Below are 57671 nucleotides of genomic sequence, written 5' to 3'. Positions count from 1 at the left end.
ACTGAATCAGTCCTATGTCGGCAAGAAGGTCTCTCTTAAACTGAACGGCAAAGAGGAGAAATTGACTCTGAGGGTGCCTATTGCTGATGGCAAGATGGAGGTGGGGCCTTTCACTCATGCAGAAGCTAAGAAGATCGTAGATGAGATAAATAAGAAGTGATGGTGGGGAGCGGAAGGAATGTCTTCCGCTCCTCTTTTATATCAATGAAGCCGGTGATTGTGACGTTTATGAAGATTGCGGAGTCTTTGGATGTGCTGCCTGGGGGGCTTTTGAAGGAGGCGTGGAACCTGAACCTTTCTGATCCGGCCCTGGACAAAACCGAGGTCTATTGTGAGAGCAGCTTTGGAAGATATGTTTGCTGGAGTTTATTTATCAGTGCAATGGCTTCAGAAGCCAGGGCCGGATTCGGATGATGAGCTGCTTTACAATTGCACGATAGAAATTGATTCGAAATAGTGCGAGGATAAAACGAAGGTCTATTGAAAGCTATACGAATTCATCGAATTGTTATCACGCGGTCCTCATCGGTATATTTTTTAAATACTATCAGTGTAATAAGATCTATGATGGAAATATGAATCCGCTTTCTGCCGACACAGAACGAATCGAGGCAATAAAATTCCGATGGCTTCATCTCGATCAAATACAGTCTCAATAAAAGCGCTTTCGAATAAAAACGCAGCGTCTCCGTCAGAACAGAAATGCGAAGTGCGAAAATTGGTCGAACTGGAGTCTCTCAGGCTTTACAAGATGACAAGCGATCCTGAGACCATAGAAGCAAGGATTCGAAGCCAGTAGACTGTTTTTGCGGGAGCTCAATGAGCTTGAAGGAATGGCTATAGATGAGCTTGTAGGGCTTAGCAAACCCGTACTACGTGATCAAGCGCGCCCGAAGGCATAAAGCTGAACGCTTTCTGACTTGCTGTCTGGAGATGAACAAGGAGAATCGAAGTCACCGCCAACACCTTTCATGGATATTTGGGTCAATGATTTTCGATAAGGGTTTTGTCTCGTTTATAAGGATTTTTGAACGAACAAACGATCTCTAATTCCGGAAATCCTAAACGACAATGGCAGTGGGAAAAAGGCACGGACTTTTGACCGCGCCCTAATGATGATGAAAGCTAAAAGGGGGAGCTTACTCTAGAACGTGAGTCATGATCCCAAGAATTTGTTTATTTGTCCAATCGACGACAATGAACAAATTAGAGTATTGAGAATCTCCGTCCGCCCCCTGATTAGGAAAAGGAGTGACGTTGTAAAATGAAAGGGTGCCATCGTTCATCGCAGCGCCAATTGCCATGCGAACTCCATCTGACGAATCAGGGGCTCCCTCTAACATGATTTTCTTAACCGCAACAGCAGCATCAACAACCCTAACGACCTCTGGACTAGAGCTCTGTATCGCCCCAGCAAACTCAGCGTATTTATTCGCCGCCTCTTTTGGGTTTGTGACACTTGAATCATTGATGGCATTGATAAAGAAGCCAAAGTCTGAACCTAGATCGAACTGTGGATTTTGCAGAGATTCAAAGGCAGAGCCCACAGCTCCAAGTCGAGCATTCTTGACCTCACTAGGCTTCAATGTAGAAAAAGATGAAGCCGAGGCAATAGAGGCTATTAAAATAAGATTAGCAGTCAAAGCTAGTGGAATAAAAAATATCTTCATAAAATGCTCCTGATGGGAGTGTTATATTTCGAGTCATTCAGATGATCTCGTTAGGATTTTAAATTCAGAAAAAAATGGAAGATCGTCAAAACTTTCAACACTGAACTCCTCTCCCTGGCCTTTCAGCATTCACGTTGGAATATCATCCTTGATATTCCAATCGCCCCTCCGGATGTTCTGAAGTAACGTCCTGTCATTTCAGTGGATGTCGAGGTGGTGGGGAGTTAATTTCTATCGGTGATGAAGTTGTGTGAACTTCTGCTGAAGGGAACCCGTTCCTTATATCAAAAGTGACGCGAAAACAGAACTGGAGATATCGCCAATCGTTTTCCCAAGAAGAGGGGACTTGTCAGAAAAAAGAAAGGCATTGAATTTAGTGCCTTTTTGGTCAGAATTTTGATCGATGACCAGTGAAAGTTATTGGCGCGGCTGAGGATTCAAGGTTGTTTGAAAAATAAACAGGACTATATGTATGTTGGTATGTTGTTTCTTCTGTAGAGAGGCTTCGTTTGCTTTGAGCTCCGGGTGATCCTGCGTTATTGATTATCGGACCATGGGCTAAGTTATGGCCATTAATTTCAAAAAGCGAATATATGTTAGTAGTAATAATAACTTATGTATAAATTGTATATATATAGATAAATAATTAATAACTAAAGATATATACATATATATACGATAAGTGATATTATATATACATATATGTAGGTGAATTATGACGAAGCTCATTTCAAACAGTTTTAGACGAACTCAATTAGATCGCAAATTTGCGGACCTTAAAAGCCGTGCAGTCTCCTCAGCTTTGCGACCCAAAGAGGGGTGGGTTAAGGAAGTTAGAAATGCCCTTGGAATGTCTATGAGTGATCTCGCAAAGAGAATAGGAGTCATTCCCGCACGTATTAGCCGAATTGAAAAAGATGAAGTCGCAGGCAAAGTGACTCTTGAGACTATGAACAAGGTTGCTGAGGCGATGAATTGTGAATTCGTCTATTTTATTATTCCGAAAAGTGGAAGTCTTGAGGCCACCGTCAATGAGCAGGCCGAACGTGTCGCTTCAAAAATTGTAGGAGTCGTAGATACGAATATGAAACTTGAGAATCAAGGAACATCAAGTTCATCAAAAAAAGATCTTTTGCAAAGTGTGGCAATAGATATTCTTACAAATCATGATAGGAAACTTTGGAAGTGAGCGAGATTAAAGCCACTAAGGATGCGACTCTGATTGATGAAGATCAAAAGCGGGGACTCATTCCTAATATCACAACTCAAGATGAGCTCAATGAGTACGAAGAGCGCAATATAGTTCAGGCCGTATTATGGGCTGACAGCAGTAGGAATTTTAAGAGAGATATTTTATCTGTTACGGGATTAGTAGCTCTTCATGAGAAAATGTTCGACAAGACATGGACGTGGGCTGGTGATTTTCGAACGAAAGACACAAACATAGGAGTGAGCCCTCGAGACATTCAAAATAATTTAAAACTTCTGTTAGATGATGTTCAGTTCTGGCTTCAGAACAATACATTGAGTCTTCATGAGATTGCGATTAGACTCCACCACAGACTTGTAGCAATACATCCATTCCCCAATGGAAATGGAAGGCACTCCAGAATTCTTACAAACTATTTCCTTAAGTTCAATCATGCCGGTGAATTCACCTGGAGCTCAAAAGATCTTGTTCGTGCAGGGGATGCTCGAGATCGTTATATATCAGCTCTTAAGAAAGCAGATGACGGAAATTTCACTGATCTCTTAGCATTTGCAAAAGAAAAATAGAAGCGCGCGCATCCGTTAGCCTTTAACTTAATTCGGGTGGTCTTAATATTGCCAACCTCTTTATTTCCGCAATTGATTTCCTGACGAAGCATAAAGATGAAACTGAAAATTGCGGATCTCGGAAGCGATTGGATCGAAGCTTTTAGATCTAAGAGTCGACGGTTAAGTCTCAATCAAAGAGTAGGGGCGGCAAAAAGCAGGTTGCCGCCCATTCAACTTATTTTGCAGTGCAGATCATTGCGACAGCTATTTTAGGTCCATTGTTCCCAAGATTACCGATGTACTGATATTCAAGATTTCCGCTGTAGGTTTGACCCTTATCAAAGTAAAGAGTCGCAACTTTAAGGGTGTAAATGTATTTATTAAGGCAATCACTTGTAGCGGAATAGCCGACTTGTTTTGTTTGTACGTCAACCAGTGTTGTCCTTAATGGTCCTCGAGTCGGGTGGCATTGAAGACCAGAGCCGTCTGCCTCAAAATTTCCTGTATACGAGTAAAGTCCACCCATAGGATGTCCCGTCAAGTAGAGATCAAAATCAAAGCGCGTGATCTCAGCGCTCTGTTGGCTGGCTTCGCAGTGAATAGAAGCTGCTGGTTTGTTTTGAGTAAATCCATTTTGTGAAAATAAAAGTACCACAGTGATAAGTCCTTTGTTCCATGTAGTCATTTAAAACCTCCTTATGTGTTTTTAGAGAAGCTAAGAGGTAGTCTTTTATCAGGCAAAGATTGAAACCGAGCGTCTTGAAAGTCACTTGATTTAATAAATAGTTAAATAGATAAACTATTTATGAAAATCAGTAAATTTATCGAGAGAAGCCCCGTAGTTCCCACTCTTTTGGTTGCAGAGGCCATTTCCAGGGATTTGGATACAAGGTTGAAAACTTTTGATCTTTCGATCTCTGAAGCATTGATCCTAGTTGGGGTCTTTTTTGAGGATAAAGAGGCAAGGCCGTCGGAACTAGCGAAAACATTGAGAATAAGCAGGTCGAGGTTAAGCCAATGTCTATCTCGGCTGATTACGGCTGGGTATTTGAATCGAAAGATTGAGTCGCAAGATGCCAGATTCATTAATATTCAGATTACGTCGCAAGGTAAGCATATTGCTCTTAAATTGATTAAGATCTTTGACGATCAGAGTACTAGAATCGAAGCGAAGGTGGGGGTGAGGAAAGCGGAAGCCTTAGCAGAGTCTCTGTTAAAGGTTTTTGAATAATTCGCGGTACAATCGCGCCGAGATCACAGAGATGAGCGACATAAGTCACAGTGATAGTGCAAACAGTGCGCGGCTCTGCGAGCACTATGTTGGCGACAAATAGACAAGAAAACGCGACAAAAATGGAAAGATTCATTCTTAATATCTATCGGAAAACGACTGTTAGATCACTAATTGTGGAGATGACTTTAGAATCTTACCTGCAATATGGACTTAAGGCTGCAATCTGAAAATCTCGAATTTTGGAGCACCCTGAGGCGCGACGCCAAAGCATAACGGCCTGCTAAGGAACTAAGACAGTGAAGTCGTAGTCTTTCCACCTGTTGGATGGACTGGGGTCGTTGGGATAAAGAACTATGTCGTTCTCAATGAGGGAGTTTGAAAAGACAATATAGTCAGTGATCTTTTTGCGGTCACTATTACAGACATTCCAGGATTTGAGAATCTTATCTTCTTTTTCATCTGTCATTTGAAGATTTATAGAAAGAGTTTTGATCCTGCTTTTATGAAGTAGGGACGGAACACCTTCGTATTCTTTTGTGTTTGCTAGGTGACTCTTGCCTGTGAAAAACAAAATCGATTTGCATTCTCTATTGGTAAGAAGACTTTGCAGATTCTTTGTCATCTCCTGGTTTCGTATTTTCATTGCGACATCTTTATCCCAATTATCCCAGGTATCGACACCGTAGACCTTAATGTTCAGTTTCACCGCCTCAGTATTAAGAAAAGAAAGTTCCTCGACGAGTTCGTGAAGAGCGTCTAGTTCTTTTTTGGATTTAGCATCTTTTACGATTTTGGCATCATTCGAAAATTTCTTATGTAGTTCCTCAAGTCTTTTTAAAAGGGTCGGGAAGTCTTTGGATTTAGGTATTTCTAATGCCAGGCATTTCGGTTCGTTTGAATGCTTTGAGAATTGTTTTAGAAGATCAATTCTAGCTGTCGCTTTGGTAAAATCGTGATGGTGCTCGCCAACGATTACGACCTGAGACAATTCAAGCGCTTTATTAAAGTTAGCTTCGTCAAGCGTGCTGGGGCTTGCAAGAAGTAGTTTATTTACTTTGTATTCGTCGCAAATGGTTTTTGATTGGGAAAAATTGGGTAGTAGCAAAATGCCGAATGCAAAGAATATCTTAAACATAGATTGATCTTAGAATGCAGTTATTGGTTCGGCAAGAAATGTCATTTAGTAAGTCGAAGAAAATGGCACCAAGTCCCTGAAGGTTTCGTCTTCTCGGATCACGCTTTAATATCCTCTTCAGACATAATTTCATGGACATGTCTTAAGTCAGATGGTCACAATAAAGAGTCTCGATCGTTTAGTGAGGTCTCTATGAATCAGGACAAGGTTCGTAAAAGAAAAAGAATTGGAATTGTAATGACCGGTGGCGGAGCTCGTGCTGCCTATCAAGCCGGTGTTCTTCGCGGGATGGCTGAGATAACCGGCGAAAAGAAAAATCCTTTCTCGATTATTTCCGGCTACTCGGCTGGAGCTTTAAACGGCGCTTGGTTGGCAAGTCAAAAAGGTGATTTCCTAGAAGTTACCGAGAAGCTTTGGGATACCTGGTCCTCGTTGACTGCAGAGAAGGTCTTCAAAGTAGATACCTTCTCGCTCGCCCAAATCGCCCTGCGATGGATTAAAGATCGAAGCATTGGTGGTTTGTTGGGACAAAAAAAGCAAATCACTTATCTTTTAGATACGACGCCCTTGGCGAAGTTAATTTCAGAAAGCATTGATTTTAGCACTTTGAACTCAAATATTGAGAACGGACTGTTTCACGCGGTTTCATTCTCAGCAACAAATTACCGTTCTGGACAGTCCGTGGCTTTTTATAATGGCCACAGTGAAATTCAAGACTGGAAAAGACTGAATAGGATAAGTTTAAGAACAAGATTTGAGCCCCATCATGTGATGGCTTCTTCAGCTATTCCGATTTTTTTTCCTCCAGTGAAAATCGCAGACTCCTTTTATGGTGACGGGATGGTTCGTCTGAATTCACCGTTAAGTGCCGCGATACATTTAGAGTCGGAAAAACTTCTGGTTATTGGGGTTCGCGGTCCGAGTGGAACGTCTCATCCGGCGAACCTAGAGAACACAAGTATCTCAGTTGGTGAAATAGTAGGAACGGTTCTTAATGGATTGTTCTTTGATTCTCTGGATGCGGATTTAGACAGAATAACTCGAATCAATTCTACGGTCGCTGCCATGAGCGACTCAGAAAGAGCGTCTCAACCTTTTCATTTGCGAGAAATTCCTCTTTTGGCTTTGACTCCAACAAGGGAAATCACCGAGATGTCCTCTTGCCATATTTCGCAAATGCCTCTATCGATAAATATTTTGTTAAGAGGCATTGGCGTTTCTGCGGGAAGAGGTTCTGAGCTGTTAAGCTATTTAGCCTTTGAACCTAGCTTTATAAAATCGCTTTTAGAAGCTGGGTATAACGATACTCTGCAAAGAAAAGAGACTGTCTTAAAGTTTTTAGCCGATACAGAGTAATTAATGAGTCTTATTCCAGAACATCACAGCTCGCCGTCACTTTACGTATCCGACCATTTGCAGAGTTGACCTCAAGGCGAATTGGACATTGAGGTGTGACTCCGCGAACTGAATAGTTCAGGGCTTTCATAGCATCTCCAGAAAGCATGGCGTAAGCTGTCACCTTCGAATTTAGAGACATTCCATAGTTCCCACGTGTTGTGGAGAAAGAAAGCGGAACGTTGTTACGCGAATCATATAGATAAACATTGTCTTCGATAGTACGACTGCTAACCAGGTTCACGACGCGAGAAGGAGCCTTTTTGCAGAAAGGAATTCTGACATTGAGAATCTTCAAAGATGTTCTGTCCAATGTGATATCTAAAGGACAACCCGCATAAATTTCCTCTGCTTGGCCTTGGATATAATAAAATCCAACGTTATCGATACCATCAATAATCGCGCTTCCGATCTGGATGTTCTTTGAGTTGCGATAGTAGACAATTCCACGGGTGGAAATTGAAATTCGTGGGACTTTATTACTATCCGATAGGACCATATTATCGTAGCCCCATTGAGACGCTTCGACGATTCTAACCACTAAAGGGGAAGACATGCTCTCGTCAGCCATTGCGTGAGTCTTTTGAGTTTTGATTCGTTTCAAGTTGCTTGCCGGGACGGTTTGATTGTTTTCAATAATCGGCAAATCCGTAACAACTTGAGCCTGAGAGGCCGTTGCCAATAGAGTTAGAAGTAACGCGGGAATGATGGAAAGTGCTTTTTTCATAAATTCTCCTAATGGCAGAAATATAGCGTTAAGCGACTTCAATCTCCTTTTGTTTTTAGTGAAAAGATTCAGATAATAGTTATTTAAAAGTAAATAAAATATATAAGCTAAATGTAAATAATTGTATAGAAATTAGACAAGTGCGGTGGCAGAACGAGAGCGAGAATTGCTACTTGTTCATTCTCTTTTTTATGGTTTTAAAATAACTTGCAATTGAACCACTTGGTTGTTGGCGCGATCTATTTCTAAAGCAACAGCCTGGCCGCTGCTGAGGCTTCGTTGAAGAGGCTCGCAATAGGGATGGGGTTTGCCTGGATTCTCTGAGGTTTGAAAGAAAGCCACCTGAGGCTTGTTGCGATCATCAGCCGTCACAAATACGACATTGCCATAGCTGATCGTAGCTGAACCTATCGTCTGAAAACCGCATTGAACCTGAAGAATAAAAGCCAAAACTTGAACCATTCAGGAAAAGCTTAAGTCTTACAAGTTTTTAATTCAACACCTCGAAGTCAATTGCCGCAGAGAGCTGTCCGCAATGCAGGAGGTGGAGCAGGCCCCGCAACCAATTTTCTCTCAAAAAATCAAAACAAAATGCGATGGCTAGAAAAAGCCCATGCGATACAAGGGCTTTTTCCGCTGAGGAGATTAGAACTGATTGTCATGATTCATGATGAACATTTCTTCCATCATGCGCTCATTTTGTTCATCGGCTTTGGTCTCTCTTCCGAGGATGCCGTTAGCTTTGTCAACCGTGTCGAACATAACTGCTAGATATTGATTTTGATTTTTTCTGATTTTGCTATGAATAACGTCGACTTCCTTTTTATTATAGTTTGGGGAAAGGACTGTCTTAATCAAAAGTGCTCGCAGCTTCAGAGACTCTTCACGAAGCCCCTGCATCTGTTGACTGGAGGATGCTTTTAAAGCGAGAAGTTGAGTTTTTATCTCAGGACTTAAATTGGATTTTTCAATGAGATCTTGAGCTTCCTGACGAAGTTGCGAAGTGTTCTTAACAGCTGGCGCCGTCGCGACCTCGTTGTTAACTTTTTCAATTGTTTTTTGAGCGCAACCTGCTGTTAGTGCCAGTGCAATAAAGAAAGTGCCAAGTGTTGTCGTTTTCATTTTTCCTCCCAGGTATTGAATGTAATGATCATCTTGTCTCAAGGTGAAAGGCAAGAGCGATGCCTGATCTTAAATGCCATTTGTTGGAGATGAGGAATAAATTGTGCCAAAATGGCAAAGACCATCGACAAAATGACCCATTCGCGCTCTCGCAGGTCAGTGAACTAAAAGAAATGCGGCATGCGTAAAGCGCGGTCAATAGCAAATGCACAGTTGATCAAGCCGACATGACTATATGTTTGAGGAAAATTTCCCCACTGACTTTGGGTCACGACATCAAAGTCTTCACTCATGAGGCCCAGATGATTTTGGGCAGCGATGACTATTTCTAATAATTTTTCAGCTTCTTTGGAGCGTCCTAGTTCAGCCAGTGCTTCAATGTACCAGAAGCTGCAAACTAAAAATGCCGATTTCTGAAGGCCGAAGTCATCGCGATGTTTGTAGCGAAGTAAAAACCCTGGGGCTAGGAGCAACTCTTTTTCGATGGCTTCTAAGTGTTGCCATGCGCGCTCTGGATCTTTGTCGTGAAAATAACCAATTGTAATTAATTGCAACATGCTGGCATCAAGTTCTTCAGAGCCCACTGCTTGTGTGTAGGCTTTCTTTTTTTCCGAATAACATTTTTCAATTAAGGCTGTGGCCTTATCAATAGTGACTTGCGCGCGAGCGGCAAGTTCCTCGTCATTTAATAAGCGCGCGACTTTTCTTACGGCGATACTTCCGGCCCAATGAAACATCAAGGTGTACGAGTGAATGGCTTGAGTTCCGCGGAACTCCCATACGCCGTTGTCTGGTGTCTCCATGGTTTTCTCGATGTAACGAATCACGGAGCGCATTAAGCGCGACGATCTTCGATCTCCGCGGCCCGTGAGGCGTTCATCTGTATACAGTTTAAATAAGGCGAGAAGAATTTGTCCGTAGGCATCGTGTTGAATTTGCTTTGCAGCTTCGTTTCCGATTCGGACCGGCTTATTGTTAAGATATCCTGATAGAGGAAGCTCGATCTCTTTCATATCAGTGGACCCATCAATGCGATACACTGGCTGAAGAGTTTCAAGATGATCTAGATCTAAATTCTCAATGAAGGTAGCATAGCGCTCCATCTCTTCGAAGTGACCTAACGAGTTCATTGCTGAGAGTGTGTAATACGTATCCCGCAACCAACAGAAGCGATAATCCCAATTGCGTCCTTCGCCATCAATTTCAGGAAGACTTGTGGTGCAAGCCGCGATAATGGCACCTGTATCTTCATATTGATGAAGTTTTAATATCAGTGCCGAGCGAATGACTTCTTTTTGAAAGATGTATGGAAGGTGGCAGTGTTCAACCCATTCAGTCCAGTAAGCAATTGTGCGACGAAAAAAATCTTCGAATGTAGGTTCAAGGGGACCTTCGAGCGGAATTCCCCACGATAATACAAAGTAAACAGAATCATCGAGGAAAAAATCTTTTTCTTCTAATATATAAGAGAGCGAAGCATCTGTGGTTAAGCGAACCGGTTGATCCAAACCTTCATAGCGAATGTGATTACTTCCGAATTGTGCAAATGGCTTAATCTCTCCGTAGTGGCCTACAGGACGACATTTGACATTAATGCGCGGATGTCCCGAAATTTTTTTTACTTTGCGAAATAGCATCAAAGGTTTATGATAACGCTCGAAGAGTTTGAATCGCGGTGCAAAATCGATAACTTCAAATGCACCGTCTTCCGTCTCAAACCTGGTGCTTAGCACATTTGTGTTTCTGATATACGACTGAGTTGTTGTAAACTTATCAGTGGACGGGTTGATAGAAAATTGCCCCCCTTTTTCGGGATCTATCAATGAACCAAAAATAAAACTAGAATCGAATCTTGGCCAGCACAGCCAGCTGATGTTAGCCTTGGTGTCTACAAGCGCTGAATATGCGCAGTTGCCAATGAGACCCATCTGATATCGGTGGGGAGTTTGAGAAGGTGTTTCACGTTCCACGATGAGGCCTTTCTGTAAAAATAAAATTCAATTTTGATTTTATCGGAGGACGGCATGCCACAAAAGCCCAAAAGAATTTTCGTCAGTAACAGATTGCCATTTAACATCTCTTCGGAGGGCGAATTGAAAAGAGGAAGTGGCGGTCTTGTTTCTGCCTTATTGGGCGTGAGTCTCAATGAACCTTTTGCGTGGTTTGGTTTTGAAACAAATTTAAAAGCCTCAAAAGAACTTGCAGCAAAAGCTCACGAAATCAATCCTCATTTGGAATGTTATCCTGTTTATTTACAAAAAGAAAAGTATGAAAAATATTACGACGGATTTGCTAACGATATCATTTGGCCGCTTTTTCACTACGAAAGTCATTTAACGAATTTTAATCGTGCCAATTGGGAAGCCTACAAAGAAGCTAATCAGACAATGGCCGATGCCATTGCGAAAGTTGCAAAACCAGGCGATACAGTTTGGATTCACGATTTCCATTTTTTGGTTTTACCCAAGATGCTCCGTGAGCGCGCCCCTGATGTGCGCATTGGATTTTTCCTGCACATTCCATTTCCAAGCGCAGAGTTATTTAGACAACTTCCTGTGCGTGAAGAAATTCTGTCTTCACTTTTGCAAGGGGATCTTCTGGGGTTCCATGAGCATTCTTATCTGCGCCAGTTCGTTGTGAGCTTGAAATCAATTTTGGGAGTAGAGTCCTCGTTCTTTAAAGCAGAAAATGAAGGTCATGCAACTCATCTTGGAGTTTTCCCAATCAGTATTGAAAGTGATGCCTACAAAGAAAAAGCTGCAGCCGCTGAAGTTCAGGAAAAGGCTGAGCACTATAGAAATATCAGCAACGTTCCGTTTTCAATTCTTGGCGTGGATCGATTGGACTACACTAAAGGTCTTGAACTGAAACTTCGCGGTTTTCAGCATGCTCTTAAAAAATATCCGGAACTTGTAGGCAAAATATCTTTGCTGCAAGTCGCGGTTCCCACGCGAGAAAGAGTTCCGGCCTATATTAAAATGAAAAACGAAGTCGAGCAGTTAGTTGGAGCAATTAATGGAGAATTCGGAGCTCCCTCCTACATTCCTGTGCATTATATTTTTAAATCCGTTTCGGAATTGGAACTTCTCGCATTATATCGTCGGGCGAATGCTGCCCTTGTTACGAGTAAGAGGGACGGAATGAATTTGGTGGCCATGGAGTTTGTCATGGCTCAAGATCTTGAAACACCGGGCACATTAATTCTGAGCGAGTTTGCAGGGGCCTCTTCGCTTTTAAGTGATGCTTTGATTATCAATCCTTGGGATGTGGATGCCATTGCTGACGCCATCAAACAAGCTTATGACATGAAATATGAAGAACGGGCGGAGCGCTTATCTCATCTTCAGGATATCCTGTCTCGCTACTCGTCGACAAAATGGGCGACTGGGTTTCTGGAGGACTTGGAGAAAATAAAACGGACGTCCACAAAACGTGCGATGGAAATTTCTCCGTTTAGAAGGTCGTGGCCATCAAATTTATTGAAAGCTCTCGGTGCATCCAAGATCAAGGTGATCTTGGATTACGATGGCACGACCGTGGCGATAACAAAACGCCCCGAACAGGCCGTGCTTCTTGAAGAAACCAAAAAGCTTTTAATAAGTCTTCATACCAATCGCATGGAGGTTTTTGTTCTCAGCGGGCGCACGAAAGAGTTTTTGGAAAGCCAGTTCGGCGACATGCCAGTGGGGCTTGCTGCGGAACACGGTGCTTTTTATAAAATACCTGGAGAACCTTGGCAAAGCCGTATCTCTTCTGACATTCAATCATGGTACCCCCATGTCGAAAGAGTGATGAATGATTACTCAGAGAAAGTTCCTCTTTCATGGGTTGAGAAGAAAAGTGCCTGTCTTGTATGGCATTTTAGACAATCTCCGCAGGACTTTGCGCAGTATCAAGCAAAGAAGATGGATGACGAACTTCAAGTAGGTATGGCGAATGAGCCCGTGTCCATCGTTATAGGGAAAAAAATCGTCGAAGCAAAGGCTATTGAATGTAACAAAGGAAGTTTCTTAAGGTGGCTCATGAAACAACCAGAAAATAATGACACAAGTATCATCTGTATCGGTGATGATCGCACGGACGAAGATATGTTCAAGGTCGTAGGATCTCGAGGTGTTTCAATTAAAGTGGGACAGGGCTTTACTGAAGCGCAATTCCGTCTAGAAGAGCAAAAAGATGTCATCATCTTTTTAGGTGAGCTACGTGATATGGTTGAAGAACGAAATAGCTCTTCAAATGTTGCGCACAAATAAATAAAGTCCTCCCCAAAAAAAATAGGGAGGACTTTTTAATTGGTTCAGCTATTTACTGTGCTGCCTGTGTATAAGTTAGAGTTTTATTTATAAACTGATCGGCGTTCTGAATTCTGCGAGACATCTGAACTTCAATTTTAAGTTTCTTACTCCAAATTGAATCAGAGTCTTTGAATTGAAGTTTGCCTAAGTTCACTATGACTTTATCGTTGGTCGATTGAACTAGAGTGGCAGGAATCTGCCCGTCAAATACAACTTTATCGGAAACCAACCAGCGAATTTGCGTTATTTTCACATAGAAATAGTCTTTTACAAGTTGAGGTCGCGGTGTTGATGTCGCTGCGATAATTTGTGTCGCCTTTCCAGTGTGAGTGTTACTTAGCGTAATGTTCGCAAAATCTGTCAGTTTAAAGGCATCAGTGATCGTCAATGTGTGCTCATGGCCTTCAGTGGTTTGCTGGCCAACGAAGACATCAGCAGAGTCGTAAGTGAATTGAATAGTTCCATTTTTAGATGTCGCTTTTACCGAGCCAGTGTATTTGCTCGGATCTTTTTGAGAAGCCCAAATAACGTGGGCGACCTCATCCGATCTGCGTGAAAATTCATAATAACGGTTTGCTACGTGAGAACCCGCAGCAAGAAGTTGACTTGCACCTGTTTTGCTTAGGTAAAGATTTTCCGTAAGTTCTGCAGAGACTGCTTTTTGCGGTTCGAGTTTATTTATATTCACAGTTGCGATGCTATTTTCCTCTGGCAGTGTTTGGTCTGACTTAACAAGAATCAGATGACCATAGTTGCCATCGTGTCCATTATTTCCTGAGCGGCCTGAATCGCCCGATTTACCATCCGTGCAAGAGTGTTCTTCGTCATGACAGTTCGAACCGATACAGGTGTGAGTTCTCCATGAGCTTCGGTCGCAACGGCATCCTTTGTCGCCACCACGTCCAGGGTCTGCGCCGCGACCACCGTAACCGGGTGTTGCGTCGATTAAAATATTTTTCAGTTGTGCAAGATCCGAATAGTAAATGGTCGTGTTGCCACCATTGCCACCGGCTCCGCCGTCACCGCCATCGCCGCCTTTTCCCGCATCCGCACCGGTTAAATCATCATCACCTGGGTGCATCATGCAGGCCCATGCGTCGTTGCCGTCTCGACCATCTTCGCCGTTGCCACCATTGTTACCTCTTAAGGTATAGCTGATGGGGCTTGAGATTTTTTGCGCAAACACCGTAATGCTTCTGCCATCTTGACCAGCACGGCCATCTGAGCCAGAGCTGCCGTTAGAGCCAGCAGTTCCAAAGGTGCTACTAAATGCAAAAGATTGGGACGCTAAGAATAAAATGCCAAACAGTATATAATGAAACTTCATTTTTAACCTCGTACTTCTAGAGATAAGGCTGTTATGGGTAATGCGATTTTGATCAGCAATTCCAATGCCGAGAATGTAGGTGTCGGCTTGATACTGGTCGCAGTTAGCGAGACAAAATGGAGCACTCTAGAAGACGAATAAGAAGTAAAAGCCCCTTAGTAGGGGCTTTTAGAAGATCAGGTCTGATGTGACAGATAAAGACTTAAGAGTTTTTACTGACTGTTTCGGCAACGCCCTTGGAGTTCACGTGTACAACTTTTGTTTTGCTCACTTGAATTGTCGGCAGATCTTTATCATCCAAACCTAGTGCCTTCATTTTCTCAACTTCAAAAGGCACAATTTGTTTCGGGCCTTTTTTGCCAGGATGAAGTTTCCATTGATGGGCGCAGTTTTTAGAGCACGTCTCTTTTTTGAACTCGATTTTGGCGCAATCAACGCAGATCAACTCTTCGCTATCGCAACGTGAACAGTCGATTTTGACTTCAGAAGGCTGACCGCAGTGAGGACACAACCCATACTTCGTAGATGGTTGAAGGTTTTGATCCAAAGCTACTCGGTGATCGAAAACAAAACATTCACCTTCGTATTGATCATTGGGATACTCGTTCAGATAATTGATGATGCCACCATCAAGTTGGTAAACATTGTCGTATCCTTGCTTTTGCAATTCGAGAATTCCTTTTTCGCAACGAATGCCACCAGTGCAGAAGATCAACATTTTCTTATCTTTAGAGATACCCTGAGATTCAATATACTGAGGGAAATCTGTGAACTTCTCAATATTCGGATTCAATGCGCCCTTGAAAGTTCCGATTTTGTATTCGTACCAGTTGCGTGTATCAATCATCACAAAGTCTTTTTCTTCTTTTAAAACCTTGTTCCACTCTGTCGGAGTGAGGTGATGATTCACGCCTTCTGGTGGCATCATTTCTGGAATACCTGTGGTTACGATCTCTTCGCGGATTTTAACTTTGAATCTGCGGAAAGGTGCTTTTTCAGAATACGAGTCTTTAAAGAATTGATTCGGCTGATTGAAGTATTCACGAATGAATTGCTTCCAAGAATTAAAGGATTCCTCTGAAGAAGCAGAGACTGTCGAGTTGAAGCCCTCGTGACCGAGGATCACAAGACCTTTGACGTTTAATTCTTCAGCTTTATTCTCGAGATCTTTTTGAACCTGAGCTGGATCAGCTAGTTTCAAAAATTTATAGAAAGTCGTAACATAATGCTTCGAAGCATTTGCGGTTGTCGTCATATAGCACCTGCAGTTGTCCTAAGATCAGCCGTTTACTAAATGGTTGATCTATCCTGGCTCCAAACCAAGCGGAGTTGAAAGTTCGAGGGCTGTTATAAGGGGCTTGAGGTCAATCCGCAAGAGGGAAAGCGACTTTTAGCGTTAAATCCACCCCGAAGGGGTAAAAACTTGCAGGTCTGCGCTCCCTCCGATTAAATACGCTTTTTACAGTCAATTTAAAGGTTTAAGTATGCTGGCTACTCCGCAAATTCAAAAAGAAATTCAACGACGCCGTACCTTCGCGATCATCTCGCATCCCGATGCCGGTAAGACAACCCTGACAGAAAAACTTCTTTACCACGGTGGAGTGATCCATGAAACGGGTGAAGTGAAGGGAAAGTCAGGAACAAAAGCGGTGACTTCTGACTGGATGGAGCTTGAAAGACAAAAAGGGATCTCGATCACTTCATCTGTGATGACCTTCGACTATGATGGTCTTCGTGTGAATTTGCTGGATACTCCGGGGCATAAAGACTTCTCAGAGGATACGTACCGCGTTTTGATGGCGGTTGATTCTGCGGCGATGCTGATCGACGTTGCAAAGGGCGTGGAAGAACGTACGAAGAAGCTTTACGAAGTTTGTCGTCTTCGCAAAATTCCTATTTTTACATTCGTAAATAAATTAGACCGTGAGGGGAAAGATCCACTGACATTGATCGACGAAGTTGAAAAGACTTTGAATATGCAATGTTATCCCGTGACTTGGCCTTTGGGTATTGGTCAGCGTTTCCGTGGTATTTACAATCGCTTGACGAAAGAAATTTGGATCTACGATCAACGCCGTGAAGAAGTGGAAGATTATGAAATCATTCCTTTTGAAAAAGGCAAAGACGATCAGATCTTGTACAATTATCTTGATAAAGAATCAGCTGATCAAGTTCTAGAAGAGCTTGATTTGATCGAAGGAGCATTGCCTCCGTTTGATGTGAATGAGTTCTTAAGTGGTCAGATATCTCCGGTGACATTTGGTTCAGCGAAGCAAAACTTCGGTGTGGATACATTCCTTCAATTTTTCACCAAGTATGCACCAGCGCCCCAGCCTCGTCACACAAAAGACGATAAAGAGATCGACCCATTGGATGCGCGATTCACTGGATTTGTTTTTAAAATCCAAGCGAATATGGATCGTCGTCACCGTGACCGTATTGCCTTCATTCGTATTTGCTCTGGAAAATTCGAGCGTGGTATGAAGGTACAACATTCACGCCTAGATCGTGAACTTCGTTTGGCGTACTCAAGTCAATTCGTTGCGGCCGACAAAGAAACCGTCGATGAAGCCTATGCGGGCGATATCGTCGGTGTGGGTGATACTGGCAACTTCGCCATCGGTGACTGTGTTTCTTCTTCAGGAAAAATTCGTTTTGAAGACATTCCAAAATTCGCGCCAGAACTTTTCGCGAAACTTTCAGTGCGCGATGCTTTGAAACGTCAAAAGATGCAAGAAGCCTTGAAGCACTTGTCCGAAGAAGGTGCGATTCAGTTATTCATTGAACCCCACTTAGGTGCACAAGATCCTATCGTCGGTGCAGTCGGTGAACTTCAATTCGAAGTTTTACTTCACCGTTTGCAAGATGAATACAATTTGGAAGTAAAACTGAATCGCTTGCCTTACAGCGTAGCCCGCTGGCCACGTACGGCTGATGGCAAACCGGTTTCAGAACTTAAAGGCGGAGCTAATATGTTCCGTGATATGATCGACAACCCTGTGGTGTTGGTAAATCAAGAGTGGGATTTGAACTGGTTGAAACGTGAAAATCCAGACGTTGAATTCCAAACAAGCATTGCGAGAGCACGTTAATGGTTCCATTAAAAATTGATCAACTTCGCAAGAAATACAAAGGCGGCCAAGAGGCCGTTAAAGGTATTTCTTTTGACGTAAAGCCTGGCGAAATTTTCGGTCTTCTGGGGCCTAATGGGGCAGGGAAGACTACAATCATTTCTACAATTACAACACTTGAGGAGCCAACAAGCGGTCGAGTGGAAGTATTCGGTCAATCTGTTGTGGATCATCCAAACTTCACAAAGAAACAATTGGGAGTTGTTCACCAAGAAGTGATCAACTCTGGTTTTTTCAGTGTTGAAGAGATTCTTGCTTTCCAATCTGGTTACTACGGCATTCGCAATAACAAAGAACGCATCGAATTTCTGTTACATAAGCTTTCTTTGTATGAGCATCGCCATAAAAAAGTGAAACAACTTTCCGGCGGGATGAAGCGTCGTTTGATGATTGCGAAAGCCCTGGTACACACGCCGAAACTTTTGCTTCTGGACGAGCCCACAGCGGGCGTGGACATTGGTCTTCGCGAAACCTTATGGCAATTCGTGCAGGAACTTCGCAATGAAGGTATGTCCATTCTGTTGACGACCCACTACCTAGAGGAAGCGGAACAACTTTGCGACCGCATCGCCATTATCAATCTTGGAAATCTAGAGTGTGTTGGCGAAACGAAAGAATTAGTTCGTCAGTATACCCAAAAGAAAATTCGTCTAACTTTGACGGAATCCTTTGCATTCAAAACAAACTATCTATTCTTTCAAGAAGGTCCGGACTTCTTATTCATCGTACCTCCAGGAAAGCCCATGGGGGAATTCTTAGCTGAATTGCAGATTCCTGTTCACATCATCAAAGACGTGAAAATTGAAGAAGGTAATTTAGAAGAAGCGTTTATGAAAGTTGTTAAAGCGCCGGGAGCAGAAAAATGATGACTCCATTTTTAACTCTATTTCAAAGAGAAATTGCACGTTTTCTAAAAGTGATCGTGCAAACCGTGATCACTCCGTTTATTTCCTCTTTTCTGTATCTATTAATCTTTGGTGTGTCTTTGGGGGCGAAAATGCCAAGTCACCAGGGTATTCCTTATTTGTCTTTCCTGATTCCGGGTTTGATGATGATGGGCTTGATGAGTAACGCCTTTCAGAATTCGTCCTCGTCGATTGTCTCATCGAAGTTTTCTGGTGATATGGAGGATCTTCGTGTAGCTCCGCTGAGCAACCAGCAAATCATTTGGGCCATGAGTCTGGGGGCTTTGGTGCGCGGTCTTGTGGTGGCAATCATCACATTCTTAGTCGGATCTATTTTCTGTTATTATGAACAAGGATCAATCTTAGGTATCGTTCATCCGTTCACCGCTTTGTTCTTTATCATCTTAGCTGGATTAATTTTCGGTCTTTTGGGAATCTCTGTGGCATTTTGGGCAACGACATTTGACCAATTGTCAGCATTCTCTGCTTTCATTTTGTTGCCGTTGACTTATTTGGGTGGGGTTTTCCTTTCTATCGAAAATCTTCATCCGATTTGGCAGATGATTTCAAAAATGAATCCCTTATTGTATCTGATCAATGGTCTTCGTTATGGCGTCGTGGGTGTCAGTGACGTGCCGATGGAGATGGCAATTCCAGTCAGTCTTTTGGGCTTTATCCTGTTCTATATTATTGCTTTGATCAGTCTGAAAAAAGGCTCCTTCCAAAGATGGTAAAAGGATTTGGATTTGCTCTTTTTTTAATGATGGCGGTGGCGCTTTCGTCTTGCACTTACCTAGCGGTGCGATTTGGTGAAAAACCAGAAGTGGCTTTGGAGCAAGTTTACATTAAAGATGCAAATTTTCTGGCTGCTACGTTGGTTTTTGTTTTAGATGTGAAAAATCCAAATCGAATTGATTTGAATATTGATCGCGTTGATTACGACATCCAGCTCGACGGTCAGAGTTTTGCAAAGACGAGTATTGATCAGAAAATTGTATTGAAATCGGAAAGTGTCACAAAAGTTGAAGTGCCACTGCCATTTCAATATCTGCAGTTAGCGGGCGGTCTTGCTAAAGCTTTGCAAGGGCAGGACGTGGTCTATGTTTTTTCTGGCAACGCTAAAGTTTCAGGGTTGTCGGTGCCTTTCACTCAAAAAGGGGTTTTCAATATGAACTCTCTGTTAGGTAGAAAAGCGGACTCGCCAAGCCATTAGAAAGAATTTTCTTTCACTTCAACGGATTGAATCATTAAAAATTGATATAAATTTTAGCAACTAACGCTGCGGGTTAACCCCCATTCTTTGTCATTCCCGATGGGATAGGATAATTAAATCCTCCTCGGGAGTTTCACATGTTCGAAAATTTATCTGATAAAATCATGGCAAGCCTTAAAAAGGTTCGTGGTCAAAGCAAGATCACCGAAGCCAATATTGAGGAAGTCATTAAAGAAATCCGTCTAAGTCTTCTTGAAGCGGATGTGAACTTCAAAGTCGTTAAAAATTTCATCGATAAAGTAAAAGCAAAAGCTTTGGGCGCTGATGTTCTTCAAAACGTAAACCCAGGTCAGCAATTTGTAAAAATCGTTCACGACGAGCTAGTAAACACATTGGGTGGCGGAGCCGTTGATATCAACGTTCGCGAAAACCCAAGTGTATTGTTTTTGGTTGGTCTGCAAGGTGCTGGTAAAACAACTTCTGCTGCGAAGTTGGCTTTGTACATCCGTCAGAAATTAGGAAAAAAACCAGGCTTAGTTCCTGCCGATATCTATCGCCCAGCAGCCATCGATCAGTTGCAGGTTTTGGGTAAGCAAAACAATATCCCAACATATCCAACTCAAGTGGGTATGAAGCCTGAAGAGATTCTAGAAAAAGCCAAAGCATGGGCGAAAGACAACATGGTTGATGTTGTGATCGTCGATACGGCGGGCCGTTTGCAAGTTGATGACGAATTAATGAACGAACTGGGTCGTTTGAAAGACATCTGGACTCCGCAAGAAATCTTGTTGGTAGCCGATGCGATGCTAGGTCAGCAGTCCGTAAACGTTGCTGAGGGCTTCCACAAGCGCTTGGCATTGACGGGCTTGGTTCTGACGAAGGTTGACGGGGATGCGCGCGGTGGTGCGGCCCTATCGATTCGTGAAGTGACAGGCATTCCAATTAAATTCCTAGGTGTCGGCGAGAAGGTGACGGCTCTTGAAGTCTTCCATCCAGATCGCTTGGCCGGTCGTATCCTTGATATGGGTGACGTTCTATCGTTGGTAGAAAAAGCCCAAGAAGTGATCGACGAAAAAGCTGCGAGAGATTCAGCAAAACGTCTCATGAAAAATGAGTTCACTTTGGAAGATTTCTTGTCGCAAATTCAACAACTAAAAAAGATGGGCGGCTTTGAGACTATCTTGAAATTTTTGCCCGGTATGGGCGAGATTTCGAAACAGCTCAAAAACATGACTCCTCCGGATGCTGAGATGAAGAAAATCGAGGCGATTATCCATTCAATGACTATCCAGGAACGTCAGAATCATAAGATTTTGAATGCTTCGCGTCGTATGCGTATTGCAAAAGGTAGCGGGACTCAAGTTCAGGACGTCAACAAGCTGATTAAGCAGTTTGAGGACGCCAAGAAGATGATGGGAAGCTTGATGAAAATGGGAATGGGTCGAGGCGGAATGAAGTTCCCATTTTAGAGCTTGATATTTAATCGTGAACACAGTACACACTTTGTTCTTACTGTTTTGAACAATGAGGTTTAAGAAATGGCAGTTGTTATTCGTTTGGCTCGTATGGGCTCAAAGCATGATCCTAAATACCGCGTTACTGTTGCGGATTCTCGTCGTTATGTAACTGGTAAATTCCTAGATATCTTGGGAACTTACATTCCAACTCCAAAGGGCAACGACAAGAAAATTGAACTTGATCTAGCTAAAGTTGAAGAGTGGATCAAAAAAGGTGCTCAACCTACTGATCGTGTTAAGCACGTTATTAAGTTGGCCCAAGCTAAATAGTAGTTGGCATCCGATCGGTATTCGATAGAATATCGTTTAGAAGCATTTGGGGGTAATTATGGATAGCTTGAAAGACCTCGTTGAGTTCATGGCTAAGTCTCTTGTCGACAAGCCTGAAAAAGTTGAAGTGGATGAAATCCCTGGTCAACAAACGACTCTCCTTGCTCTTAAGGTGGATAAAGAAGACCTTGGTAAGGTGATCGGTAAGCAAGGTAAGACTGCAGCTGCTATGAGAACTATCATTCGCGCAGCGGGCACTAAGCTCAACAAGCGTTATCACCTGGATATCGTCGAGTAGCATTAAGAACTCGACAAGCTACCGGCTCCAATAAACTGGGGTTAGAAAAATTAAGATTCTCATGGAAGGGGTTGTGTATAACAACCCCTTTCTATTTGGGATAAGCGCTAAACAAGAAATCAGACAGGCTCTGTGTGAAGCTTTCTGGAAGGCACGAAAATGAAACTAGTAGGTAAAGTTAGAGAAGCCCACGGACTTAAAGGTGATCTTTATGTTCTTATTTTTTCTGGTGACATCACTTGGGCAAAACGAATGAAGAAATTCGCTCTTCAAGGAAAAGGTGAAGCAACACCTCAAGAATTTTCCGTAGAGCGTGTTAAGCCATTCAAAAAAGGTTTTATCGTAAAAGCTGCAGAAGTAAAAGATCGCACAGATGCTGAAAGTCTCGAGCACTTTGAGTTCTTAATAGAAGAAGACTTGTTGGTCTCTAAACCAGGCGAAACAATCTATCTTTCTGAAATCAAAAACTTCAAATTGAAAGATGTTGAACAAAACACTCTAGGTGAAATCGTTGATTTCTCCAGCAATGGAGTTCAAGACCTTTTGGTTGTGGATGCTAACGGCAAGAAGGTCGAAGTTCCATTCGTGGAAGCTTTCATTAAGAAAATCGACTTTAAACATCAAGCCGTAGTTATGGATTTGCCTGAAGGTTTGTTCGATCTCGAGAACGCTTAATGTTGCAAATTGATGTGATCACTCTTTTTCCCGAGATGATTGATAATGCTGCTAGTTTCGGTGTTCTTGGTCAGGCGTTAAAGGGTGATCTCTTGAAAGTGAACTCGCACACGCCTCGCGAGTTCGCAGCCGATCGTCACCGCACCGTAGATGATCGTCCTTTCGGTGGTGGCGACGGCATGATTATGCTGATCGAACCCCTCGAAAAAACAATTCAAAAAGTGAAACATAAAAATTCAAAGGTGATCTACATGTCTCCACAAGGCGATGTGCTCACTGATGAAAAAGCCCGCGCTTTGGCTAAGGAAGAGCATTTAGTCGTGATCTGTGGCCGTTATGGCGGTATTGATCAGCGAATCATCAATGCTCACGTCGATGAAGAGATCTCTATTGGGGACTACGTTCTATCAGGTGGGGAGTTGGGTGCTCTTGTCGTGATCGATGCAGTGTCGAGATTTATTCCTGGCGTCCTGGGGCACAACGAAAGCGCTGATAAAGATAGTTTTTCTGAAGGACTTCTTGAACATCCAAACTTCACACGACCTCGTGAATATTTGAAAGAGGAAGTGCCTGAGGTTTTACTTTCAGGAAATCACAAGGTGATCGGGGAGTGGAAGGCGAAAGTTTCTGCCTTGGTGACTCTTGTGAAGCGTCCTGATTTATTTCAAGCATATCTTGAAAAAGAAAATGAAAAATACCGTTCTTTAAAGAAGAAAAAAACGGAGGCTCCCTTAAAGGAGCTAAAAAAATTTTGGATGAATTTGTCTCTGAAGGATCGCAAGATTTTGGGTCTGGCAGAGCTTACCGAGGAAGACTTCAATGGCTGAAGAAATCTACGTTCCGCGCCTGGCGATCGGCTTGGTTCATTACCCTGTTCGTGATCGTCAAAATAAAACTGTCGCAACCAATGTCACAAATTTCGATATTCATGATATCGCCAGAGCGTCTCAGGTTTATGGAGTGGAAAGATATTACATCATCCACCCTATGCAAGATCAGCAGATGTTCGTGGAAAGGGTTCTCGATCATTGGAGAACGGGGCAGGGGGCCAAGTTCAATCCTATGAGAAAGACGGCTTTGGGCCCAGTTCACACCGCAGCCTGCGTCGAGAAGGCTTTTGAAGACTGGAATGTACCTGAGGCGAAGATTATTGCGACTTCAGCTCGTGATGAGGGATTGAAAAAGTACTCTTTTGCCGAATTGCGTCACGAAATGCATGTAGAAAAAAAGCCCATTTTTATGCTATTTGGTACTGGCAACGGAATGACGTCGGAGCTGCTTAAATCCTGCCAAGGGGTTTTAGAGAGCATCCGGGGGGCACCTCCCCAAGATTATCGCCATCTTTCAGTGAGATCGGCAGTAAGTATCTGTCTTGACCGCGTGATGGGTCCATGGTAGACCCTTGTTTTACTTTTTGAAAAAAATGAATGGCATAAGGGACTAAGCAATGGCTAAAGCTGCAAAAAAATCTGCAAAAACTTCTGAAGTTAAAGAAACTAATCTTATTCGTCGTATCAGCGTTAAAGCTGCTAACAAAAATATCCAATCTTTCAGCTCTGGCGATACTGTAAACGTATTCGTTAAAGTTAAAGAGGGCGAAAAAGAGCGCGTTCAGCTTTTCAAAGGTATCGTAACTAAAATCCAAGGTGCTGGCGCTGCAAAATCTTTCACAGTTCGTAAGATCTCTGCGGGAGTTGGCGTTGAAAGAACTTTCCCATTCACAAGCCCAGCTTTGGATAAAGTTGAACTTGTAAACGTTGGTAAAGTACGTCGTTCTAAACTTTACTTCTTGCGCAACCTTTCTGGTAAAGCTGCTAAGATCGAATCTGAATTGGCTGGCGCTGCGACTGCAGCCGCTGAGTAGTTTCTTTTCGAAAAGTAAATTGATTCTACATTTAAAAGACCTGGTTTGTATGAACCAGGTCTTTTTCTTTTTCTAAAGCTCCTCTCAGTTTAACTGAGCTGTACTGCAATATCCCGGAAGAATTCTTTATTTCCAGTGACCGAGATGTCGACTTGAGTCTAATATCCGCTCCATCTTGAAGCGGATATGTGAATGACATCTACAAAAACATCTAAGAAAAAAACAACTTTGAAACCAACTTCTAAAAAAGCTGATAAGATGAAGTCAGCGACTCGTGCGGCTTCTAAGGTCACAGTGAAAGCTGCGGCCTCAAGCAAGACCGCGAATAAGACGAAAAAGGCGCTACTGGAGTATCCAAAGGTGGAATGGCGAGATTACTCTCCAATGCCAGTCATCGGGGTTGATGAAGTAGGGCGTGGATGCCTGGCTGGCCCCGTTTATGCTGCCGCTGTCATTTTAAAAACTGATGATCTGAATGAACTTGTGACGGATTCAAAGCTCCTCACTGAAGAGCGTCGTGAGGAGTTGGCAGAAATTATCTGTCAAAATCATCATGTGGGTATCGGTTTCGCTACGGTAGAGGAAATTGATCAGATCAATATCTTGCAGGCCTCGTTACTTGCCATGAAGAGAGCCATCGAGCAATTGGGTGTTACCACTGGGCACGTCCTTGTGGATGGAAATCAGAAAATTCCGAATCTCGCAGGCTTCGAGCAAAGCACTATTGTAAAAGGTGATTTGCGGGCGGCTCCAATTTCTGCAGCATCCATTGTCGCGAAAGTAACACGCGATCGTTTGATGAAAGAATTGGGAGAGAAATATCCTCAATATGGATTCCAAGAGCACAAAGGCTATTCAACGCCAGTTCACAAAACATCCATCGAAACCCATGGACCGTGCCGTGTGCACCGCAAGTCCTTCGCCGGAGTTAAAGAACACCTCGACAATCTCATCACAGAAGAAACATAAGCCATACTGGGCTCACCGACGTGGGCTCGAGTCTGAAAAAATTGTTATTGATTTTTATCTTAAGAAAAACTTTGTTCTTTTAAAGCAGAGGATCAAGACGCCTTTTGCGGAAGTGGATTTGCTTTTTAAATCTCCCCATGGGCACTTGCTAATGGTTGAAGTAAAATCGGCAAATCTTTCTAGTTTTTATTTTTCAAGAATTTCAAAACGTCAGAAGGATCGCTTGGTTCGTGCGACGACTTTTCTCGCAAGTCATTTTAATTGTCTGGTCGAAATGCACTGGGCTTATGTGGATCAAAATCATAAAGTCACAGTGCTTGATGATATAATCGGGTGATGGTGAAAATTAGAATCCGAATTGATCCAGAGCTTCTGGTGGAAGCGGTGGTTTAGGGTTTCCATCGAATGTGAATTCAAAATTCAAGCGAGTATTTGCCTCACCGCCAATGACCTGATCTTGAATTAATGTGATGAGCCAACAATCGCCTGGTGGTTTGAATTGGGCAATGTAGGCCCAGGCTTTAACAGGTTTTCCGGCACTTGCGACGGCAGCCTGCCAGTTTGCATCGTATACAACTTGACCCATTAGATTAACATAGGGAGTGATGAAACCCGCAGCAAATGTATAGTCCTCTGTACGGCTTGACACATCGACTGCTTGTCCGGGTGTGATTTTATATTGTTGAGTCAATCCGATCTGACCAAATTGCCCCATATCATTCATCACGCGAACACGCGAGGAAATATTAGAAACGTTCTGATAAGGGAAATAGTCTACAATCGAATATGTTTGGAAATGTTTTAGGCGAACATCTAAAATCGCCATCATGTCAGACCAAGGTTGTCTAGTTCCTGTTCCCGCTTCTGATTGAGAGACATCATAGGATTGAAGGAGCTTGAGTGAAGCAATTTGTTGGTAGACGGGACGATCGCCAACCCACGTTTTCTCAGTAATTTTATTCGTAAGGCCTAATGTGATCAGATTTCGGTCGTAGATACGATCTGTGTAGTCGAATTGCAAACCATAGGGGCTGGTTAAGTCTCCATCGCTGATGCCATCGCGGGAGGAATATGGCGCCTCATTCAAAGGCCCTGTGCCAAAGAATGGATGTTGTTTTTGATTAATCCAGGGAATATCCGTGTAAGTCAGTTCCGGGATGATTTCATGTTTGTAGCGGGTGGCTTTGGGATCTAATTGATCTCCGTAAATACCACTGAATGTCATACGGCTCGTGACAGAGGTGCGAAGATAACGGCGCACATAGCTTTGATCATCACCCTCGTTGAAATAGTAGTGAGTTTCGCGATAGTTCAGCATTGGAACGATATCGAATCCATCGCTGATTTGGAATGGATAATAGAGTGCTGGCTGGAAGTCTAAGCGTTGACCCGTGCGAATCAGATCTGTATCCGGATCGAAAGAGCCATCGTACACGCGATGACAATATTGATAATCTGACCAGTTTGGAATGCCAGCACAATTACTTTGAACATAGCGATATTTTGTGCCGTTAATTGTGGTAGTGGCCATGTCGTCATAACCATTGCCGGCGCGTGTGAAGTTTACGTAGTCCAAGTTCCACGAATAAATGAAGTTCGTATCACCGATATTTTTTTGCGCTTGAGCATAGCGAAGTTCGGGCGCTCTGTGAACTGCATCATCATTTCCTGCGCGGGGGTCGGCCTGAAGCATATTTACATAATAAGAAGTATCGATGCTGGCGTGGGTGTCCTTGGTATTTTTTGTAACGGAAACGCGATTTTCCATGGCAGGGTCGCCATAGTTATTGGTCTCGAGCGGAAAGTCTCTTGGATATTGTAAGTCGCTGGCTAAATTGACTTGAGCTCTCGCAACAATATCATCGGGCATCGCATAATACTGCTGATAATTGACGTACCAACGTTCAAGGGGAGAGCCCTGCTCAGTGGCTCCGCGGTAGGTGTTAAGTCGTTGATCTTGTCCGAATGCTCTATCATTTAAAATCGCCGCATTTAGGAGTCCACTGCTGTCCTCATTTAGCATGTAGCGATACTCAAGAAGCCCCTTGAGGCCCCGGTGTTCGTAATTTTTTGCAGTGATCGTCGCATCGCTACTTCGAGAGATGGCCCAAAAATAGGGTTGGATGAAAGTGAATCCCCCTGTATCGGATTGCTCGAACCCCGGAGTCAAAAGTCCAGATTGACGATCGCTTTTTAAAGGAACAGCAATATAAGGAAGCCAGAGAACTGGAAAGTCACCAAGTCGAAGAATGGCGCTTTTAATATATGCGTACCCCCCCATTTGAGCACGAACGGCCGTGCCGGAAAAGCTCCACGTTGCAGGGCAGTTTGTGCAGGCCGTATAATCGGCATCAGTTACAATGAATTCGGAGTCACCGATTTTTTCTAGTCGATCGCCACTGAATCTTACAAGCCCCGATTGCACAAAGCCGTTATAAATGACGCCGGTATTGTTTTCGTAATCCAAGAAAACTTGGTCGCCCTTTATGGATGATTTTACATCAGTGATTTCGACATTGCCGAATAATTCTGCTCGCTTTGTGCGCAAGAAAACTCGTGCGCGGTCAGCCTTGATGTGTTGGCCTTGATAGATGATTTGAACATGACCGTTAAGTTCAACCATTTCTTTTTCAGAATCGCGGAACATGTCGTCAGCATTAATTAAAATGCCCTGAATACGGGCAGCAGGTTGCTGAGAGGCCTGTTCTTGAGCAAAGCCAAGAGATGTCGCGAGCGACATTATTAAGAATAAAGCAAAGATGATCCAGCGTTGAAGCACCGAAATAGTCTAGGGAGACCCAGGTCGTTTGTCGAGTTGGAAATTCAAGAATTCTAGCCTCTTTTTGGACTCAAAACCCGCTTCAAAGACGCCGTTAAGATATGGCACGTCATTTTTCTTATTAAAGAGGTCTTTCATGGAAGTAAAAGTCTTGCTTGATGGCGACATCGCCGTTGTGTCTCTGAGCGGTCGCATTGAAGTTGAGAAAACACAGTCCTTTAAAAATGCATGTCTACAAAACTTCAAAGATAAAAAAATCGTATTTTGCATGAAGAATTTAAATTTCGTAGGTTCTTCAGGAATTCAGTCTTTTTTTGGTGTTTTGAATGATTTGAATGCGGCTAATAAGATGCATGCAAAAATCGTAGGTTTAAACCCTGACTTTGAGCGTCTCTTTAAGTTCACAGAATGCGCAAGTTTAGAGCTTCATGAGAGCGTTGAAGGCGCAATTCAAAGTTTCTAGTTTGATAAAGATTTTTTAAACTTTGGAAGAACGTTGTTGTTAATAAAAAAGGGAGCCTCTGGCTCCCTTTTTATATTTCCGATTCTAAGATTCTTTTCGAAGCTCATTGAGCTTTTGGCTGAGCTCAATGTTGAGTCGTTCGAGAGCTGTGGCCGCCACTTTGAGTTTTTCGTTCTCTTCGTTTTTGGCGTTCCACATATACCGCAAGCTTTCAAGTTGTTCGAGGTATTGGCGATTTTCACGTTCTAAACGTTGAATCTTCTCTTGATCTTCAACGACGCGAATTTGTAAATCCGCATGCTCAACTCCAAGTTTTTGATTTTGGCGAATCAACTCACTTTGGCGCTCTTGCAGGCGTTCAATCTCCTCTTCAAGTCTTATTTTAAGATCCTCTTTGCTGCGACGGACTGTAACCAATTCGTTCTCAAGGGCGTCTTGGCGTTCAAGTGCCGTATGAAGCTTTAAGGTTTTTACTTCAAGATCTTCTTGAGCCTGATGGAGCACGTGAAGTTCTTTGGTCATGCTTTGGATTTGATCCTCATAAAATTGGATCATCTCTTTTGCTTTTTTCTCGGCAGCTTCGACTTGGTAACGGGAGTTTTTAGTTAGTTCGCCCATTTGATGGCGAATGTCGCGAAGTTGAGCTTCGCGATGAGCTGTTGTTTCTTCCAGATCCTTAAGCTTTAGGTCTTGAGTGCGTGAGTATTCCTTTAACTGCGTTATGTAGGGCTTCACTTGGTTTTTGATACGGTCATGGTATTTTTCATGACGGATCAAATCAACAGTCATTGTTTTTACACGCTCCTGAAGGGCGCGAAGTTTTTCCGTTTGAATTTCCTTTTCGCGTTCGATTTGATCAAATTTTTGTTTCCAAAGATTGTCTTTCTCGCGCCAAACTAAAATTTGATCGGTGATAGAGGACTGAGCCAGGCGAGCCTTGTTGGTCTCTTCGCTCATTTTTTGATTTTCTGTCTCAAGCAATGAAAGTCTGCGTAGAGCCACTTTCAAGCGAGCCATCAGATCTTCATTTTGTGAAATGAGATTTTCGACAGTTGAAGACTTTAAGATTTCCTTAGGCAAGTGCGAAAGGTCTGCTCTCTGAGGGAGTTCGTCTGGCAACGGGATGTTGCCAACAGTCTGTGCCTGTTGTTTGTTCTGTTTTAGATCTTGTTGAAAATCTAAATGTCCTAATTTAGCGCTTCGGAATTGCTCGGTGTCCATAGCCCTCCTCCATGAAGTCTAGGTCGCCCTAGTCTTAAGTTTCTCAAGACGGGACGTTGGTCGTCAAACCTAAGCCTCGAAAGCTAGACCAAAGACTGTGGAAATTGTCTAAAAGAATGGCGAATTTCATGAGGTTTAATGCCAGAACTGTTTCCGCCGACAAGGAAGAATATGGCAGTTCCAGCAATTAAAGATTCTAATGCGGCCGAAAAAGGCGATTCACTCTTTGATGTGGGTGATAAAGGTGACATGGGGAAACCCGATTCGCTTCGCTATAATATTCTGACGTGGGTTCTGGCGGAACGCTATGACAAGGCAATTGAAGAACTGAAGGACTTCTTAGAGAGGCCTTCAGAGTATCCTGATTTTAAGGGAAAGGTGACTCGTTATATTCATCACTCGATTGACTTGATTTATGCTATCAAGGCAAAGAGAAGTTTCCCAGGGATTAACTCTTTGACTCGCGCCAAGCAGCAGGAACTTCGTGAAAAGTTCAAAGAACACTACAAGGAACTTCAATATATCCTTAAAGTTGTTGAGAAAATTCAAGGGGATCTGCGTATCGCAGACGTGCGTTCGACAATTTATGTGGTTCGTGCTTTGTGGTTTGCAGCACTAGGGATTATCATCTTGGCATTCTGGTTGGATATCGTGAACGGCCTGATGAAAACAAGTATCATCGTCTTCGACGACAGCTTTGGAAAGATTGCGAACTTCCTCGCCGAGCGAATTGGTTTCTAGGTTTTCCTTGTGCTCTTTTTCGGCGTGCTGAATGTACGTCTTTGTGCTTACTTATTAGCGCCTCAGTTGAAGCGCTAATTGGAGAGGCGAGATCATTTACTTTCTTAGAGATTTATAAGCGGCATCCAAGACAGGGATCAATTGACCACCTTCTAGGACCTTATTGTTAACGAACACTGTTGGTGTTCCGCGGATTTTGGCGTCAGCACCTTCTTTTGCTATTTTAATGACTAGTGCTTTTGTTTCAGGGGCTTCTACGCATTTTTTCAAGTCGTCTTTTGGAATTCCTACCACAGTAGAAAGTGATTGAAGGTTTTTATCCAAGTTCTGATCTTGAATGATGTCCATTTGGTTTTCGAATAAGTAATCGTGAGCTTTCCAACCTGTTTTGTTGATTTGTTCTGAGCACATGACTGCGAACGCCAGGCCGCAAGAGATACCATCGCCGCCGCCTTGAATCGCATCGTTGCAAGTTCCATCAAGAGGGAATGGTTTGAAGGTCAATTTCACGTCCGGGTGACTTTGTACGAAGGCGTGAATGCTTGGGGCTGCATGTTTGCAGTGTGGACAGCGGAAATCAGCGAACTCGACGATATTCATGATTGGAGTCTGAGTGCCTGCTTGCATTTGCAGACCCGCTGTAGGATCCAAGGTCACGGTCGGCGCCGAGAGCCAGTAAGAAACCTTCTCGTTGGCGACTTTCTCGACGTCGCCTAAGCCATGACTTTCAAGATACATAAGATTTGCACCAAATGAAATCACTGGAATTGCAGCTAAGAATCCAAGAACCCATCTGTCACTGGTAAAGATATCTTTAATGTCTTCGATTAAGTTTTGAACACTTAAGTTCTCGGCTCCAGTCAATGTACAAGCAAATGTGATGATTGAGAATACATAAGCTGTGATGCAGAAAATGCAAAGATTCGACATGGCTGTCAAAGAGATCGTTCCCATCACGACGGAGGCCAAAAGAACAACCAAAGAAAGTAAGAAAGCATAGCGAGATGTTTTAGCACGATCTTGGGTTAGATTTTGACGAGTCACGAATAGGAAAAAGAGAAGGACTGAGTTTGTTGCAAGACCCCAAAGGGCTACCGGCACCCCGAGGAAATCAGAAAAGCGGCTTGCAGTGACGGCGTCACAGTTAAACTTCTGATTGATGTTACAAACGGAACCTGCTTCAGCCAAACCAAACTTTACACCGTAATAGTGCTGAGAAAGGTAGATGTGCAAACCCATTGTGATGATCGTGGAGACAATAGCCAAAAGAAGAAATGTATTTTTGTTGCTGCCGTTGTTTTTCATGCCCTTTATTGAATCTTAGTTTGTCGCTTGAAATCAATATAATTTGTGTGAAAATGATGAGGCTGACTCAAGGATGAGAACGTTGACTGATTTAGAGAAGTGGATACGCATTCGAAAAGACCTCTACCTGCAAATGCAAAAGCAGGTGCGCCATCGTTTGGGGGAGGACACCCCAGAATTGATGCGCTATCATAAGGTCTATGATTCCGAGTTCGCAAAGAAGTGGCAAGCTGCGACGAAGGAGGATCTGTGGGAGCGAATCGCCCAGTCTCAGGTCGTCCTAATGGGGGATTTTCACGCCCTCCATCAATCGCAAAAAGCCCAGGTCCGTATTCTTCGAAATATTCCTAAAGATCGTAGGGTCATTCTTGCGGTTGAATTTTTTGAAGCCTCAGATCAAGACAAGATTGATAAATATTTGAATGGCAGACTTTCCGAAAAAGACTTTCTCAAAGCTGTTCATTGGGAAACTCGTTGGGGGTTTCCGTGGGAGCATTATCGGCCTTTGTTACGTTGGGCTCAGAAGCAAAGGGTTGCGGTTGTTGGCATTAATAAAAGTTATAAGAAACGCAATGCCACGACACTGAAGTCTCGGGACATTTTCGCAGGCAAAAAAATTGCGGAACTTGTGAAAATGGATCCCGAAGCCTTGGTTTTTGTTATTTATGGAGACCTGCATTTGGCGGGCGCTCATATCCCCGAAGAGATAATTAAGAATTTAGGGAAGCCTTTTGCGAAGAAAATTCTACGTTTATTTCAGAACGCGGAAAAAATCTATTTTCAACTTTTGAAACAAGAGCTGGAAGCAACCACTGATCTTGTTCGTTTGGGGCATAATACATTTTGCCTGATGAGCGTGCCTCCATGGGTGAAGTGGCAGAACTATTTGATGTACCTGGAGCAAACTTACGATGTGGGCTTGCAATTTCAGCCAGCTGATGAAGATGAGGACGATGATTGGGATGATGAGGATGACGAAGATCAGTTAGATTATACGGATCATATTGGTCGTTATGTGCAAATCATCTCGGAAGAGTTAGGACAGCCAGTGTCTGTGGCGAATCTTTCTGTTTATACGGCAGGGGATGCGGCTTTCTGGGTGCAAGTTCGAGAAAAATACGATCAAAAGAAAATGAAGTGGATTGAATCCTTAATTGCGGACGAGATGTCTTTCTATCTTCCAGAAATTGAGACGGCCTACTTGGCTCGAGCAACCGTGAATCACGCAGCTTCTTTGGCTATGCAGTTTATCCATGCGCAGTGGGGTGGATATAAGACGCTTTTCTCTGATGTGCCAGCGGATTTCTTGCGTTTGATTTGGATGGATGCGGTTTCTTATTTTGGTTCGAAAGTGATCAATCATAAACGAAAAACTGATACGATTGCTGACATTAAAGCAAGCCTGACCTCTCGTGGTCCCTCGGATCTTGGAAAAGAAGCTTTGCAATTGGCACTTGCCCAGAAAATGCACGAGTTGATGGTGATTACGGGAGTTCCGCAACATCGCCTGCAAGCACGTCCTCGTCGCAAATGGAGTTACGTCTTAGCGGCGCGCCTTTTGGGAGGCATGATGGGGGAGCGTCTTTACACCGGCTATCACGAGAATCTGGTCGGCACAAAAACGTTGATGAGTTTTTTAAAGAAGCCTTTGGATAATGAAAATTTTGAAGTGGCTTATTACGCAATCCTAGAAGTTATTGAATCTTTGCCGGCACCATTTCACAGCAAGAAAGAAAAACTATGAAAGCACAACAATGGTATTGCAACCTGAACTTGAAACCTCAAGGACCGTTCTCGATGGAAGAAATGCGCGGCAAAGTATATCGCGGCGAAATTGGTCCTCAAGATTTAATTTGTGATAACACAAGTTCATGGAAACCAGCTTCTGAATGGGGAGTGTTTGAGTTTCAGCTGTTCCCTGCAGTTCAAGGTCTGATTCCTGGGGGTGATATCAATGAAGAGGTTTCAGAATGGGTTTTGCTGGTTGAGCAGAAAGACGGTTCAAAGCCGTTGCAAGAAGGCCCGTATACGGTGAAAGAACTAAAATCGCTTTTGCAAAATGGCAGGGTGTCGCCTTATCAATATATTTGGAAAAGTGGATTGAGCGGGTGGTGTCAGCTCAAAGATCGCAGCGAGTTCGCCGCTGCGATTACTTCAAAGAGTCTTTCAGATCCTTCCCTGGCTTAAAACGAGGAACGTACGTGCTGGGGATTTTAACGGTTTCGCCTGTTTTCGGATTGCGACCTTGACGGGGCTTGCGAGAAGTCCTGGAGAATGTGCCGAAACCCACAAGTTTGACTTCGTCCCCTTTTTTGAGTGCTTCTTGAATCACTTTAAGTGTGGCGTCTAAGATTTGTTCTGATTGAGACTTTGTTGATTTTGTTTTTTCGGCAACAAGTTCGACCAATTGAGCTTTGTTCATTCCAGAAGTCCTTCAGCTGACAGGAAACAGAAATTAAGTTTTGCTCTAAAAATGGTCAAGTTAAATAAAATGAATTAGTCTTTAGGTCTTGAAAATGATGCGGCTCTCAGCCGTTGTAAAGGGAGTGAATATGTTAACAATAATCGGAGCATTGATTATTTCCGTTTCTTTTGCGCAAGAAAAAACTTCTGCTGTGCTTTATGACTTGAATTCTCAAAGAAATGAAAAATTGTATACCGCAATCATTGAATCAACTCCATCGTCAGACGGAGCAAAGTTTCACACAGTTTTTAGGGATTTGCAGGGGAAAACTGCTCTAGAAGAGACGGGTCTTATTTCCGGTGCTGATTTGAAAGACTATACAATTGATCGCCCTCAAACGAATGAAAAAGGTCATATCGAGGTTCGTGATGGCAAAGTGTATTTCACCTACGAAGGTGATGGGAAAAAGAAAACGGCAGAAGAAAAAGTAAGTGGAGACATTTTATGCCCTGCAAATTTCTCGGCCTTTGTGCGAGCTCACTGGGGCGAGTTGAATGCAGGAACTGCAGTTCCTGTTCGTTACGCCGTGTGGGATCGTCGCGAGACGGTGGGTTTTACTTTGCAGAAAATGGGGGAATCTGATCATGAAGGAAAAAAATGGATGGAGCTTCGCATGAAACCTACAAGTTTTGTGATCGCTGCCATCGTGGACCCCATACATTTGTGGTATGCGGTGGATTCAAAAAAACTCATGGTTATGAAGGGTCGTGTGCAGGTAAAAAAGCAGGTTGATGGGAAGTGGAAAGATCTCGATGCAGAGTCCGTCTATACCTACGACCAGAACGTCGTTTCAAAATAAGACAGTCTCAATATTTATCGGTTTTTGCCGATAAGTGAGGCATGAAGAATCAATCCTCACTGTTTGTAATTTTCTGTCTTTGTCTGACTGCAGGTCTTTTAGGCGTCTACGCAGTTTTTGTTGGCTATTTCAATGGCCACCAAGAATATGAAATGCGCTTAACAGTCCTGCAAAAGCAAGTAGATAAAGAGAAATTCGACAATTCACTTTTAACTTATCAACTCAAAGACTTCCAACAAACTGTTGCACAAGTTCTGCCTGATAATAAAAAACTTCAAGCGAAATATGAACTTAAGAATCTTGCGTCTTCTGTGCGCTCGCCCGCAAGCGATGAAGTCGTTGATTTGTCTCCTGTTTTATTTGAAAAGGGAAAGAAGTTCTTTAACTCGCAAAGCTACGATAAAGCGATTCAACAATTCAGCACTTTGACGGAGAAATATCCTCTTTCAAGTCATACAGTTGAAGCGAAATTTTTCATTGCTGAAAGTTATTACCTGAAGAAAGACTTCAAGAGTTGTTTGCAAGAGATCGATGCCATGGTCTCTCAATATCCAGATAATGATTTGACAGGATTTATTCTTTTAAGAATGGGGCAAATTAGCGAAGCCAATAATCAAGTGGAAGAGGCTTCCGAAGTCTATAAAACCGTCGCTAAAAACTTCAAAAATGAAAAATTGAAAGAGCAAGCTCGCAAACTTGCTCAAAGTGTCGAGTATAAATAATGAAGAAGTTCGTGAAGCTTTTCATCTTTCTGCTGGCTTTTCAAATGGAAGTTCGCGTGCGTGCCGCTGGCGATGTTCTTTTGAATCCAGAGTCATGTCTAAAAGCTAAAGAGACTTGCTCGATTCATGTCACTGGGCCTGCGTTTCATTTAAGCCAAGGTGAGTTAAGCCTTCATGCCAACGAAAACTCAACTCTTATGCGTTTAACTTCTCATCAGTGGCGTTTGGTGCAGGGTACTTTGTGGGTTGAAAAGGCTGACGGAATCGATGTGGAAACTCCTTATGCTACAGTCAAGGCTCCGCAAGGACAGTATTGGCTTTTGCAGGAGGCGAATAAAGTCGTGATCCGCAATATTGATGCGGATTTGGAAGTGACTTTGCGTGACGGTAAAAAGTTGGAAGTTCCGACGGGGTTTGAGTTTTGGGTGAGTGGCATCAACTCTAAGGGGCAAAACGAGTACGGCATGATTCGTCCCATTGATATGAAGGAACATTTGCCGTTGTGGAATTCCATGTATACCGGAACAAAGGAAAACTTCGTAAAAGAGGTCAAGGATCTTAAAGAAAATTGGGGTGACTTGACTGAGAAGAGTGCTTTCATTTATCAAAAAACGACAGAGCGCAAATTAGCGGCAGTGGCCGAAGAGGAGCGCAAGGCTGAAGAGAAAAGACGTCAAGACGCGGCGGAACGCCAGAAGATCAAGAATATTTACTTCCAACGTACATTTGAACGCTAGATTTAGGTCCTGATTTTTGTAGAATCGCAGAGGAACCTCTAAGTGCCCTTTCAGACACATGTTAACCTGAGGTCTGGGAGGATAGGATGTCTTCTATTTCATCATCGGACCGCGCACGTCAGGACGATATCGTACGCAATACTCGCGAGGATTACGAAAATCGCGAGACTGAAAATAACAAACGCCGAGCTCAAGAGCTTAAGCGTATGGAAACTCGTCACCATGACGAAATCAAGAATATCACTGATGATTATGAGACTCGCATCGCCGAACTTAAGGATCGCAATCGCGAGACTTTGAGTGATCGCGATATGGCCAACAATCGAAAAATTGATGAAGTTCGTCAGACCTATCGTGAATCTCTGCGTAATAAGATGGAAGATGCTTACAATGATCGTGAGCAGCAAAAAAACACTTATACGGGTGAGATTAAAAAGCAAAAAGAAATCTCTGAGAATCAAAAACAAAATCTTGTCGGGCAAATGAATGACGAGATCAAGAAGCGTGACGAGCGCTTTGAGAATGTTATTGAGGGCAATCGAGAAAAAGCTCAAAAAACCGTTCAAGAAAACAGTCGTAAACTTAATGAGGCTCACGAGAAAGAACGTAATGCCATGCTTGAGGCGCATCACGAAACGTTGGCGTCTCAGCAGCGCAATGCAAATGACATGCGTAAGTCTTATGAAGAACGCCTGCGCGAAGGGCAGCGGCAGCGTGAGGCGGATAATTCTCGCTGGTCTCAAAAGCTTAAAGATACAGTCACTAATGATCGCGAAGAATATGCTGACAATCTAGATATGAAGCAACAGCAGATGAGCGAAGAGCGTGGGGCTATTCGTAATAAGTATGAGAACTCTTTGGCCCGCAAAACGGCAAGCATTGACGAAGAAAATGAATCGTTCCGTGATTCAGTCAATGACCGTGTGAATACGCAAATTCGTTCTCGAGATAGTCAGATTCAACGCTTGAACAGTAAGCTAAATAATGAGATGTCGAAGAATGAAAAATTACGCGGTATCGAGCGCCGTAATTTGACGACAGCCTATGAGAAACGCATGGATCTGGTAAACCAGCAGCGCGAAGATGCCGTTTCTCATATGAAGGAACTTAACGACGAGCGCGTGGATTCCATGAATACGCGTACGCAAAAGCTTTTGCAGAATGCTGATCGTGAGGCTAAATCTCAAGCAAACATGGAAAACTCACGCCATCGTCAAGAGCGTGAAATGATGCAGCAGCAGCATCAAGATCAGATTCAGCAAGTGACAAACAGCGCGGAGTCTCGCGTACAAAAAATCGTTGATGTAACAAATAAAAATGAAAAGAAATTGGGTCAGTATTATGCGGACTCTTTAGATCAGATGAATGACAACTATACAGAGCGTATGGATGGACAACGTCAACGTGCTGAGCAAGATCAAGTGACACTTAACAAGGTCATGACAGAGCGATTCCGCGGGATGGAAGCTAGCTTTAACTCGAAGCTGGAACAGACGGTGAAGAATTACGAATCTAAAATTGATCAGATGAAAGACAATCAGGAGCGCGAATTGAAGCGCATGGAAACTCAGTACAATCAGCGCCTCGATGAACGTGACAAGAGTGCTAAAAATGAAAAGCAATCTTTGGAGATGAAGTATGAAGCACGCATGGCGCAGCTCAACGAGTCACACCAAGATCAGCTTGATAGAATGAATAGACGTCACCAAGAAGATATGCAAAACTTAGCTACAAAGATGAGTTCATATTCTAGGAAGGCGTAGTTAAATGTTAGCAGATCGACGAGCAAAAATTGTGGCTACAATCGGGCCATCCACTCGTGATGAAAAAAATCTAGAAAAAGCAATTAAGGCGGGCATGAACGTGGCTCGCCTTAATTTTTCTCACGGTAGCCATGAGGATCACCTTAAGGTTGTTCACTCTCTACGAAAACTGTCGAAAGAACTTCGTGCCCCCGTGGCGATTCTTCAGGATCTTCAAGGTCCTAAAATTCGCGTGGGCAAGTTTGAAAATGGCTCTATCGAAATTAAGCCTGGTGATAAATTGGTTATTACAACCGCTCCAGTTTTGGGTAAGCCAGGTTTGATTCCATCAGATTTCAAAGAGCTTCCTTTGGCATGCGTTCCAGGAACGAAAATTCTCCTGGATGACGGTTTGATGGAGCTTAAGGTTCTGGCAGTCCGTGGTGAAGAGTTGGATGTGGAAGTTGTTTACGGTGGCATCTTGAAAGATCGCAAAGGCATGAACTTGCCAGGCGTGAATTTGCCAGTGGATTGCATGACTGAAAAAGATCTTACAGATCTTGAGTTTGGCATTGAAAACAAAGTGGATTATATCGCTTTAAGTTTCGTTCGTCATGCTCGTGATATCCGCAAGCTTCGTGAAATTATCGAATCAAGAAATTCCAATGCAAAAATCGTAGCAAAGATCGAGATGATCGAAGCTATTGAAAATCTGGAAGAGATCTGTCGTTTAAGTGATGTGGTGATGGTGGCTCGTGGAGATCTGGCAGTCGAAGTCGGTCAGAGTCGTTTGCCGGGGTTCCAAAAACGTATCATCGCTGTTTGTAATCAGTTGGGTCGTCCTGTCATCACAGCGACTCAAATGTTGGATAGTATGGTTGAGAATCCTCGACCAACACGTGCCGAGATTACTGACGTCGCCAATGCAGTTCTTGATGGATCGGATGCTTTGATGTTGTCGGCAGAATCTGCGAGCGGAAAGTATCCATTCAAGTGTATTCGCACGATGCACGAAATTATCTGTGAAGTAGAAAATAACGAAGAGGAATATTATAAGATCTCTCTTGAGAATGAGTTCTTAAGTGCTCCTGCTGCGATTGCGGCAAGTGCGTCGCTGAGTGCTTTGAAGCTCAACGCCACTGCAATTTTATGTTTAACCACTTCTGGTAAAACAGCGAATATCATTTCTAGTTTTAGACCGCGTGCGCGTATTATCTCAATCACTCAGCACATGGATGTATTGAATGCGATGGAGATGAACTGGGGTATTCAAACGCACGTGATTAAGCCATACAAGACGATGGAAGATATCCTGACTCAGGTAGATCAATTGCTAGTCACGCATGGTTTAGCGAAGACAGGGGATCGCGTGATTTTGACTCTGGGGCAACCGATTGCTCAAGGTGCGAAGACAAATTCTATCTACGTTCATACAGTGAGTGGAGAATCATATTCAAAGCTTGCTGATGATCAGTTGCCGTTGCGCTGTCAGCAAGATCCCCTTATCACATAGTGAGCTGTTGCGCTTCGCCTCTGGGGACACCATGCGCAGCGCTTCATGTTAAAGACCATTTAAAATACAACTAAAATTGGTTTCAAAAAAATTTAGGGGAGTACTAAGTAAGTGCTCCCTTCTGAGTGAACTATCAATTTCTGATTAAAACCTTCTCTCGTCATTTTCTCTATTTTTCATATGTGATACGAAAGCTACTTTATGTATTCCTAAATTTTGTTTGAGGGATTTATTGTGGCTGAAGATAAAGATGAAAGCGTCGGTACACGATTCACAACCTTAAAAACATTTTTTGTTATTGCCGCGATTCTTATCGTATTGAATTCACTTTTGCTATTCAGTTCCTTTAGAAATATGCGCGAGCAACAGTGGTGGGTTGAGCATACTGCAAAAGTCATTTCTGAAATTGATCTGACTCTTTCTGCGATGAAAGATGCCGAGACCGGTGTTCGCGGATATTTACTCACGCGAAGGCAAGATTATCTCGAGCCGTTCACTTCGGGTATTCAGGATGTGTGGCTTCATTATCGCAATCTTAAAGGTCTGACCCTAGATAATCCAAGGCAAGTCTCTGCGATGACTGAACTAGAGAAAACTTTGAAGGATCGCGAAGCCACTTTGAAAGAGGCGATCAATAATTATCAACCAGCAAAGATGAAAGCCCCTCTTCCATCCGATGGTAAGCTTGTGATGGATCGTTTACGTCAGGAACTGAAGGAGATGAAGGACGAAGAGCTTCGTCTTCAAGAGGTTCGCACGCAGAAAGCTCAACAGACCGAGCAACTGGGGTATATTTCTTGGATCTTGTCTATGCTTGTGAATCTGGGGTTGGCTAGTGCTGCATTTTTCTTTATTCGCCGTAATTGGCGTCGACAACACGAAGAAAATCGTCGTCAGACCCGCGAAGCTTGGTCGCAGGCGCGTATTGCGGAAGTTGCCGCTGTTATGGCCGAAGATCTTATGATTGATGAGTTGAGCACAAAAATTTTGTCGATCTTAAGCCGCTTATTGAATGCTCCCTATGGAAGTCTTTATGTTCTTGAAGATGGTCTTCTGACGCTCCGTGGAAGTTATGCACATGGCTATCATGGCAAAGAAACTCGTCCAAAGAAACTGCAGGTAGGTGAGACGCTTCTAGGCGAGGCAGTTAAGAAGAACGAGCTTTTGGAGATCACAAGTCTTCCAAGTAATTACATCAATATCGAATCGAGTTTAGGGCAAAGTGCTCCACAGAGTCTTTTGTTGTTACCTTTATTTATATGGGGACGCGCGATTGGCGTTATTGAGCTTGCATTTTTAAAATCGCCAAGCGAAGAAGAAAAGCAATTCCTTGATAGGTTGTCGGAGATTCTTGCAACAGGAATAAGCTCGGCCATTTCCAAAGAAGGTTTGCAAGTATTGTTGAGTATGACTCAAGAGCAAGCGCAAGAGTTGCAGGCACAACAAGAGGAGCTTCGCGCCAGCAATGAAGAGCTTGAAGAGCAAGCTCGGGCTTTGGAGATTCAACAAGAATCTTTGAACTCAAAAAATCGCGAGCTTGAAGTGTCTCGTAGAGATGTGGAGGCGAAAGCCCTGGATCTTGAAAAAACAAATCAATACAAATCTGAATTCTTGGCGAAGATGTCCCATGAGCTTCGCACTCCGCTGAATAGTTTGCTAATCCTGGCGACACTTCTTCGTGAAAACAAAGATGGCAATTTGACAGATCAGCAAGTGAACTTTGCTTCGACCATTTATGACGCTGGCAATGACTTGTTAGGTTTGATCAGTGACATCCTGGATATTTCGAAAATCGAAGCGCGCAAGCTGAATTTGCGCGCCGAACGTTTCTCTTTAGGCAGTTTGATTTCCCAGCTTCAGGCCACTTTCTTGCCCCAGACAAATAAAAAAGGCCTCTCTCTATTGATAGATGCCAATGATGAACTGAAGGCATTGCCGATGCATTCGGATTTGCAGCGCATTGAGCAAATCCTTCGTAACTTCTTATCGAATGCCGTGAAGTTTACAGAGAAAGGATCAATTACTATTGCCGTTTCTTTGTCGAGCAAACAAAATGGCTTTGTTGTCATTTCAATTAAAGATACCGGCGTTGGTATTTCTCCGGAAAAAAAATCTGTCATCTTCAATGCTTTTGAACAGGGTGACAGTTCGATCAGCCGTAAGTACGGTGGAACCGGCCTAGGGTTAACTATTTCTAAAGAGCTAGCAGGTCTTCTGGGGGGCCACATCACCGTCGAAAGTGAAGTGGGCCAGGGAAGTGTATTTACTTTGGAAGTTCCCTTTGAACTTCCAGGGGGCACTCAAGAAATTAATTTGGATAATCGACAAGTGACGATCGCAAAAGTTGCGGAAGAACGTCCCTCGATCATTCAAGATGAAAAGCTTCATAAAATTCTTGAATCTGTGAAGAGTCATCCGAAAACTCTTTTGATCGTAGAGGATGATGAGACCTGTCGTTGTCTTGTGGCGGAGGCGTCGAAGGGGTATGGATATTTTCCTCTTGAAGCTGAGACGGGTGAGTTTGCATTGTCCATTTTGGAAAAATATATTCCGACGGCCATTATGCTTGATATTAAACTTCCGGGTGTCAGCGGCGTTGGATTGCTGGAATCAATTAAGCAAAAGTCGAAGCTTCGCCATGTCCCGGTCCATATGATTTCAGGTTTGGAGTACCAGCAAAATACGCTACGCATGGGCGCTATGGGTTATTTGGCCAAGCCGGCGACCCTTGAGGGGGTAAAAGGGGCTTTGAGGCATATTGAAGAAATTGTTTCTAAAAAAGCTCGCAGTGTTCTGGTAGTTGAGGATGATCAAATCCAGCGTGAATCCATCATGCGTTTAATTGCAGGTTATGATCTCAAGATCGTAGGAGCAGCTCACGGTGCTGAAGCTTTCGATTTCTTGAAAAAGGAAAAATTTGATTGTGTGATTTTGGATCTTGCCCTGCCTGATATGAGCGGAGCTGAGTTTCTAAATAAATTAAATGAAATCCATGATCATGTTCCGCCAGTGATCGTCTATACAGGACAAGATCTTTCTCGTGAAGAGGAAGCGGCTTTAAGGAAGTTTGCGGAAAGTATTATTTTGAAAGGCGTGCGTTCGCCGGAGCGCCTGCTTGATGAGGTGAACTTATTCTTGCACCGTGTGGAGAAGGATCTGCCAGACGAACAGAAAGATTTGCTTCGTCAATTGCGCGGTCGTGAGAAGAGTTTTGAAGGTCGTCATGTGCTGTTGGTAGATGACGACATCAGAAACTTGTTCTCGTTGACCCATGTCCTTGAAGGAAAAGGCTTTAAGGTTGTTGTGGCTCGCGATGGCATTGAGGCTTTAGAAAAAGTCGCTAACATGAATCGCATTGACGTGATTTTGATGGATATCATGATGCCGCGAATGGATGGTTATGAGGCGATTCGTCGCATTCGTCAATTGCCGAATCACACGACGACTCCGATTATTGCCTTAACGGCGAAGGCTATGAAGGGCGATCACGAAAAGTGCATTGAAATGGGCGCAAACGACTATCTGCCAAAACCGATCAATTTAGAAAACCTTGTTTCCGTATTGAAGGTCTGGCTTGAAGCTTTGGAGGCCATTTCATAATGAATGAGTCGATCGCGTATAAACTTTTGCTAGATGGTATATATCAGAAGTATGGCTATGATTTTCACGGCTATGCGGAAGGTTCATTCGATCGACGCATTCAGCAGTTATTAATAACTTATCGCATGAAGGACGAATTGGATCTCCTGACACGCATTTTGCGTGAGCCGGATTTTTTTAGAGAAATCATTCCCTTTTTAACGATTTCTACAACTGAGATGTTTCGTGATCCTGGCTTCTTTGTGGCATTTCGTGAAAAGGTTGTGCCCATGTTGCGAACCTATCCAGCTTTGAATTTTTGGATTGCGGGATGCAGTACGGGTGAAGAAGTTTACAGTTTGGCTATCTTACTCAAGGAAGAGGGGTTGTATGATCGCTCGTTGATCTATGCAACAGATATCAATCACTCTTCGTTGGAGAAGGCGAAGGAAGGTATTTATAGCATCGAGAATGTGCGTAGCTTCACAAAGAATTATACAGCCGCGGGCGGAAACGCCAGTCCCTCTGAGTACTACACGGCTGATTATAATTTCGCGCGCTTTAGATCGTCACTGCGGGATAACGTAATCTTCTCGGATCATAATCTTGTCACGGACGAATCTTTCGTCGAGAGTCATGTGATCTTTTGCCGGAATGTGATGATTTATTTTAAAAAGGAATTACAAGCGCGGGTTTTCGATTTATTTTATAAATCACTGAGTGATCGAGGATTTTTGGGGCTCGGTTCGAAAGAGACGTTGCGATTTTCCCCTTATGAAAGCTGTTTTGATGTAGTGGATAGCACGAGTCGCATTTATCAAAAAAATCCGATTCTGCATCAGAGACTTAAAATTTAGAAACTGTAATTAATTATTTGTTAACTAATAGCAAAATTTATTTATTAATAAAGGCTGCAAATCGGTACGTTCGCTGGATGTCTTTTAGGAGAATGGCTTGGAAAAGACTAAGATTTTAGTTGTAGACGATCATCGTGAAAATATTGTGGCGATGACGGAATTGATAGCGGATGAAGATATCGATATCTACTCGGCAGAAAACGCGGAGCAGGCGTTGAATCATATTCTAGAGCACGAATTTGCTTTAGCTCTGCTTGATGTTCAAATGCCTGGAGTGAGTGGCTTTGAGTTAGCTCGTCTTATTCGTGGCGTGAGTCGTACTCGCAATTTGCCGGTGATCTTTGTGACAGCCGAGCAGCGCGATCAATCTATTATCTTTGAAGGTTATGAAACGGGCGCGGTAGACCTGATGTTTAAGCCGTTAGATCCGTATATTGTGCGCAGCAAAGTTCAGGCTTTCGTACAATTGGATCATCAAGCCCGTCTTCTTCGTGAGCAAATGAAGGAAGTCGAGAGTCTTCGTAAACGTGCAGAAGATGCCAACTTGGCAAAAAGTCAGTTCCTGGCGAACATGTCTCATGAGATTCGTACGCCTCTGGCGTCAGTGCTGGGGTTTTCAGACGTTCTTTCGCAGGAGAATTTAAGTGATGATGAAAAAGAGGACTGTCTTGCGGCGATTCGGCGCAATGGAGAACTTCTTCTTCGTTTGATTGACGATATTTTGGATCTTTCAAAGATCGAAGCTCAACAGTTGCAGTTCTTGAAAACTGAATTTTCGTTGGATGAGATCTTAAACGATATTGGTTCTACCTTGGATTACCGCTGTGAACAGAAAGGAATTTCGTTAGAGATCAGCCGCGGTTTCCGACAAGGAAGTCGCTACTATTCAGATCCGATTCGTATTAAACAAATTCTTTTGAACATCGTCGGTAATGCTGTGAAGTTCACCACAAAGGGCAAAGTTCAAGTTGATGTGACTACAGAGACTATCAGTAAGAATGCAACCAAGCTGCGTTTCCACGTAAAGGATTCGGGTATTGGTATTTCCGAAACAGAACAAGCAAATCTATTCCAACCGTTTAGCCAAGCAGATATTTCAACAAGAAGGCGTTTCGGCGGAACTGGTTTGGGACTTGTGATTGCACGACATCTCGCAAGAAGCCTTTCGGGGGATTTGGTCTTAAATGAGTCAGCTCCGGGCGTGGGCTCTGTATTTGAGATTTCATTGGTTGTGGCAGAAGTGCCTACAAATAAAATCGCATCAGTGCCGACAGTGAAAACCGATGCTGTGGTTGAGCCAAATTTTTTACAAGGCGTGCGACTTTTAATAGTTGATGATGTGGCTGACAATCGTATGCTGATCGACCGCTATTTGAAAAAATCCGGAGCAACAATCATCGAGGCAAGTTCAGGAACTGAAGCGTTGCGTTTGATTGAAGAGGCCCAGCCGGATCTGGTGCTGATGGATATTCAGATGCCTGTAATGGATGGCTATGAAGCGACAACTCGCGCTCGCGAGAACGGTTATGCAGGGCCGATCATTGCGCTGACCGCCCACGCTATGAAGGAAGAGATTCGGAAATGTTTAAATGCCGGCTGTAATGAAGTTATCACGAAGCCCGCGCGCAGACAGGATCTTTTAGAACTTTTAAAGAGAATGACTGAAGGAATGAAAAAGGCCCATTAAAAACGGGCCTTTTTCTATAAATCAGTGCGCTGTAGGCCCCACAGTCGATAAACTTGGCTTAAGAGTTTGAAGAGAAGCGCAGCCGCTGTTATAAGAAGGTGAGCTGTCGATCACGTGACCCGAGTTCACGATTGAAGACGATAGATTGTAGTAAGTGTTGCTATAATCACTGAGCATCGCGATGCCTCCATTGGTAGCGTCAGCATAATACCATGGAACAAGAGAGCGAACGGTGTTGCAATCCATATAAATCGTGTTGTTGTAAAAGACATTGTTCTGCATTCCATAGTTTGGCCATCCAGAACTGACATCATCTTGATAAACGCCAATCCCTTGGGTCGCTAAAGTGATATCGAAGACGTTATTATAAACACTGACGTCATTGCCTCCGTGAATCTGAAGTCCCCAGGCGCCATTGCCAGTAATGACGTTGTCGTGAATCACGACATTAGAAGACTCGTCATCTAGGTAAATAGCTCGAGCTCCGATACCTGTTGTCGTATTTCCGTAATTCGCTACCTCATTGTTTGAGATTATGATTCCGCTCTGTGCGTGCAAGCGGTCATTCAAGTAAATTCCACCCGTATCATAGAGACCCGGATAGCTATTGACATCATGAATGTAGTTGCTGTCGATAGTGACGTTCTGATTTGGTGTGGACGGACTTTTTGGATCGGGTGTCATGTGGATGCCATGATTAGTCGTATTGTAAATCAAATTGTGACTGATCGTGCTCGAGATAAGGGCGCCATAAATAACAATACCTATGCCTTTGGCAGTGTAAGCACCGTTGGAGAGGGCAGGTCCCGTGATGTTATAAATGGTATTGCTATCAAAGAGGCTTCCTGTAACTTTGTAAATTCCAATCGCAGTGCCAACAAAGTTTCTAAGAGTCATCCATCGGATGGTAACATTGCTTGTACCAGCCACCGTAATTCCAGTCGAAAGAGTGTTTCCGCCATCTAGAATTGGTGTTTGTCCAGGATAAGCAAGCCAGCTTTCGCCTGCATCTGCATTTCCTAAAGTAAGAGTTGCGCTTCGAGAGTAAACTCCACCCATAAGATACGTGGTTTTGATTGAAGAAGACTGCATCGCCATCTGAGCTTTTTCGAGTGTGAGAAATGGTGTGCTCGAAGATGTGCCGTTATTAGAGTCGCTTCCAGTTGGGGAGACGTAATACGCAGAGGCCAGGGCATTGGCACTCAGAAGAGCCAATGCTCCTCCGATGAGGAAAATTTTTGTAATCAATTGCAAAATTCTGTCCATAACATTCCTTTGTTTTTTGAAGTTGTTTTACGAGCTCTTAAAGTCTCGATTGAAGGAAGTGTAAACAATCATTTCTTTGTTAACAATATCAGGCCAGTTAGCGAAATCCAGAAAGCTAATAAATTTGGTACCAAGAAAAGAATGAGATCTTTTTAAAACTCATTGTGTTTCTAAAGATGAAACAGTCAAAAATTGAATAAACTAAAAATAGTTAACAAGCGGCAAAATCGGCCGATAGGAAATGATATTGGAGAATATCATGGCAATAAAGACTTTAAAGTGGTTGGGTGGGTTTGTAAGCTCTACCTTAATTTCTTCTTTAAATTATTAACCAGCGTCCAGTTCTTCGCTAGGGGCTCCACGTAAGGCAGCTCCACCATAATATAAACGCCTGATTCATCCATGATCTTTTCAGTCAGATACTTTTTCTCGATCAACGGATTCACATCATCCACTTTGATTAAGTTGCCAGTCTCTTTCATGGAATCATTTTGCACGTCATTCAAGTTCACTTTGTAAAGACCCTTGCGATCTGGTTCCACTTTTTTAGCGAAGTGAAGAATGCCATTCAGGATTTTTACTTCGGCTTCGCTCATCGGCGGCAAGCGATCTTTCTCTTGTTTAAAGAGCCAATCATTATACCAATCAACAAACGAGAAAAGTTCTTGCGGCTTCAGATTTGTGATCTTTTGCGAACCATCACCGCGATCTTCTTGCGCGAGATAGCCGAGCTCTGTCAAAACATTCACAATGGTTTGCATTTTGTTTGTAGCTTCTTGAAAAATTTGAATCGTATAGTTACGAAGAAGTACAGAGGAGATGCTAAGAGCATCGCCTTCTTCGGCTTTTCCGTATTTATTTCCGACAAGATTCAAGATCGAAAGATATTTGTTCACAATGTGTGGTGGAAATCTTTCTTCATCGGGATTTGAGTTCTCTAGAAGTTTGATTTTCTTATTTGCTTCGCGTAGATTTTCGTTCAGGTTTTTCATGATCGCACGGACCCACACCGGCAACTGATCCATTTGTTTGTTCAAAGAATCATAGGGGAGGGCGATCACTTCAGTTTCTTTTGTCGCTTTGACATTGGCGCTGCGAGGCTTCTTATCGAACAAAGCCATCTCGCCAACCATCGAACCGGCTTGAACTTCAGCGAGTACGACTTCGCTGTTTCCTTTCGTTTTTGTGACAGCTAGGGTTCCTGATTTAACGATGTACATCGCATCCGGAGCATCTCCTTCGCGAAATAGGTACGTGTCTTTTGCGATTCTTTTTGCCTCTGCCACTAGAAGTCCTCTCGAATAGTTCGATAAGCTGAATCTAGATTATCCCTGCAAAAAATCAGAGGCGCAATTCCACTTAAATGAGACGCTGGACTTAGGAAGAGTCCCCGGTGAGTATTCACACAGGGACTTTAATAGATAGCTTCTGAAAAGCGATTAGAACTTCATAGGCTTACAATCAGGGGCCACAGTCATTTTGCCTTCTGTCGCGGCCAAAACTTTCTCGGGCGATAAATCCGGAGCGTATTCTTTTAAGACAAATCCTTGAGGAGTTACTTCAATCACTCCGAAATCACTGACGATCTTTTTGATACATTTGATGCCAGTAAGTGGAAGTGTACACTTCGTGCGAAGTTTTGAATTTCCTTCTTTATCTGTGTGTTGCATAGCTACGATCACGTTCTGAGCGCCAGCTACTAGATCCATAGCGCCACCCATGCCTTTGATCATTTTGCCTGGAACCATCCAGTTTGCGATGGAGCCTTGTTCGTCGACTTCCATAGCGCCCAGAACAGTCAAGTCCACATGACCACCGCGAATCATCGCAAAGCTGTCCGCACTTGAGAAGAAACTTGCACCAGGAACAACTGTTACAGTTTGTTTGCCGGCATTAATCAAGTCAGCATCGACTTCAGAATCTTTCGGGAAAGGTCCCATTCCAAGAAGACCGTTTTCGCTTTGTAACATAACGGTTTTGTTTTTGGGAATGTAGTTCGCAACCAAAGTTGGAATACCAATTCCAAGATTCACAGTATATCCGTCTTCAACTTCTTGAGCGATACGTTGAGCAATTTGTTCTCTAGTTAATGGCATGAATTACCCCTTGCTCACAGTTCTTTGTTCAATGCGTTTTTGGTAGTTTGTACCTTGGAAGATGCGTTGTACGTAAACGCCCGGAGTGTGAATTTGATCTGGATCCAATTCACCCACTTCAACTAATTCTTCAACTTCTACAACAGTGATTTTTCCAGCTGTTGCAGCCATTGGATTAAAATTGCGTGCGGTTTTTCTGAAAATTAGATTTCCGAACTTGTCGCCTTTCCAAGCTTTCACCAGAGCAAAGTCGCCCACGATGCCACGCTCAAGAACGTAATCACGGCCATTAAAATTTTTAATCTCTTTACCTTCAGCGATTTGAGTGCCGACACCTGTTGCAGTGTAGAAACCAGGAATCCCTGCTCCACCGGCACGAATGCGTTCAGCCAAAGTTCCTTGAGGGCAGAATTCCACTTCAAGTTCGCCGCTCATATAAAGCTTTTCGAACAAAGCGTTTTCACCCACATAAGATGAAATCATTTTTTTGATCTGACGTTTTTGCAAAAGAAGACCCAAGCCGAAATCATCAACACCCGCATTGTTGGAAACGCAGGTAAGATTTTTTACGCCGATTTCAGTTAAAGCAGAAATACAGTTTTCAGGAATACCGCAAAGACCGAATCCACCTACAACAAGTGTCATTCCATCTTTCACGCCTTGAAGGGCGGACATGGCATCCTTATAGACTTTTTTACTCATAAGTTGCTCCAAAGATGATTTTAAAAAAATTCGCTCGGAGACTAGGAAGGCGCATGAGCACCTTCCTTTAGGAAATACTCCGACGAAGTCGGAGGACTAAACAGCTTCGATAATCAAAGCTACTGCTTCGCCGCCACCGATACACAAAGTCGCTAGTCCATAGCGTTTGTTATGAGTGTGAAGAGCGTGAACCAAAGTTGTCAAGATACGAGCGCCGGAAGCACCGATTGGATGTCCGATAGCAACCGCACCACCGTGCACATTTACTTTTTCAGCCGGGATTTCTAGTTCTTTCATTGCAACTTGAGTGACAACTGCGAACGCTTCGTTGATCTCCCAAAGATCGATATCACCGATATTCAAACCAGCTTTTGCTAACGCTTTTTTGATCGCGCCCACTGGAGCTGTTGTGAAATATTTTGGCTCGTGAGCGTAAGTGCCGTGAGCTACGATTTTCGCCAAAGGTTTGATACCGCGTTTTTTAGCTTCGCTTTCAGACATCAATACGTGGGCTGCACCACCATCATTGATTTTAGAAGCATTCGCAGCAGTGATAGTACCTGCTTTATCGAAAGCCGGCTTTAAGCCAGGAATTTTGTCGAAGTTTGTGTTGAAGGGCTCTTCGTCTTTATCAATTGTCACAGCACCTTTGCGGCCTTCAACAACAACAGGAACGATTTCATTTTTGAATGCGCCATCGGCCCAAGCTTTTTGAGCTTTTTTGTATGAATCAACTGCGAAAGCATCTTGTTGCTCACGAGTGAAATTGTGTTCTTTCACGCAGATTTCTGCCGCATTACCCATGTGGAAGTTGTTGTATGGATCCCAAAGACCGTCTTTGATCATAGAGTCCGTCATTTGAGTTGGACCCATGCGGTAACCAGAACGAGAATTTTCTAGCAAGTGGGGAGCAAGAGTCATGTTTTCTTGACCGCCAGCTACTGCGATTTTTGTGTTGCCCAATTGGATGTTATCCGCAGCCAGCATCACGGCCTTCAAGCCAGATCCGCAAACTTTATTGATAGTCATCGCTGGAGTGTGGTTGCTAAGGCCTGCGAAAAGAGCCGCTTGACGAGCTGGCGCTTGTCCAACACCCGCAGTCAAAACCTCACCCATGATCACTTCATCAATTTCATTTGGAGAAACATTCGCACGGTTCAAAGCTTCTTTAATAGCTGCCGCACCGAGCTTTGGTGCAGGTACAGATCCGAAACCACCTTGAAAAGCCGCAACAGGCGTTCTTACGCTGCTGACAATCACTACATTTTCCATCTATTCACCTCTTATGTTGAAAATCGTAAAAAGATTTACTTAAATAGAGACTGAGTCAAGACACAGGGTTCAAACTTCAGGAGACACAACGCATGTCAGCGATCAGCCTCGTCCTAGCGAAACTTATGCTTTCACCTCTATTTGCGGCCTCATTTGCGGTGCCGGTTCAAGACGGCGATCGTTTGGTCCTTAAAGGACTTGAAGCGCAGGTCCAGCTTGTGGCGATTCCAGGAAGTAATGCCGTGAAGATCACAGGTGCTGAAGAAACAGGCGGTGAAGGCCAATATGTCGTTTCTAAAAAAGATAATATCATCGAAGTGCGCATGAATGAATACGATGGTAAAAAAGCCTGGATGAATATCGTGCCGAAAGCGGCGTCACAAATGAAGAAAATAGAAATCTCAGGTTTGTCATTGCCTACAGAGATTCAATTGCGTGGTGGCTCGGTGGTGGCGCAAAAATGGAGTAAAGACTTAAAAGTCAGTCTCACAAATGGACGAGTTTCTTCACTCGGCGGTAGTGGATCGCTACAAATTTACGTACAAAAAGGCGACGTCAACGTCAGCGATCACACAGGCCGCGTGAATGCAGATACCTATGCGGGCAACATGACTCTTAAAAACATTCAGGGAGACGTGGATGCCTCACTTTTCACAGGTCCATTACTTGTTGAAAAAGTGCATGGTTTCTCAGCAATCACGAGCCAAATGGGGCCGGCAAAAATTATTCAGGGAACGGGAACTTTGCAATTTGAAAACGGCAAAGGTGGTTTGCATGTTCAAGGTTTTCAAGGTCGCGTCGACGGACAAAACCAAGAAGGAAACGTGACTGTGCAAATGGCGATGGACTCTGAAGTCGACATCAAATCCAAATCGGGACGTGTGCAAGTTCAAGCGCCTGCGTCTTCGGGGGCAAGCGTCAATCTATTCACTGTGGAAGGCGATATTTTTGTGCCGAATGAACTTCGTGTGAATAAACTCAGCTCAGAGAAAAATGTTCGCGGCCGTTTGCGTGGCGAAGGTCAACGTGGAAGCATTTTTGTGCGCAGTCAAGACGGCTCAATTATCGTGAAATGAGTTGACACAATTTCTTAAATGCCTCACAGCTAATGAGTTAGTCTCTCAACTGGTTAGGTAGAATTTATGGCAAAAATCGTAAAAAAGAAGCCTGTGGCGAAAGCCGCAGCAAAACCTGCAAAAAAAGCTCCTGCGAAAGCGGCTGCGAAGCCAGCTCCAGCAAAAAAGGCCGCACCTAAAACTGTGGTGAAAAAGAAGGTTGAAAAAGCACCGGCGAAAGCTGTTGCGAAAAAACCTGAGGCTAAGAAGAAGGTTGAAGTAAAAGGCAAACCAGCTCCAGCTGCAAAAGCTGAAGCGAAGACGCCGGCTGCGAAACCTGCAAAGGAAACAAAAGCAGAAGCTTCGAAAGAAACTGCCAAAAAAGCTCCGGTAGCGAAGGCTGCTTCGGCTCCTCAACCTGCTGCTGAAAAAGTAGCGACTCCTAAGAAGGATGCGAAAGCTCCGAAAAAAGGCAAAGCTGGTAAAGGTAAGGAAAAAGAAGAATCTGATTTGGATGACGACTTTATCGCCGATGACGACATGATGGGCGATGAGATCGGTGAGTACGAAGAAGAACTCAAAGCCGTTGAAGAGTCTGAGGAAGAGGTCGATCTTTCTGAAGAGTGGACTGCTGAGGAAAAAGCAAAAACTGATGAAGAAGTGATTCTGACAGACGCTGAAGGCCGTCGTTACTGCCGCGCTCGTGATTGCGATCAGATCGCTGTTGTCGATGCGTATTGCCGTTACCACTACTTGATGTTCTGGAAAAAGATCCAAGTACGTAAGAAAATTTTGATGGATGGTAAACTTGAGCGTTACATCGACGAATTGACGTCTCGTTACCCAGATAAGTTCCTAGAAATGATCCGTCGCGATCTTCGAACAGAGAAAGACTTCTTGGCCGCTATCCAAGAGCTAGAGATCGACGAATCAGCAACAGAGAATGAATTTGAAGAAGATACAAGCGCCTTCATCGAAGAAGTCCGTGGAATGGGTGACAGCGGAGGCAGTGTTGAAGAGGATGAATACTAAAAATTGGCGTAAAATCGCTAATTTACAAATGATAAGTATCTCTTAAATATATTTAAATGAGTTTGTGGAGGGTCTGCGTTAAAAGCAGGCCCTCTTTTTATTTCATTGCAACTATGAAAGCTGACTGTTAGCTCTATGCCCGCATCCGCAAATATAAGTTGGAGATAAGGTCCGACGTTTCTACCCATCGCCGTAAATGATGGTCTATTTGGAGTCATAATGAAGCAATTGATCGCTCTTGCGTTCGTGTCCCTGATTTCTCTAACGTCTCATGCAATGGACAGTTTCCCGAAAGGACCAGACGCAAGTCTGACTCCGGGCACTCTTTGCACAAGCCCAGATTCTTACCGTTATCCTGAGCACATTCCATACTGCTCACGCAATGTTGATACAGATACAAAAAAAGGCAGATTTATTGCCTACGATCAAATCGGTTACCGTACAATGTCTATGCCTCGTGGCGATTTCAAAATCGATCATTACATTCCATTATGCATGGGTGGTGGAAATGATGCAGCCAACTTGTGGCCACAACACAAAAGTGTCTACGCAATCACAGATCCTTTAGAGCCAGCTCTTTGCGAAAAAATGGCTGAAGGTAAGTTGAAGCAAGCGGATGCTGTTGCGTTGATTAAACAAGGTAAAGCAAACCTTGATCAAGTGCCTGCGATCATCGCTCGCGTAAACGCACTTTAATTATAAAATAAAGAATATCTCTGAGGGGGGATAAGCCCACGTCATGACCTGGCGTGGGCTTTTTATTTTCTGCGATTGGCGTGAGGGAAAAGACCGTTGCCGAAACAATGCAAGTATCACAAATAAAAAGCGCCCTCGATACACGAGAGCGCCTTTTTTATTTTCGAAATTCTAAATTTTAAAAAATTAGAAAGTAGAAGTTTGAGTTTGAACAGGAACAACTTGTTGAGGTTGCTGCTGTTGAGCTGGTTGGCCTACAACGCTGAAATTTGTGGCTTCAATACGTTGCATGCGAGCTTGCTCTTCTCTTAGGCGAGATTCTTCCAATTTTTCTAGGATTTTAAGTTCAGTCTCTTTTTCCAAATGAACACGTTCATTTCTGATGTAGTCAGCATTTGGATTTGTTCTAAGTGGTGAAGTCGGTGCTGCTGTTTGAGCTGAAGCAGAAACTGCCGCCAAGAGAATCGCTGCGATAGAAAAAACGATATTTTTCATAGTTGGTGCTCCTTTTTGCGTAACCCAAGCCGTGCTAGGGTCTGTGCGGACACACAAGTAACGCAAAAAGATGTAGAGAGTATACAAGAATGCTTCGTGTCATGACGAAAAAAGTCGCAAAAAAAGCCCCGAACAATTCGAGGCTTTTTTGAGGCTGAAATTCCGATAAATCAGTGAAGACCTTTTTTCACCTTACGGCCCCCAAACATGCGCGGGCCGCTGTCTTCGTCATCTTCCAGATCGTCGTCTTCGTGGTCATGCTCGTGCTCCTCGTCGTCATCGCGAGGGGGAGATAACTCTTCGCTTTGCTCAGCGCGAGCCAACGCGTCGTCGTCTTCCTGAGATTCATTCACCATAGCTTCACGGTCGATGCCTAAAAGTCTGTCGGCTTCCGCCTCTAAAGCAGAGTTTTCGGAGGAGAAACGAAGGTAGAGCTTCTTGCCTTGGAATGGATACTCTTTCCAAGTGTATGGGAAATCCACTTCGCCATCTTGATCGAAGTACTCCATCATCATGCTGGCCGCAGCATCCACGCAGTTATGAATGCGTGAAACCGCATCTTGTTCATCCTGAGAGTAGTTCATGGATGTTTCGAAATTCGCTTGAACAAGGCGACCTTTCTGGTGGTAGCCAACGCGAAGCGTAATCTCTTCGGAGTAAATACGACCTTCAATAATAAGCTCAGCGTCTTCCAAATACTGAGCAAAGTTTTCTTTGAAAACCGCCTGGATTTGATCTGAGTATTCCTTCGGGAAATTTGTCCATTTTTTGGAGGATTTGAGTCTTGGAACCATAATGAGGCCTCCCTCGAACTTTGACTTCTTTAAAGGCGTTGTCTATAACCTACGATCTTAAAAGACACAAGAGGTAAGACCGTGGCTGAAAATTCATATACATACTCAAATCAAGATGTTGGGCAGGGACGCGGCGTTTATATTTCTACTTACGGCTGTCAAATGAACGTGAATGACAGTGATCGCATGTATGCACTTCTTGAGATGCAAAACTTCACTCCGGTGCAAACTCCGGAAGAGGCCTCGTTGATCTTGGTGAACTCTTGCAGCATCCGTGAAAAAGCGGTTCATAAGGTTTACTCAGAAGTTGGAACTTTCAGAAAATTAAAAGAGAAAAATCCAGATCTAAAAATCGGTGTCGGTGGTTGCGTTGGTCAGCAAGAAAAAGACAACTTGATCAAAAACCAACCGATGATTGATTTCGTTTTCGGAACGGATCAAATCGACAATCTTCCAAACTTGGTGGCAGAGGCTTACACGCAAAAAGGTAAGATCGTGAGCGCCAAGTTCGAACACAGAGCTCCGTACCACGTTGAAACTTTGGTTAAAAACCCAGGTGTGGCAACATTCGTGAATATCGCCAAAGGCTGCGATAATTTCTGTACATTCTGTGTGGTCCCTTATACTCGCGGTCGCGAGAAATCTCGTCCTCATCAGCACATCCTGACTGATATTCGTCATCTGATTAAGCGTGGCGTGAAGGAAGTGACTTTATTGGGTCAAAACGTAAACTCGTACAATGACGAACACGGAACAGACTTTGCTGATTTGATGGCCAAGGTGGCTCTGGAAACGGATATCGAAAGAATTCGTTTCACTACATCTCATCCAAAAGATTTTAACCAAAAGCTTGCGGATACGATGGCCCGTCACAATGATAAGATCATGGAATATGTGCATTTGCCTTTCCAAAGCGGAAGCACGCGCATTCTTGAGCGCATGAATCGTAATTACACTCGCGAACAGTACTTGGAAAAAATCGAGATGCTAAAACGTAGTATTCCGAACTTGGTTCTTTCGACAGACATCATCGTGGGTTTCCCAGGAGAAACTGAAGAAGACTTCATGGACACTGTGAACCTTGTGAAGGAAGCGCGCTTTGAAACCATCTTCGCGTTTAAATATTCCCCGCGTCCTTTCACGAAGGCTGCGAAGTTTGAAGATCAAGTAGATGAAGACGTAAAAACAGAGCGTTTGAATCGTCTATTTGATGAGCACGATAAAATGGCCTTTGAGCTTGTAAAAGCATACGAGGGTCAAGTCATGAAGATCTTGGTTGAAAAAACAGATCGTGAGTTCGGCAAAGTTCAAGGTCGTAGTACAAGCAATAAACTTGTTCATTTCATGGGCTCGCCAGATTTGATTGGTAAAACTGTGGATGTGAAGATCACAAAAGCATTCCCAGCAGTGTTCAGAGGAGAATTGGTACAATAATGAAAGACCTTTTAGATTTCGACAATCTCAAAGCTCAGATCATTTTTGCGAATGAATCCAAAGATGAAGAGACGTTTCACCAAAACGATCTTATTCAGCTATTTCCTTATGGATTATCGGTAACCACAGATGCATCTCGTCCGATGTTGCTTTTAAAAGACGAGGGCCATCAATACACTTTGCCTGTTGCCGTAAGTCCTATTGAGGCAGGTGTGGCCTTGGCTCAGTCGAATAGAACCCAGGTGTCGGCATCTCCGCATAAATTCAGCGAGATCTTGATGCGCTCTTTAGGAATGGAAATCAAACAGGCGGTGTTTGTTGAAATCCGTGGCGCTAATCAATACATGCGCCTTTACTTGACAGGAAATCCGGCATTGAGTTCTGTGAAGCTTCGTGCGGGTGAAGCCATGTCATTGTGTCTTTATTTGAACGTGCCGATCTTTGCGACAAAAAGCTATATCGGCCGTTCTCGCGTGATGAGTGCTGAGGTCGAGGCGAACAGTCAAAGACTGTCTCCCACGGCAACAATTTCTGAGCGCGGCTACCTTAATTAAGAATATCCAATTTTTGCCTGTGAGTCTGCGCTGTAACAATTGTTATTGCGGAATGCTGTAGTGCAAATTGATCAAACTGCTTTGAGTTGAAACAATCAAAGCATGATTCATTTGCCCACTCTTATTACGGACCTTGGCTTTATTCTTGTTGTCGGCGCATT

General features: G+C 43.4%; 56 protein-coding genes and 1 riboswitch (1 of these 57 running past the window's edge). Of the genes, 36 read left to right on the top strand and 20 right to left on the bottom strand.

Annotated elements, in window-relative coordinates; genetic code table 11:
* A protein-coding gene (locus VF412_RS16785; protein ID WP_331340419.1) for a hypothetical protein crosses the window boundary here: on the top strand, positions 1–160 show its 3' end. It extends 182 nt beyond the left edge of the window; only the last 160 of its 342 coding nucleotides appear in the window; the start codon falls outside the window, past its left edge; it ends in the stop codon at positions 158–160.
* A 979-nt stretch (positions 161–1139) separates the two neighbouring features.
* Here VF412_RS16785 and VF412_RS16780 read toward each other — a convergent pair.
* Complete coding sequence (locus VF412_RS16780) at positions 1140–1670, bottom strand: hypothetical protein (RefSeq protein WP_331340418.1); 531 nt, start codon at positions 1668–1670, stop codon at positions 1140–1142.
* 715 nt (positions 1671–2385) lie between these two features.
* Here VF412_RS16780 and VF412_RS16775 point away from each other — a divergent pair.
* Positions 2386–2859 (top strand): mobile mystery protein A, encoded by a 474-nt coding sequence (locus tag VF412_RS16775; RefSeq protein ID WP_331340417.1) that lies wholly within the window; start codon positions 2386–2388, stop codon positions 2857–2859.
* Positions 2856–3446 carry a mobile mystery protein B gene (locus VF412_RS16770; protein WP_331340416.1) on the top strand — a complete coding sequence of 197 codons (591 nt, stop codon included), beginning with the start codon at positions 2856–2858 and terminating at the stop codon, positions 3444–3446. The genes VF412_RS16775 and VF412_RS16770 overlap by 4 nt, the downstream gene beginning before the upstream one ends.
* A gap of 217 nt (positions 3447–3663) precedes the next feature.
* Here VF412_RS16770 and VF412_RS16765 read toward each other — a convergent pair whose 3' ends face one another.
* Positions 3664–4113: a hypothetical protein gene (locus VF412_RS16765; RefSeq protein ID WP_331340415.1), complete on the bottom strand. Its 450-nt coding sequence runs from the start codon at positions 4111–4113 to the stop codon at positions 3664–3666.
* 120 nt (positions 4114–4233) lie between these two features.
* On the opposite strand from VF412_RS16765, the gene VF412_RS20095 reads away from it, so the two are divergent.
* Positions 4234–4659 (top strand): MarR family winged helix-turn-helix transcriptional regulator, encoded by a 426-nt coding sequence (locus VF412_RS20095; RefSeq protein WP_414640843.1) that lies wholly within the window; start codon positions 4234–4236, stop codon positions 4657–4659.
* 283 nt (positions 4660–4942) lie between these two features.
* Here VF412_RS20095 and VF412_RS16760 read toward each other — a convergent pair whose 3' ends face one another.
* Complete coding sequence (locus VF412_RS16760) at positions 4943–5797, bottom strand: hypothetical protein (protein WP_331340414.1); 855 nt, start codon at positions 5795–5797, stop codon at positions 4943–4945.
* A gap of 192 nt (positions 5798–5989) precedes the next feature.
* Between VF412_RS16760 and VF412_RS16755 the strand changes: the two genes are divergently transcribed.
* A complete protein-coding gene (locus VF412_RS16755) occupies positions 5990–7153 on the top strand; it encodes a patatin-like phospholipase family protein (RefSeq protein WP_331340413.1) in 1164 nt (387 codons plus the stop codon).
* Positions 7154–7163: 10 nt separating this feature from the next.
* Here VF412_RS16755 and VF412_RS16750 read toward each other — a convergent pair whose 3' ends face one another.
* The 4 genes from VF412_RS16750 to VF412_RS16735 all read right to left on the bottom strand — a co-directional run bounded on the left by VF412_RS16750 (position 7164) and on the right by VF412_RS16735 (position 11011).
* Positions 7164–7919 (bottom strand): hypothetical protein, encoded by a 756-nt coding sequence (locus VF412_RS16750; protein WP_331340412.1) that lies wholly within the window; start codon positions 7917–7919, stop codon positions 7164–7166.
* Positions 7920–8108: 189 nt separating this feature from the next.
* Positions 8109–8381 carry a hypothetical protein gene (locus VF412_RS16745; protein WP_331340411.1) on the bottom strand — a complete coding sequence of 91 codons (273 nt, stop codon included), beginning with the start codon at positions 8379–8381 and terminating at the stop codon, positions 8109–8111.
* Between the two features lie 183 nt (positions 8382–8564).
* Positions 8565–9041, bottom strand: coding sequence for a hypothetical protein (locus VF412_RS16740; RefSeq protein ID WP_331340410.1), 477 nt, complete (start codon positions 9039–9041; stop codon positions 8565–8567).
* 164 nt (positions 9042–9205) lie between these two features.
* Positions 9206–11011: a glycoside hydrolase family 15 protein gene (locus VF412_RS16735; RefSeq protein WP_331340409.1), complete on the bottom strand. Its 1806-nt coding sequence runs from the start codon at positions 11009–11011 to the stop codon at positions 9206–9208.
* A 54-nt stretch (positions 11012–11065) separates the two neighbouring features.
* On the opposite strand from VF412_RS16735, the gene VF412_RS16730 reads away from it, so the two are divergent.
* On the top strand, positions 11066–13294 hold the full coding sequence (locus tag VF412_RS16730) for a bifunctional alpha,alpha-trehalose-phosphate synthase (UDP-forming)/trehalose-phosphatase (RefSeq protein WP_331340408.1): 2229 nt from the start codon (positions 11066–11068) through the stop codon (positions 13292–13294).
* 52 nt (positions 13295–13346) lie between these two features.
* Here the strand turns inward: VF412_RS16730 and VF412_RS16725 are convergent, their stop codons facing one another.
* Both VF412_RS16725 and VF412_RS16720 read right to left on the bottom strand, forming a co-directional pair.
* A complete protein-coding gene (locus VF412_RS16725; RefSeq protein WP_331340407.1) occupies positions 13347–14663 on the bottom strand; it encodes a hypothetical protein in 1317 nt (438 codons plus the stop codon).
* Positions 14664–14865: 202 nt separating this feature from the next.
* On the bottom strand, positions 14866–15918 hold the full coding sequence (locus VF412_RS16720) for a rhodanese-related sulfurtransferase (RefSeq protein ID WP_331340406.1): 1053 nt from the start codon (positions 15916–15918) through the stop codon (positions 14866–14868).
* 229 nt (positions 15919–16147) lie between these two features.
* Here VF412_RS16720 and VF412_RS16715 point away from each other — a divergent pair, with 229 nt between their 5' ends.
* The 13 genes from VF412_RS16715 (at position 16148) to VF412_RS16655 (ending at position 25842) form a co-directional block, all read left to right on the top strand.
* Positions 16148–17755 (top strand): peptide chain release factor 3, encoded by a 1608-nt coding sequence (locus VF412_RS16715; RefSeq protein WP_331340405.1) that lies wholly within the window; start codon positions 16148–16150, stop codon positions 17753–17755.
* On the top strand, positions 17755–18660 hold the full coding sequence (locus tag VF412_RS16710; protein ID WP_331340404.1) for an ABC transporter ATP-binding protein: 906 nt from the start codon (positions 17755–17757) through the stop codon (positions 18658–18660). Before VF412_RS16715 ends, VF412_RS16710 begins: the two co-directional genes overlap by 1 nt.
* Positions 18657–19433 carry an ABC transporter permease gene (locus VF412_RS16705; protein WP_331340403.1) on the top strand — a complete coding sequence of 259 codons (777 nt, stop codon included), beginning with the start codon at positions 18657–18659 and terminating at the stop codon, positions 19431–19433. Before VF412_RS16710 ends, VF412_RS16705 begins: the two co-directional genes overlap by 4 nt.
* Positions 19427–19912, top strand: a complete 486-nt coding sequence (locus tag VF412_RS16700) for an LEA type 2 family protein (RefSeq protein ID WP_331340402.1) — start codon at positions 19427–19429, stop codon at positions 19910–19912. Before VF412_RS16705 ends, VF412_RS16700 begins: the two co-directional genes overlap by 7 nt.
* Positions 19913–20049: 137 nt before the next feature.
* On the top strand, positions 20050–21381 hold the full coding sequence (ffh, locus tag VF412_RS16695; RefSeq protein WP_331340401.1) for a signal recognition particle protein: 1332 nt from the start codon (positions 20050–20052) through the stop codon (positions 21379–21381).
* A gap of 69 nt (positions 21382–21450) precedes the next feature.
* A complete protein-coding gene (rpsP, locus tag VF412_RS16690) occupies positions 21451–21699 on the top strand; it encodes a 30S ribosomal protein S16 (RefSeq protein WP_331340400.1) in 249 nt (82 codons plus the stop codon).
* A gap of 58 nt (positions 21700–21757) precedes the next feature.
* Positions 21758–21997 carry a KH domain-containing protein gene (locus VF412_RS16685; RefSeq protein ID WP_041875527.1) on the top strand — a complete coding sequence of 80 codons (240 nt, stop codon included), beginning with the start codon at positions 21758–21760 and terminating at the stop codon, positions 21995–21997.
* A gap of 159 nt (positions 21998–22156) precedes the next feature.
* Positions 22157–22672, top strand: a complete 516-nt coding sequence (rimM, locus tag VF412_RS16680; protein ID WP_331340399.1) for a ribosome maturation factor RimM — start codon at positions 22157–22159, stop codon at positions 22670–22672.
* Positions 22672–23499 (top strand): tRNA (guanosine(37)-N1)-methyltransferase TrmD, encoded by an 828-nt coding sequence (gene trmD / locus VF412_RS16675; protein WP_331340398.1) that lies wholly within the window; start codon positions 22672–22674, stop codon positions 23497–23499. The genes rimM and trmD overlap by 1 nt, the downstream gene beginning before the upstream one ends.
* A complete protein-coding gene (locus VF412_RS16670; RefSeq protein ID WP_331340397.1) occupies positions 23492–24070 on the top strand; it encodes an RNA methyltransferase in 579 nt (192 codons plus the stop codon). The genes trmD and VF412_RS16670 overlap by 8 nt, the downstream gene beginning before the upstream one ends.
* 49 nt (positions 24071–24119) lie before the next feature.
* Positions 24120–24536: a 50S ribosomal protein L19 gene (gene rplS, locus VF412_RS16665; RefSeq protein ID WP_331340396.1), complete on the top strand. Its 417-nt coding sequence runs from the start codon at positions 24120–24122 to the stop codon at positions 24534–24536.
* Between the two features lie 192 nt (positions 24537–24728).
* Complete coding sequence (locus VF412_RS16660; protein ID WP_331340395.1) at positions 24729–25505, top strand: ribonuclease HII; 777 nt, start codon at positions 24729–24731, stop codon at positions 25503–25505.
* A complete protein-coding gene (locus tag VF412_RS16655) occupies positions 25426–25842 on the top strand; it encodes a YraN family protein (protein WP_331340394.1) in 417 nt (138 codons plus the stop codon). Before VF412_RS16660 ends, VF412_RS16655 begins: the two co-directional genes overlap by 80 nt.
* Positions 25843–25851: 9 nt before the next feature.
* Here the strand turns inward: VF412_RS16655 and VF412_RS16650 are convergent, their stop codons facing one another.
* Positions 25852–28284 carry an LPS-assembly protein LptD gene (locus VF412_RS16650; protein WP_331340393.1) on the bottom strand — a complete coding sequence of 811 codons (2433 nt, stop codon included), beginning with the start codon at positions 28282–28284 and terminating at the stop codon, positions 25852–25854.
* 136 nt (positions 28285–28420) lie between these two features.
* Between VF412_RS16650 and VF412_RS16645 the strand changes: the two genes are divergently transcribed.
* Complete coding sequence (locus VF412_RS16645) at positions 28421–28747, top strand: STAS domain-containing protein (RefSeq protein WP_331340392.1); 327 nt, start codon at positions 28421–28423, stop codon at positions 28745–28747.
* An 84-nt stretch (positions 28748–28831) separates the two neighbouring features.
* On the opposite strand, the gene VF412_RS16640 is transcribed toward VF412_RS16645, so the two are convergent.
* Positions 28832–29968, bottom strand: a complete 1137-nt coding sequence (locus tag VF412_RS16640; RefSeq protein ID WP_331340391.1) for a hypothetical protein — start codon at positions 29966–29968, stop codon at positions 28832–28834.
* A gap of 171 nt (positions 29969–30139) precedes the next feature.
* Between VF412_RS16640 and VF412_RS16635 the strand changes: the two genes are divergently transcribed.
* Complete coding sequence (locus VF412_RS16635) at positions 30140–30709, top strand: hypothetical protein (RefSeq protein WP_331340390.1); 570 nt, start codon at positions 30140–30142, stop codon at positions 30707–30709.
* Positions 30710–30805: 96 nt separating this feature from the next.
* Here the strand turns inward: VF412_RS16635 and VF412_RS16630 are convergent, their stop codons facing one another.
* Entirely contained in the window at positions 30806–32014 is a 1209-nt protein-coding gene (locus tag VF412_RS16630) for a DsbA family protein (protein ID WP_331340389.1), read from the bottom strand.
* Between the two features lie 73 nt (positions 32015–32087).
* On the opposite strand from VF412_RS16630, the gene VF412_RS16625 reads away from it, so the two are divergent.
* Both VF412_RS16625 and VF412_RS16620 read left to right on the top strand, forming a co-directional pair.
* Entirely contained in the window at positions 32088–33758 is a 1671-nt protein-coding gene (locus tag VF412_RS16625) for a ChaN family lipoprotein (protein ID WP_331340388.1), read from the top strand.
* Positions 33755–34201, top strand: a complete 447-nt coding sequence (locus VF412_RS16620; RefSeq protein WP_331340387.1) for a DUF4339 domain-containing protein — start codon at positions 33755–33757, stop codon at positions 34199–34201. The genes VF412_RS16625 and VF412_RS16620 overlap by 4 nt, the downstream gene beginning before the upstream one ends.
* Here the strand turns inward: VF412_RS16620 and VF412_RS16615 are convergent.
* Positions 34164–34436 carry an HU family DNA-binding protein gene (locus tag VF412_RS16615; protein ID WP_331340386.1) on the bottom strand — a complete coding sequence of 91 codons (273 nt, stop codon included), beginning with the start codon at positions 34434–34436 and terminating at the stop codon, positions 34164–34166. The genes VF412_RS16620 and VF412_RS16615 overlap by 38 nt on opposite strands.
* 130 nt (positions 34437–34566) lie before the next feature.
* On the opposite strand from VF412_RS16615, the gene VF412_RS16610 reads away from it, so the two are divergent.
* The 8 genes from VF412_RS16610 to VF412_RS16575 all read left to right on the top strand — a co-directional run bounded on the left by VF412_RS16610 (position 34567) and on the right by VF412_RS16575 (position 46114).
* Positions 34567–35277 (top strand): hypothetical protein, encoded by a 711-nt coding sequence (locus VF412_RS16610; RefSeq protein WP_331340385.1) that lies wholly within the window; start codon positions 34567–34569, stop codon positions 35275–35277.
* Positions 35278–35318: 41 nt separating this feature from the next.
* On the top strand, positions 35319–35999 hold the full coding sequence (locus tag VF412_RS16605; protein ID WP_331340384.1) for a tetratricopeptide repeat protein: 681 nt from the start codon (positions 35319–35321) through the stop codon (positions 35997–35999).
* Positions 35999–36736 carry a hypothetical protein gene (locus tag VF412_RS16600; protein WP_331340383.1) on the top strand — a complete coding sequence of 246 codons (738 nt, stop codon included), beginning with the start codon at positions 35999–36001 and terminating at the stop codon, positions 36734–36736. Before VF412_RS16605 ends, VF412_RS16600 begins: the two co-directional genes overlap by 1 nt.
* An 86-nt stretch (positions 36737–36822) precedes the next feature.
* Positions 36823–38499 (top strand): hypothetical protein, encoded by a 1677-nt coding sequence (locus VF412_RS16595; protein ID WP_331340382.1) that lies wholly within the window; start codon positions 36823–36825, stop codon positions 38497–38499.
* A 4-nt stretch (positions 38500–38503) separates the two neighbouring features.
* Positions 38504–39991, top strand: coding sequence for a pyruvate kinase (pyk, locus tag VF412_RS16590; RefSeq protein ID WP_331340381.1), 1488 nt, complete (start codon positions 38504–38506; stop codon positions 39989–39991).
* A 234-nt stretch (positions 39992–40225) separates the two neighbouring features.
* Positions 40226–43591: a response regulator gene (locus tag VF412_RS16585; protein WP_331340380.1), complete on the top strand. Its 3366-nt coding sequence runs from the start codon at positions 40226–40228 to the stop codon at positions 43589–43591.
* Positions 43591–44427, top strand: a complete 837-nt coding sequence (locus tag VF412_RS16580; RefSeq protein ID WP_331340379.1) for a protein-glutamate O-methyltransferase CheR — start codon at positions 43591–43593, stop codon at positions 44425–44427. The genes VF412_RS16585 and VF412_RS16580 overlap by 1 nt, the downstream gene beginning before the upstream one ends.
* 97 nt (positions 44428–44524) lie before the next feature.
* Positions 44525–46114 carry a response regulator gene (locus VF412_RS16575; RefSeq protein WP_331340378.1) on the top strand — a complete coding sequence of 530 codons (1590 nt, stop codon included), beginning with the start codon at positions 44525–44527 and terminating at the stop codon, positions 46112–46114.
* Between the two features lie 21 nt (positions 46115–46135).
* On the opposite strand, the gene VF412_RS16570 is transcribed toward VF412_RS16575, so the two are convergent.
* From VF412_RS16570 to VF412_RS16550, 5 genes are all read right to left on the bottom strand, one after another.
* Positions 46136–47380 (bottom strand): right-handed parallel beta-helix repeat-containing protein, encoded by a 1245-nt coding sequence (locus tag VF412_RS16570; RefSeq protein ID WP_331340377.1) that lies wholly within the window; start codon positions 47378–47380, stop codon positions 46136–46138.
* Between the two features lie 302 nt (positions 47381–47682).
* On the bottom strand, positions 47683–48666 hold the full coding sequence (locus VF412_RS16565) for a cyclic nucleotide-binding domain-containing protein (RefSeq protein ID WP_331340376.1): 984 nt from the start codon (positions 48664–48666) through the stop codon (positions 47683–47685).
* A 153-nt stretch (positions 48667–48819) separates the two neighbouring features.
* Positions 48820–49476 (bottom strand): CoA transferase subunit B, encoded by a 657-nt coding sequence (locus tag VF412_RS16560; RefSeq protein ID WP_331340375.1) that lies wholly within the window; start codon positions 49474–49476, stop codon positions 48820–48822.
* Positions 49477–49479: 3 nt separating this feature from the next.
* Positions 49480–50178, bottom strand: a complete 699-nt coding sequence (locus tag VF412_RS16555; RefSeq protein WP_331340374.1) for a CoA transferase subunit A — start codon at positions 50176–50178, stop codon at positions 49480–49482.
* Between the two features lie 96 nt (positions 50179–50274).
* A complete protein-coding gene (locus VF412_RS16550) occupies positions 50275–51450 on the bottom strand; it encodes an acetyl-CoA C-acetyltransferase (RefSeq protein ID WP_331340373.1) in 1176 nt (391 codons plus the stop codon).
* Between the two features lie 92 nt (positions 51451–51542).
* Between VF412_RS16550 and VF412_RS16545 the strand changes: the two genes are divergently transcribed.
* The 3 genes from VF412_RS16545 to VF412_RS16535 all read left to right on the top strand — a co-directional run bounded on the left by VF412_RS16545 (position 51543) and on the right by VF412_RS16535 (position 54233).
* Positions 51543–52526 carry a DUF4097 family beta strand repeat-containing protein gene (locus tag VF412_RS16545; RefSeq protein WP_331340372.1) on the top strand — a complete coding sequence of 328 codons (984 nt, stop codon included), beginning with the start codon at positions 51543–51545 and terminating at the stop codon, positions 52524–52526.
* 66 nt (positions 52527–52592) lie between these two features.
* Positions 52593–53537 carry a hypothetical protein gene (locus tag VF412_RS16540; protein WP_331340371.1) on the top strand — a complete coding sequence of 315 codons (945 nt, stop codon included), beginning with the start codon at positions 52593–52595 and terminating at the stop codon, positions 53535–53537.
* A gap of 129 nt (positions 53538–53666) precedes the next feature.
* Positions 53667–53764, top strand: a riboswitch (purine riboswitch).
* Positions 53757–54233: a hypothetical protein gene (locus VF412_RS16535; RefSeq protein ID WP_331340370.1), complete on the top strand. Its 477-nt coding sequence runs from the start codon at positions 53757–53759 to the stop codon at positions 54231–54233. It overlaps the preceding riboswitch by 8 nt.
* 186 nt (positions 54234–54419) lie before the next feature.
* Here VF412_RS16535 and VF412_RS16530 read toward each other — a convergent pair whose 3' ends face one another.
* Positions 54420–54728 carry a hypothetical protein gene (locus VF412_RS16530; protein WP_331340369.1) on the bottom strand — a complete coding sequence of 103 codons (309 nt, stop codon included), beginning with the start codon at positions 54726–54728 and terminating at the stop codon, positions 54420–54422.
* A gap of 170 nt (positions 54729–54898) precedes the next feature.
* Positions 54899–55522 (bottom strand): hypothetical protein, encoded by a 624-nt coding sequence (locus VF412_RS16525; protein ID WP_331340368.1) that lies wholly within the window; start codon positions 55520–55522, stop codon positions 54899–54901.
* A gap of 81 nt (positions 55523–55603) precedes the next feature.
* Here VF412_RS16525 and miaB point away from each other — a divergent pair, with 81 nt between their 5' ends.
* Both miaB and VF412_RS16515 read left to right on the top strand, forming a co-directional pair.
* Entirely contained in the window at positions 55604–56956 is a 1353-nt protein-coding gene (gene miaB, locus VF412_RS16520; RefSeq protein WP_331340367.1) for a tRNA (N6-isopentenyl adenosine(37)-C2)-methylthiotransferase MiaB, read from the top strand.
* Entirely contained in the window at positions 56956–57510 is a 555-nt protein-coding gene (locus VF412_RS16515; RefSeq protein WP_331340366.1) for a bifunctional nuclease family protein, read from the top strand. The genes miaB and VF412_RS16515 overlap by 1 nt, the downstream gene beginning before the upstream one ends.
* Positions 57511–57671 lie beyond the last annotated feature (161 nt).

It is taken from the genome of Bdellovibrio sp. (assembly GCF_036384735.1).
GTDB lineage: Bacteria > Bdellovibrionota > Bdellovibrionia > Bdellovibrionales > Bdellovibrionaceae > Bdellovibrio.
The sequence above is the reverse complement of the archived record's forward strand: the minus strand, read 5'-3'. Positions and strand labels throughout refer to the sequence as shown.

Bases quoted from the DNA above. Each gene is read 5' to 3' on its own strand.
- VF412_RS16725 (WP_331340407.1), bottom strand. From the start codon at position 14,663: ATGAAGTTTCATTATATACTGTTTGGCATTTTATTCTTAGCGTCCCAA.
- VF412_RS16660 (WP_331340395.1), top strand. From the start codon at position 24,729: ATGACATCTACAAAAACATCTAAGAAAAAAACAACTTTGAAACCAACT.
- VF412_RS16545 (WP_331340372.1), top strand. From the start codon at position 51,543: ATGTCAGCGATCAGCCTCGTCCTAGCGAAACTTATGCTTTCACCTCTA.
- VF412_RS16600 (WP_331340383.1), top strand. From the start codon at position 35,999: ATGAAGAAGTTCGTGAAGCTTTTCATCTTTCTGCTGGCTTTTCAAATG.
- ffh (WP_331340401.1), top strand. From the start codon at position 20,050: ATGTTCGAAAATTTATCTGATAAAATCATGGCAAGCCTTAAAAAGGTT.
- VF412_RS16740 (WP_331340410.1), bottom strand. From the start codon at position 9,041: ATGAAAACGACAACACTTGGCACTTTCTTTATTGCACTGGCACTAACA.
- VF412_RS16625 (WP_331340388.1), top strand. From the start codon at position 32,088: ATGAGAACGTTGACTGATTTAGAGAAGTGGATACGCATTCGAAAAGAC.
- trmD (WP_331340398.1), top strand. From the start codon at position 22,672: ATGTTGCAAATTGATGTGATCACTCTTTTTCCCGAGATGATTGATAAT.
- VF412_RS16750 (WP_331340412.1), bottom strand. From the start codon at position 7,919: ATGAAAAAAGCACTTTCCATCATTCCCGCGTTACTTCTAACTCTATTG.
- VF412_RS16525 (WP_331340368.1), bottom strand. From the start codon at position 55,522: ATGGTTCCAAGACTCAAATCCTCCAAAAAATGGACAAATTTCCCGAAG.
- VF412_RS16730 (WP_331340408.1), top strand. From the start codon at position 11,066: ATGCCACAAAAGCCCAAAAGAATTTTCGTCAGTAACAGATTGCCATTT.
- VF412_RS16780 (WP_331340418.1), bottom strand. From the start codon at position 1,670: ATGAAGATATTTTTTATTCCACTAGCTTTGACTGCTAATCTTATTTTA.
- VF412_RS16620 (WP_331340387.1), top strand. From the start codon at position 33,755: ATGAAAGCACAACAATGGTATTGCAACCTGAACTTGAAACCTCAAGGA.
- VF412_RS16580 (WP_331340379.1), top strand. From the start codon at position 43,591: ATGAATGAGTCGATCGCGTATAAACTTTTGCTAGATGGTATATATCAG.
- VF412_RS16645 (WP_331340392.1), top strand. From the start codon at position 28,421: ATGGAAGTAAAAGTCTTGCTTGATGGCGACATCGCCGTTGTGTCTCTG.
- VF412_RS16630 (WP_331340389.1), bottom strand. From the start codon at position 32,014: ATGAAAAACAACGGCAGCAACAAAAATACATTTCTTCTTTTGGCTATT.
- VF412_RS16765 (WP_331340415.1), bottom strand. From the start codon at position 4,113: ATGACTACATGGAACAAAGGACTTATCACTGTGGTACTTTTATTTTCA.
- VF412_RS16775 (WP_331340417.1), top strand. From the start codon at position 2,386: ATGACGAAGCTCATTTCAAACAGTTTTAGACGAACTCAATTAGATCGC.
- pyk (WP_331340381.1), top strand. From the start codon at position 38,504: ATGTTAGCAGATCGACGAGCAAAAATTGTGGCTACAATCGGGCCATCC.
- VF412_RS16540 (WP_331340371.1), top strand. From the start codon at position 52,593: ATGGCAAAAATCGTAAAAAAGAAGCCTGTGGCGAAAGCCGCAGCAAAA.
- VF412_RS16670 (WP_331340397.1), top strand. From the start codon at position 23,492: ATGGCTGAAGAAATCTACGTTCCGCGCCTGGCGATCGGCTTGGTTCAT.
- VF412_RS16655 (WP_331340394.1), top strand. From the start codon at position 25,426: ATGGACCGTGCCGTGTGCACCGCAAGTCCTTCGCCGGAGTTAAAGAAC.
- VF412_RS16720 (WP_331340406.1), bottom strand. From the start codon at position 15,918: ATGACGACAACCGCAAATGCTTCGAAGCATTATGTTACGACTTTCTAT.
- VF412_RS16515 (WP_331340366.1), top strand. From the start codon at position 56,956: ATGAAAGACCTTTTAGATTTCGACAATCTCAAAGCTCAGATCATTTTT.
- VF412_RS16705 (WP_331340403.1), top strand. From the start codon at position 18,657: ATGATGACTCCATTTTTAACTCTATTTCAAAGAGAAATTGCACGTTTT.
- VF412_RS16530 (WP_331340369.1), bottom strand. From the start codon at position 54,728: ATGAAAAATATCGTTTTTTCTATCGCAGCGATTCTCTTGGCGGCAGTT.
- VF412_RS16610 (WP_331340385.1), top strand. From the start codon at position 34,567: ATGTTAACAATAATCGGAGCATTGATTATTTCCGTTTCTTTTGCGCAA.
- VF412_RS20095 (WP_414640843.1), top strand. From the start codon at position 4,234: ATGAAAATCAGTAAATTTATCGAGAGAAGCCCCGTAGTTCCCACTCTT.
- VF412_RS16550 (WP_331340373.1), bottom strand. From the start codon at position 51,450: ATGGAAAATGTAGTGATTGTCAGCAGCGTAAGAACGCCTGTTGCGGCT.
- VF412_RS16570 (WP_331340377.1), bottom strand. From the start codon at position 47,380: ATGGACAGAATTTTGCAATTGATTACAAAAATTTTCCTCATCGGAGGA.
- VF412_RS16615 (WP_331340386.1), bottom strand. From the start codon at position 34,436: ATGAACAAAGCTCAATTGGTCGAACTTGTTGCCGAAAAAACAAAATCA.
- VF412_RS16700 (WP_331340402.1), top strand. From the start codon at position 19,427: ATGGTAAAAGGATTTGGATTTGCTCTTTTTTTAATGATGGCGGTGGCG.
- VF412_RS16755 (WP_331340413.1), top strand. From the start codon at position 5,990: ATGAATCAGGACAAGGTTCGTAAAAGAAAAAGAATTGGAATTGTAATG.
- VF412_RS16710 (WP_331340404.1), top strand. From the start codon at position 17,755: ATGGTTCCATTAAAAATTGATCAACTTCGCAAGAAATACAAAGGCGGC.
- VF412_RS16605 (WP_331340384.1), top strand. From the start codon at position 35,319: ATGAAGAATCAATCCTCACTGTTTGTAATTTTCTGTCTTTGTCTGACT.
- VF412_RS16555 (WP_331340374.1), bottom strand. From the start codon at position 50,178: ATGAGTAAAAAAGTCTATAAGGATGCCATGTCCGCCCTTCAAGGCGTG.
- VF412_RS16640 (WP_331340391.1), bottom strand. From the start codon at position 29,968: ATGGACACCGAGCAATTCCGAAGCGCTAAATTAGGACATTTAGATTTT.
- rplS (WP_331340396.1), top strand. From the start codon at position 24,120: ATGGCTAAAGCTGCAAAAAAATCTGCAAAAACTTCTGAAGTTAAAGAA.
- VF412_RS16635 (WP_331340390.1), top strand. From the start codon at position 30,140: ATGGCAGTTCCAGCAATTAAAGATTCTAATGCGGCCGAAAAAGGCGAT.
- VF412_RS16715 (WP_331340405.1), top strand. From the start codon at position 16,148: ATGCTGGCTACTCCGCAAATTCAAAAAGAAATTCAACGACGCCGTACC.
- VF412_RS16535 (WP_331340370.1), top strand. From the start codon at position 53,757: ATGAAGCAATTGATCGCTCTTGCGTTCGTGTCCCTGATTTCTCTAACG.
- rimM (WP_331340399.1), top strand. From the start codon at position 22,157: ATGAAACTAGTAGGTAAAGTTAGAGAAGCCCACGGACTTAAAGGTGAT.
- VF412_RS16560 (WP_331340375.1), bottom strand. From the start codon at position 49,476: ATGCCATTAACTAGAGAACAAATTGCTCAACGTATCGCTCAAGAAGTT.
- rpsP (WP_331340400.1), top strand. From the start codon at position 21,451: ATGGCAGTTGTTATTCGTTTGGCTCGTATGGGCTCAAAGCATGATCCT.
- VF412_RS16595 (WP_331340382.1), top strand. From the start codon at position 36,823: ATGTCTTCTATTTCATCATCGGACCGCGCACGTCAGGACGATATCGTA.
- VF412_RS16760 (WP_331340414.1), bottom strand. From the start codon at position 5,797: ATGTTTAAGATATTCTTTGCATTCGGCATTTTGCTACTACCCAATTTT.
- VF412_RS16745 (WP_331340411.1), bottom strand. From the start codon at position 8,381: ATGGTTCAAGTTTTGGCTTTTATTCTTCAGGTTCAATGCGGTTTTCAG.
- VF412_RS16685 (WP_041875527.1), top strand. From the start codon at position 21,758: ATGGATAGCTTGAAAGACCTCGTTGAGTTCATGGCTAAGTCTCTTGTC.